The organism is Streptomyces caatingaensis, assembly GCF_001187435.1.
Taxonomy (GTDB): Bacteria; Actinomycetota; Actinomycetes; order Streptomycetales; family Streptomycetaceae; genus Streptomyces; species Streptomyces caatingaensis.
In genome coordinates this window covers 113,457-171,127 of record NZ_LFXA01000010.1, presented here as the reverse complement: position 1 = coordinate 171,127, position 57,671 = coordinate 113,457, and the positions used below count along the sequence as shown (strand labels likewise).

Annotated in this window: 45 protein-coding genes (2 of these 45 cut by a window edge); 29 read left to right on the top strand and 16 right to left on the bottom strand. The window is 73.8% G+C overall.

Annotated features, from left to right (window positions below; all coding sequences use genetic code 11):
* On the bottom strand, positions 1-2,367 hold the 5' portion of the coding sequence (locus AC230_RS17475) for a SpoIIE family protein phosphatase (protein WP_338399808.1). The gene continues 264 nt to the left of window position 1, outside the view; 2,367 of the gene's 2,631 nt are visible here — the first part of the coding sequence; the start codon lies at positions 2,365-2,367; its stop codon lies beyond the left edge, outside the window.
* A 451-nt stretch (positions 2,368-2,818) separates the two neighbouring features.
* Between AC230_RS17475 and AC230_RS17470 the strand changes: the two genes are divergently transcribed.
* The 10 genes from AC230_RS17470 (at position 2,819) to AC230_RS17425 (ending at position 17,250) form a co-directional block, all read left to right on the top strand.
* Positions 2,819-8,293, top strand: a complete 5,475-nt coding sequence (locus tag AC230_RS17470) for a HAMP domain-containing protein (protein WP_078871336.1) — start codon at positions 2,819-2,821, stop codon at positions 8,291-8,293.
* Between the two features lie 244 nt (positions 8,294-8,537).
* Positions 8,538-9,224, top strand: coding sequence for a response regulator (locus tag AC230_RS17465; RefSeq protein ID WP_049717196.1), 687 nt, complete (start codon positions 8,538-8,540; stop codon positions 9,222-9,224).
* Positions 9,225-9,338: 114 nt separating this feature from the next.
* Entirely contained in the window at positions 9,339-12,032 is a 2,694-nt protein-coding gene (locus AC230_RS17460; RefSeq protein WP_049717195.1) for a DNA translocase FtsK, read from the top strand.
* 215 nt (positions 12,033-12,247) lie between these two features.
* On the top strand, positions 12,248-13,057 hold the full coding sequence (locus AC230_RS17455; protein ID WP_049717194.1) for a helix-turn-helix domain-containing protein: 810 nt from the start codon (positions 12,248-12,250) through the stop codon (positions 13,055-13,057).
* Between the two features lie 115 nt (positions 13,058-13,172).
* Positions 13,173-14,660, top strand: a complete 1,488-nt coding sequence (gene rimO / locus AC230_RS17450) for a 30S ribosomal protein S12 methylthiotransferase RimO (RefSeq protein ID WP_049717193.1) — start codon at positions 13,173-13,175, stop codon at positions 14,658-14,660.
* On the top strand, positions 14,657-15,283 hold the full coding sequence (gene pgsA, locus AC230_RS17445; RefSeq protein WP_049717192.1) for a CDP-diacylglycerol--glycerol-3-phosphate 3-phosphatidyltransferase: 627 nt from the start codon (positions 14,657-14,659) through the stop codon (positions 15,281-15,283). The genes rimO and pgsA overlap by 4 nt, the downstream gene beginning before the upstream one ends.
* Positions 15,280-15,807, top strand: coding sequence for a CinA family protein (locus AC230_RS17440; protein ID WP_049717191.1), 528 nt, complete (start codon positions 15,280-15,282; stop codon positions 15,805-15,807). The genes pgsA and AC230_RS17440 overlap by 4 nt, the downstream gene beginning before the upstream one ends.
* Before the next feature lie 94 nt (positions 15,808-15,901).
* The gene (locus tag AC230_RS17435) at positions 15,902-16,285 is read left to right on the top strand and encodes a helix-turn-helix domain-containing protein (protein ID WP_004955592.1); all 384 of its coding nucleotides are present in this window, start codon (positions 15,902-15,904) and stop codon (positions 16,283-16,285) included.
* A 225-nt stretch (positions 16,286-16,510) separates the two neighbouring features.
* On the top strand, positions 16,511-16,981 hold the full coding sequence (locus AC230_RS17430) for a Dps family protein (protein ID WP_049717190.1): 471 nt from the start codon (positions 16,511-16,513) through the stop codon (positions 16,979-16,981).
* Between the two features lie 47 nt (positions 16,982-17,028).
* Positions 17,029-17,250: a hypothetical protein gene (locus tag AC230_RS17425; protein WP_049717189.1), complete on the top strand. Its 222-nt coding sequence runs from the start codon at positions 17,029-17,031 to the stop codon at positions 17,248-17,250.
* A 487-nt stretch (positions 17,251-17,737) separates the two neighbouring features.
* Here the strand turns inward: AC230_RS17425 and AC230_RS17420 are convergent, their stop codons facing one another.
* Together AC230_RS17420 and AC230_RS17415 are read right to left on the bottom strand one after the other, a co-directional pair.
* Complete coding sequence (locus tag AC230_RS17420) at positions 17,738-22,453, bottom strand: ATP-dependent helicase (protein WP_049717188.1); 4,716 nt, start codon at positions 22,451-22,453, stop codon at positions 17,738-17,740.
* A gap of 47 nt (positions 22,454-22,500) precedes the next feature.
* On the bottom strand, positions 22,501-23,472 hold the full coding sequence (locus AC230_RS17415) for a hypothetical protein (protein WP_049717187.1): 972 nt from the start codon (positions 23,470-23,472) through the stop codon (positions 22,501-22,503).
* A gap of 165 nt (positions 23,473-23,637) precedes the next feature.
* On the opposite strand from AC230_RS17415, the gene AC230_RS17410 reads away from it, so the two are divergent.
* The 4 genes from AC230_RS17410 to recX all read left to right on the top strand — a co-directional run bounded on the left by AC230_RS17410 (position 23,638) and on the right by recX (position 26,387).
* Positions 23,638-24,180: a hypothetical protein gene (locus AC230_RS17410; protein WP_157868592.1), complete on the top strand. Its 543-nt coding sequence runs from the start codon at positions 23,638-23,640 to the stop codon at positions 24,178-24,180.
* Between the two features lie 17 nt (positions 24,181-24,197).
* Positions 24,198-24,392: a DUF3046 domain-containing protein gene (locus tag AC230_RS17405; RefSeq protein WP_049717185.1), complete on the top strand. Its 195-nt coding sequence runs from the start codon at positions 24,198-24,200 to the stop codon at positions 24,390-24,392.
* Positions 24,393-24,623: 231 nt separating this feature from the next.
* Entirely contained in the window at positions 24,624-25,745 is a 1,122-nt protein-coding gene (gene recA / locus AC230_RS17400) for a recombinase RecA (RefSeq protein ID WP_049717184.1), read from the top strand.
* Between the two features lie 6 nt (positions 25,746-25,751).
* Positions 25,752-26,387, top strand: coding sequence for a recombination regulator RecX (gene recX / locus AC230_RS17395; RefSeq protein WP_049717183.1), 636 nt, complete (start codon positions 25,752-25,754; stop codon positions 26,385-26,387).
* A 156-nt stretch (positions 26,388-26,543) separates the two neighbouring features.
* Here the strand turns inward: recX and AC230_RS17390 are convergent, their stop codons facing one another.
* From AC230_RS17390 to AC230_RS17360, 8 genes are all read right to left on the bottom strand, one after another.
* The gene (locus tag AC230_RS17390) at positions 26,544-26,966 is read right to left on the bottom strand and encodes a rhodanese-like domain-containing protein (protein ID WP_049717182.1); all 423 of its coding nucleotides are present in this window, start codon (positions 26,964-26,966) and stop codon (positions 26,544-26,546) included.
* Positions 26,963-27,487: a cupin domain-containing protein gene (locus AC230_RS17385; protein WP_049717181.1), complete on the bottom strand. Its 525-nt coding sequence runs from the start codon at positions 27,485-27,487 to the stop codon at positions 26,963-26,965. Before AC230_RS17385 ends, AC230_RS17390 begins: the two co-directional genes overlap by 4 nt.
* A gap of 47 nt (positions 27,488-27,534) precedes the next feature.
* Positions 27,535-27,582, bottom strand: a complete 48-nt coding sequence (locus tag AC230_RS34685; protein WP_311314449.1) for a hypothetical protein — start codon at positions 27,580-27,582, stop codon at positions 27,535-27,537.
* Positions 27,583-27,653: 71 nt separating this feature from the next.
* Positions 27,654-29,393 carry an FAD-dependent monooxygenase gene (locus tag AC230_RS17380; protein ID WP_049717180.1) on the bottom strand — a complete coding sequence of 580 codons (1,740 nt, stop codon included), beginning with the start codon at positions 29,391-29,393 and terminating at the stop codon, positions 27,654-27,656.
* A 168-nt stretch (positions 29,394-29,561) separates the two neighbouring features.
* Positions 29,562-30,437, bottom strand: a complete 876-nt coding sequence (locus tag AC230_RS17375) for an amino acid ABC transporter permease (RefSeq protein WP_049717179.1) — start codon at positions 30,435-30,437, stop codon at positions 29,562-29,564.
* Positions 30,434-31,084: an amino acid ABC transporter permease gene (locus AC230_RS17370; RefSeq protein WP_049717178.1), complete on the bottom strand. Its 651-nt coding sequence runs from the start codon at positions 31,082-31,084 to the stop codon at positions 30,434-30,436. The genes AC230_RS17375 and AC230_RS17370 overlap by 4 nt, the downstream gene beginning before the upstream one ends.
* A 59-nt stretch (positions 31,085-31,143) precedes the next feature.
* Complete coding sequence (locus AC230_RS17365; RefSeq protein ID WP_049717177.1) at positions 31,144-32,064, bottom strand: glutamate ABC transporter substrate-binding protein; 921 nt, start codon at positions 32,062-32,064, stop codon at positions 31,144-31,146.
* A 36-nt stretch (positions 32,065-32,100) separates the two neighbouring features.
* Positions 32,101-32,877 (bottom strand): amino acid ABC transporter ATP-binding protein, encoded by a 777-nt coding sequence (locus tag AC230_RS17360; protein WP_049717176.1) that lies wholly within the window; start codon positions 32,875-32,877, stop codon positions 32,101-32,103.
* Positions 32,878-33,140: 263 nt separating this feature from the next.
* Here AC230_RS17360 and AC230_RS17355 point away from each other — a divergent pair, with 263 nt between their 5' ends.
* Both AC230_RS17355 and AC230_RS17350 read left to right on the top strand, forming a co-directional pair.
* Positions 33,141-33,845 (top strand): response regulator transcription factor, encoded by a 705-nt coding sequence (locus AC230_RS17355; RefSeq protein WP_049717175.1) that lies wholly within the window; start codon positions 33,141-33,143, stop codon positions 33,843-33,845.
* 11 nt (positions 33,846-33,856) lie between these two features.
* Complete coding sequence (locus tag AC230_RS17350; protein ID WP_049717174.1) at positions 33,857-35,269, top strand: sensor histidine kinase; 1,413 nt, start codon at positions 33,857-33,859, stop codon at positions 35,267-35,269.
* Here the strand turns inward: AC230_RS17350 and AC230_RS17345 are convergent.
* Complete coding sequence (locus AC230_RS17345; protein ID WP_049717214.1) at positions 35,248-36,246, bottom strand: TAXI family TRAP transporter solute-binding subunit; 999 nt, start codon at positions 36,244-36,246, stop codon at positions 35,248-35,250. The two genes, AC230_RS17350 and AC230_RS17345, sit on opposite strands and share 22 nt — an antisense overlap.
* 149 nt (positions 36,247-36,395) lie before the next feature.
* Between AC230_RS17345 and miaB the strand changes: the two genes are divergently transcribed.
* Both miaB and AC230_RS17335 read left to right on the top strand, forming a co-directional pair.
* Entirely contained in the window at positions 36,396-37,922 is a 1,527-nt protein-coding gene (miaB, locus tag AC230_RS17340; RefSeq protein WP_078871335.1) for a tRNA (N6-isopentenyl adenosine(37)-C2)-methylthiotransferase MiaB, read from the top strand.
* 50 nt (positions 37,923-37,972) lie between these two features.
* On the top strand, positions 37,973-38,683 hold the full coding sequence (locus AC230_RS17335) for a class III extradiol dioxygenase subunit B-like domain-containing protein (RefSeq protein ID WP_049717172.1): 711 nt from the start codon (positions 37,973-37,975) through the stop codon (positions 38,681-38,683).
* Between the two features lie 74 nt (positions 38,684-38,757).
* On the opposite strand, the gene AC230_RS17330 is transcribed toward AC230_RS17335, so the two are convergent.
* Together AC230_RS17330 and AC230_RS17325 are read right to left on the bottom strand one after the other, a co-directional pair.
* Complete coding sequence (locus AC230_RS17330; protein ID WP_049717171.1) at positions 38,758-39,003, bottom strand: antitoxin; 246 nt, start codon at positions 39,001-39,003, stop codon at positions 38,758-38,760.
* Positions 39,004-39,039: 36 nt separating this feature from the next.
* Positions 39,040-39,288: a hypothetical protein gene (locus AC230_RS17325; RefSeq protein WP_049717170.1), complete on the bottom strand. Its 249-nt coding sequence runs from the start codon at positions 39,286-39,288 to the stop codon at positions 39,040-39,042.
* A gap of 182 nt (positions 39,289-39,470) precedes the next feature.
* Here AC230_RS17325 and miaA point away from each other — a divergent pair, with 182 nt between their 5' ends.
* The 6 genes from miaA (at position 39,471) to hflX (ending at position 47,442) form a co-directional block, all read left to right on the top strand.
* A complete protein-coding gene (gene miaA, locus AC230_RS17320; protein ID WP_049717169.1) occupies positions 39,471-40,409 on the top strand; it encodes a tRNA (adenosine(37)-N6)-dimethylallyltransferase MiaA in 939 nt (312 codons plus the stop codon).
* A 106-nt stretch (positions 40,410-40,515) separates the two neighbouring features.
* The gene (locus AC230_RS17315) at positions 40,516-40,965 is read left to right on the top strand and encodes a hypothetical protein (RefSeq protein WP_049717168.1); all 450 of its coding nucleotides are present in this window, start codon (positions 40,516-40,518) and stop codon (positions 40,963-40,965) included.
* Between the two features lie 55 nt (positions 40,966-41,020).
* Positions 41,021-41,905 carry a diaminopimelate epimerase gene (gene dapF / locus AC230_RS17310; protein ID WP_049717167.1) on the top strand — a complete coding sequence of 295 codons (885 nt, stop codon included), beginning with the start codon at positions 41,021-41,023 and terminating at the stop codon, positions 41,903-41,905.
* 200 nt (positions 41,906-42,105) lie between these two features.
* The gene (locus tag AC230_RS17305) at positions 42,106-44,229 is read left to right on the top strand and encodes a RelA/SpoT family protein (protein ID WP_049717166.1); all 2,124 of its coding nucleotides are present in this window, start codon (positions 42,106-42,108) and stop codon (positions 44,227-44,229) included.
* A 102-nt stretch (positions 44,230-44,331) separates the two neighbouring features.
* On the top strand, positions 44,332-45,804 hold the full coding sequence (locus tag AC230_RS17300) for a M1 family metallopeptidase (RefSeq protein WP_049717165.1): 1,473 nt from the start codon (positions 44,332-44,334) through the stop codon (positions 45,802-45,804).
* Between the two features lie 138 nt (positions 45,805-45,942).
* Positions 45,943-47,442 (top strand): GTPase HflX, encoded by a 1,500-nt coding sequence (hflX, locus tag AC230_RS17295; protein WP_049717164.1) that lies wholly within the window; start codon positions 45,943-45,945, stop codon positions 47,440-47,442.
* 53 nt (positions 47,443-47,495) lie between these two features.
* Here the strand turns inward: hflX and AC230_RS17290 are convergent, their stop codons facing one another.
* Entirely contained in the window at positions 47,496-48,707 is a 1,212-nt protein-coding gene (locus tag AC230_RS17290) for a trypsin-like serine peptidase (RefSeq protein ID WP_049717163.1), read from the bottom strand.
* Positions 48,708-48,977: 270 nt separating this feature from the next.
* On the opposite strand from AC230_RS17290, the gene AC230_RS17285 reads away from it, so the two are divergent.
* The 3 genes from AC230_RS17285 to AC230_RS17275 all read left to right on the top strand — a co-directional run bounded on the left by AC230_RS17285 (position 48,978) and on the right by AC230_RS17275 (position 54,014).
* A complete protein-coding gene (locus tag AC230_RS17285) occupies positions 48,978-50,099 on the top strand; it encodes an aminotransferase class III-fold pyridoxal phosphate-dependent enzyme (RefSeq protein ID WP_053161227.1) in 1,122 nt (373 codons plus the stop codon).
* Positions 50,100-50,124: 25 nt separating this feature from the next.
* A complete protein-coding gene (locus AC230_RS17280) occupies positions 50,125-51,936 on the top strand; it encodes an IucA/IucC family protein (protein WP_053161224.1) in 1,812 nt (603 codons plus the stop codon).
* A gap of 71 nt (positions 51,937-52,007) precedes the next feature.
* Entirely contained in the window at positions 52,008-54,014 is a 2,007-nt protein-coding gene (locus AC230_RS17275; protein ID WP_049717162.1) for an ATP-dependent DNA helicase, read from the top strand.
* A 717-nt stretch (positions 54,015-54,731) separates the two neighbouring features.
* Here the strand turns inward: AC230_RS17275 and lexA are convergent.
* A complete protein-coding gene (gene lexA / locus AC230_RS17270; protein ID WP_049717161.1) occupies positions 54,732-55,517 on the bottom strand; it encodes a transcriptional repressor LexA in 786 nt (261 codons plus the stop codon).
* A 730-nt stretch (positions 55,518-56,247) separates the two neighbouring features.
* Here lexA and nrdR point away from each other — a divergent pair.
* Complete coding sequence (gene nrdR / locus AC230_RS17265) at positions 56,248-56,790, top strand: transcriptional regulator NrdR (protein ID WP_049717160.1); 543 nt, start codon at positions 56,248-56,250, stop codon at positions 56,788-56,790.
* A gap of 119 nt (positions 56,791-56,909) precedes the next feature.
* Positions 56,910-57,671: the beginning of a vitamin B12-dependent ribonucleotide reductase gene (locus AC230_RS17260; RefSeq protein ID WP_049717159.1), read on the top strand. It continues 2,112 nt past the right edge of the window; 762 of the gene's 2,874 nt are visible here — the first part of the coding sequence; its start codon is at positions 56,910-56,912; the stop codon falls past the right edge of the window.

Below are 57,671 nucleotides of genomic sequence, written 5' to 3'. Positions count from 1 at the left end.
CTCCATGACGCCGAGCAGCGGCTGGGGGTCGGCGGCGGGCTCCACCGTGCCGTCCTGGCGCAGGCGCAGCGGCAGGGGGTGGCCGGCGCAGACGACCTTCAGCTGGGCGCTGCCGTCCTCCTGGGGCCGGAGCTCGCCGTAGAGGAGGGTGAGGAAGCGGCTGCGGGCGCCCTCGTCGAGGATGGCCGCGTTGAGCCGCTCCAGGACCGCCGGGCCGCCGAAGCCCTCGCGGGCGAGCAGGCGCAGGGCGTGCCGGGCGAGGCCGGTGACGGCGGCGGCCTCCGGGCCCGTTCCGCAGACGTCGCCGATGGCGAAGCCGTAGGCGCCGTCGCGGATGGGGAAGACGTCGTAGAAGTCGCCGCCGACCTCGTTGCCCTCCCCGGCCGCCCGGTAGATGACGTCGACCTCGACGCCGGGCACGTCCGGCAGGCCGGGCGGGAGGAGGCTGCGCTGGAGGCTCTGGCTGATGGCGGTGCGCTCGCTGTAGAGGCGGGCGTTGTCGAGCGCGAGGGCGGCGCGGCGGGAGAGGTCCTCGGCGAGTTCGAGGATCTCCTGGCGGAAGTGGTCGTCGGTGGGCTTGCCGAGGGTGAGCATGCCGATGACGCGGTTGCGGGCGACGAGGGGCAGGACGACGGTCTCGCCGCCGACCGCGGCCGCCGTGGTGAGCGAGATGCCGGGGCCGGGGGAGTGCTCGGCGTCGCCGGCGAGGCCGACGGTGCGCAGGGAGGTGCGGAGGGCGGCGTCGTGCGCGGCCCGGGCCGGGGCGGGCCAGGGGCGGGCGCCGGGGGTGGGGACGGGGTCCGGCGGGGCGACCTTGATCAGGAGTGCCTTGAGGCCGTCGATGAGGTCCTCGTCCTCGTGCAGGACGTAGGAGAGTTCGGGCTCGGAGGACTGGTCGGCGATGGTGTAGACGGCGCACCAGGTGGCGAGGGTGGGGACGGTCATCTGGGCCATGAGGGCCAGCGTCTGGTCCCGGTCGAGGGTGCCGGCGAGCAGGTCGGACGCCTCGACGAGGAAGGAGAGGGAGCCGCGGCGCAGCCGTTCGAGCTCGCCGAGGCGGGCGGACTCGACGGCGAGGGCGATGCGGTCGGCGGCGAACTGGAGGCGCAGGGCCTCCTCGTTCCCGTAGCGGTGCGGGGCCTCGGCGGCGACGCCGAGGGATCCGGTGAGGCGGCCCTCCACCTTGAGCGGGACGGTGACGACGGAGCGCATGCCGGTGTCGGTGAGCAGGGGCACGGCGCCGGGGACCGCGTTGAGGTCGTCGTGGACGGAGGGCATGCGGGCGGAGCCGTAGCGTCCGGTGCCGGCCTCGACGGGGACGCGGGCGAAGCGCTGGCGGGCGGAGGGCAGGCCGGTGGAGGCGCGCACCTCCAGTTCGGTCTCGTCGTCGGTGGCGAGGAGGAGGTAGGCGGAGTCGCCGTCGAGCATGTCGCGGGCGCGTTCGACGGTGCGCTGGAGCAGGCCGTCGAGGTCGTCGGGGGCGGGGGAGCCGATGAAGACCTCGAAGGGGTCGGCGGAGCCGGGGCGGTCGCCGCCGGCGTCCCCGCCGGTGGCGCGCGGCGGGCTCTGCAGGACGGCGCGCTCGGCGTCGCGGACCAGCAGGCAGACCGTGGACGGGGCGCCGACGGTGTCGCGGACGCGCAGGTGGGAGGCGTAGACGGGGATGACGCGGCCGTCGGCGCCCCTTATCCCGTACGAGCCCTCCCAGCGGGAGAGGCGCAGGGCCTCGGCGATGCCGGTGGAGGTGCCGGGGGTGTGCGGCCAGGCGGCGAGGTCGGCGAGGGGTTTGCCGGTGACCTGTTCCGCGGCGTAGCCGAAGAGGTGTTCGGCGTCGTCGTTCCAGGCGCTGATGTGGCCGGTGCCGTCGATCTGGATGACGGCGACGCGGACCCGGGCGTCGGCGAGCGGCAGGGCGGCCGCGGGGAGGGCCGGGCCGGCCGAGCGGGTGCCGGCGGGGCGGTCGTCGAGGTCGAGCCGGAACCACACCTTCTTGTGGGTCGAGTCGTACTCGACGCCCCAGCGGGCGGCGAGGGCGGTGCAGAGCATCAGCCCCCGGCCGCCCTCGCGGTCGATGCCGCCGAACTGCCGGGCCGGCGACTGGAGCGGAAGTTCCCGTTCGGGATAGCGGTCGCTGACCTCGATGCGGACGCCGGAGTCGGTGCGGACGCAGAGGACCTCGGCGGAGGTACCGGCGTGCACGACGGCGTTGGTGACGAGTTCGCTGGTCAGGACGACGGCGTCGTCGATGATGTCGGGAAAGCCCCACCCCTGCAGCGTGTCCCGGACGAAGGCGCGGGCCGCGGCGACGGAGCGCCCGACCGGCTCGAAGGTGGCGGTTGCCCGCGCGGTGATCACAGCACTCCCCATTGGCCTCTCATCGCTCCCCCGAGTCCTGTGCCCGATTCTCATGACGGCGATTCGTCCGCCAGGCTAAACCGTCGGCCCGGGCGATGGGGAACGGAGCCGGGTACTGCATTTCTCCGGGGGACAACCCGTGCGTCCCCGGCCGGGAGTGAATGCGGGGGGCGTGGACGTCCGTGCTTTCCCGGGCGGAATGCCGGGGAGAAGGGGGCTGCGGGGGTCCGGGAAGCGGCGGATGCGGTGTGGTCCGCGGCGTCGCGTCCTCGGGCCGGGGGAGAGCCGCCGGGATGTGCGGCTCATGGTGAGGCACCGGGCAGGTTTTCTGTTCGGCTTTAACGAGCCGCCTGCCCGCTGGTTACGCTCTGACCGGCAGCCGCTCCGGTGCGCTCGGGTGAAACACTGGGAAAGCTGGAAGCGAAAACCCGACGAGGATCAGCGACCCTGCGGGAGGGACACGGTGGAGTCTGGCGGAGCGACGCGGGGCACGAGCGCGCGCGCGAAGGGCGGACGGTCCCGGCCCAATGGGACGACGGAAGTGGACACGGCGGCGCTGCACCGGCTGCTGACGGCGCTGGAGGCCATGCGGGACGGCAACTTCCGCAAGCGGCTGACGGTCTCGGGCGACGGGGTCATGTCGGAGATCGCGGCGGTCTTCAACGAGGTGGCCGACCGCAACCTCCAGCTCACCGGGGAGCTGGCGCGGGTGCGCCGGGTCGTCGGGCGGGAGGGCAAGCTCACCGAGCGGCTGGAGGTCGGCGGGTGCGAGGGCGCCTGGGCGGCGGCGATCGACGCGTCGAACGCCCTGGTCGACGACCTCGTCCGGCCGGTCTCGGAGGTCGGCCGGGTGCTGTCGGCGGTGGCCGAGGGCGATCTGGAGCAGCGGATGGACCTGCGCTCGCTGGGGGCGGACGGGACGGCGCACCCGCTGCGCGGCGAGTTCCTCAAGGTGGGGCGGACGGTCAACGGGCTGGTGGACCAGCTGTCGGCGTTCACCGACGAGGTGACGCGGGTGGCCAGCGAGGTCGGCACCGAGGGCAAGCTCGGCGGTCAGGCGCGGGTGCGCGGTATGTCGGGTTCGTGGAAGGACCTCACGGACTCCGTCAACACGATGGCCTCGCGGCTCACCGCCCAGGTGCGTGATATCGCGCTGGTGACGACGGCGGTGGCGAAGGGTGATCTGTCCCGGAAGGTCACGGTTCATGTGGCCGGGGAGATGCTGGAGCTGAAGAACACCGTCAACACGATGGTCGACCAGCTCTCCTCCTTCGCCTCGGAAGTGACGCGGGTGGCGCGGGAGGTGGGCACCGAGGGCGAGCTCGGCGGTCAGGCCCGGGTGCCGGGCGTCGCCGGCGTCTGGAAGGACCTCACGGACTCCGTCAACCTCATGGCGGGCAACCTCACCGCCCAGGTGCGCGGTATCGCCGAGGTCACCACGGCGGTCGCCAACGGCGACCTGTCGCGGAAGGTCACGGTGAGCGCCCGGGGCGAGATCGCCCAGCTCGCCGAGACGATCAACCAGATGACCGAGACGCTGCGCACCTTCGCGGACGAGGTCACGCGGGTGGCCAGCGAGATCGGTGCCGAGGGGCGGCTGGGCGAGCAGGCGCAGGTGCCGGGCGCGGCGGGCACGTGGAAGGATCTCACCGACTCGGTCAACAACGCCTTCCGCAACCTCACGGCGCAGGTGCGGGACATCGCCCAGGTGACGACGGCCGTGGCCAACGGCGATCTGGGGCAGAAGGTCACCGTCGACGTCTCCGGCGAGATGCTGGAGTTGAAGAACACCGTCAACTCGATGGTGGACCAGCTCCAGTCGTTCAGCGCCGAAGTGACGCGCGTGGCGCGGGAGATCGGTGTCGAGGGCGAGCTGGGCGGCCAGGCGCAGGTGCCGGGCGCCGCGGGGACGTGGAAGGACCTCACGGACTCCGTCAACACGGCGTTCCGCAACCTCACCGGACAGGTGCGCAACATCGCGCAGGTGACGACGGCGGTCGCCAACGGCGATCTGGGGCAGAAGGTCACCGTCGAAGTGTCCGGCGAGATGCTCCAGTTGAAGAACACCGTCAACACCATGGTCGACCAGCTCTCTGCCTTCGCCGACCAGGTCACGCGCATGGCGCGGGACGTCGGTACGGAGGGCCGGCTGGGCGGTCAGGCGCGGGTGCCGGGCGTCAGCGGCACCTGGAAGGAGCTGACCGACTCCGTCAACTTCATGGCGGGCAACCTCACTTCGCAGGTGCGGCAGATCGCTCAGGTGACGACGGCGGTGGCGCGCGGTGACCTGTCGCAGAAGATCGACGTGGATGCGCGCGGCGAGATCCTGGAGCTGAAGAACACCATCAACACGATGGTGGACCAGCTGTCCGCGTTCGCCGAGCAGGTGACGCGGGTGGCGCGGGAGGTCGGCACCGACGGCCGGCTGGGCGGTCAGGCGCAGGTGCCCGGCGTCGCGGGCGTCTGGCGCGACCTGACCGACTCCGTCAACGGCATGGCCGGCAATCTGACGGCCCAGGTGCGCAACATCGCCCAGGTCGCGACGGCGGTGGCGCGCGGTGACCTGTCGCAGAAGATCGACGTGGACGCGCGCGGCGAGATCCTGGAGCTGAAGAACACCCTCAACACCATGGTCGACCAGCTCTCGTCGTTCGCCGAGCAGGTCACGCGGGTGGCGCGCGAGGTGGGCACCGAGGGCATCCTCGGCGGCCAGGCGGAGGTGCAGGGCGTCTCCGGCACCTGGAAGGACCTGACCCAGTCCGTCAACTTCATGGCGAACAACCTGACGTCCCAGGTCCGCAACATCGCCGAGGTCACCACCGCGGTCGCGATGGGCGACCTCTCGAAGAAGATCACGGTGGACGCCAAGGGCGAGATCCTCGAACTCGTCACCACCGTCAACACGATGGTCGACCAGCTCTCGGACTTCGCGGAGCAGGTGACGCGGGTGGCGCGCGAGGTGGGCACCGAGGGGCAGCTGGGCGGCCAGGCGCGGGTGCGGGACGTCACCGGCATCTGGAAGGACCTCAGCGACAACGTCAACCTGATGGCGTCCAACCTGACCAACCAGGTGCGGAGCATCTCGCAGGTGGCCGGCGCGGTCGCCAACGGCGACCTGACCAAGAAGGTCACCGTCGAGGCGCGCGGCGAGGTCGCGCAGCTCGCCGACACCGTCAACACCATGGTGACGACGCTGTCGTCGTTCGCGGACGAGGTGACGCGGGTGGCCCGGGAGGTCGGCACCGACGGCATCCTCGGCGGCCAGGCGCGCGTGCCGGGGGCGAGCGGCACCTGGAAGGACCTCACCGAGTCGGTGAACTCGATGGCGTCCAACCTCACCGGCCAGGTCCGCAACATCGCGATGGTCACCACCGCCATCGCCCAGGGCGACCTCACCAAGAAGATCGACATCGATGCCCGCGGTGAGATCCTCCAGCTCAAGACGACCATCAACACGATGGTGGACCAGCTGTCCTCCTTCGCCGACCAAGTCACCCGCGTGGCCCGCGAGGTGGGGACGGAGGGCCAGCTGGGCGGCCAGGCGCGGGTGCGGGACGTGGACGGCGTCTGGCGCGATCTGACCGAGTCCGTCAACGAGATGGCCGGCAACCTCACCCGCCAGGTGCGCGCCATCGCCGAGGTCGCCACGGCCGTGACGCGCGGCGACCTCAACCTGCGGATCGACGTGGCCGCGGCCGGCGAGATCCTGGAACTCCAGGACAACATCAACACGATGATCGCCAACCTGCGCGAGACCACGCTCGCCAACAAGGAACAGGACTGGCTCAAGGGCAACCTCGCCCGCATCTCCGGCCTGATGCAGGGCCGCCGCGACCTGGAGGACGTCGCGCAGCTCATCATGAGCGAGCTGACGCCCGTCGTCGCGGCGCAGCACGGGGCGTTCTTCCTGGCCATGCCGACCGGCGGGCAGGACGGCGAGAGCGGCGAGGACGCGTACGAGCTGCGGATGCTCGGGTCGTACGGCTACTCGATGGGCGCGATGCCCACGTCCTTCCGGCCGGGCGAGTCGCTGATCGGCACGGCGGCCAAGGAGAAGCGCACGATCCTGGTGGAGAACGTGCCCACCGGCTATCTGAAGATCTCCTCCGGGCTGGGGGAGGCGCCGCCGGCCCATGTCATCGTGCTGCCGGTGCTGTTCGAGGGGCAGGTGCTCGGCGTCATCGAGCTGGCGTCCTTCCAGCAGTTCACGCAGATCCAGAAGGACTTCCTCAGCCAGATCGCCGAGATGATCGGCACCAGCGTCAACACCATCAGCGTCAACACCAAGACGGAGATGCTGCTCAAGCAGTCCCAGGAGCTGACGGAGCAGCTGCGGGAGCGGTCGGCGGAGCTGGAGAACCGGCAGAAGGCGCTGGAGATCTCCAACGCCGAGCTGGAGGAGAAGTCCGAGCGGCTGGCCCGGCAGAACCGCGACATCGAGGTCAAGAACACCGAGATCGAGGAGGCCCGGCAGGTCCTGGAGGAGCGCGCCGAGCAGCTCGCGGTCTCGATGCGCTACAAGTCCGAGTTCCTGGCGAACATGTCGCACGAGCTGCGCACCCCGCTCAACTCGCTGCTGATCCTGGCGAAGTTGCTCGCGGACAACGCGGACGGCAACCTCTCGCCCAAGCAGGTCGAGTTCGCCGAGACGATCCACGGCGCCGGCTCCGACCTGCTCCAGCTCATCAACGACATCCTGGACCTGTCGAAGGTCGAGGCGGGCAAGATGGACGTCAGCCCGACGCGCATCGCCCTGGTGCAGCTGGTGGACTACGTGGAGGCGACCTTCCGGCCGCTGACGGCGGAGAAGGGGCTGGACTTCTCCGTACGGGTCTCGCCGGAGCTGCCCGCCACGCTGCACACGGACGAGCAGCGGCTGTTGCAGGTGCTGCGCAACCTGCTGTCGAACGCGGTGAAGTTCACCGACTCCGGCGCCGTGGAGCTGGTCATCCGGCCGGCGGGTTCGGACGTACCGGACTCGATCCGCGAGCAGTTGCTGGAGGCGGGCGCCCTGCGCGACGCCGACGGCGAGCTGATCGCGTTCTCGGTCACGGACACCGGCATCGGCATCGCGGCCAGCAAGATGCGGGTCATCTTCGAGGCGTTCAAGCAGGCGGACGGGACGACGAGCCGCAAGTACGGCGGTACGGGGCTGGGGTTGTCGATCAGCCGGGAGATCGCGCGGCTGCTGGGCGGCGAGATCCACGCGGCGAGCGAGCCGGGGCGCGGCTCGACCTTCACCCTCTATCTGCCGCTGAACGCCGCCGAACTGCCGCTGGAGGGCTACCCGCAGCAGCTCACGGAGGGCGACGCGGGCGAGCGCAGGGCGCTTCCGCCGGCGGTGGCGCCCGTCGAGGACGGGGAGCACGGGCCCGAGGCGCCGGCGCGCGGCGCGGCCGGGCTGTTCCTGCGCCGCCGCAGGGCCGCGCAGCAGCAGGCCGCGCAGCCCGCGCAGGACGCCGGGGGACGGCCCGGCGCGGGCCGGGGGGCGGCCGGGACGCCGGCGCCGGCCGCGTCGCAGGAGTCCTGGGTGGAGGTCGGCGAGGGTGCCGCGGCCGGCTTCCACGGGGAGAAGGTCCTGATCGTCGACGACGACATCCGCAACGTCTTCGCGCTCACCAGTGTGCTGGAACAGCACGGGCTGACGGTGCTCTACGCGGAGAACGGGCGCGAGGGGATCGAGGTGCTGGAGCAGCACGACGACGTGGTGGTGGTCCTGATGGACATCATGATGCCGGAGATGGACGGCTACGCCACGACGGCCGCGATCCGCAAGATGCCGCAGTTCGCCGACCTGCCGATCATCGCGCTCACGGCGAAGGCGATGAAGGGCGACCGGGAGAAGAGCATCGAGGCCGGGGCTTCCGACTATGTCACCAAGCCCGTTGATACTGATCAACTGCTGGCGGTGATGAAGCAGTGGATGCGCGCAGAGTGACAGCGGACGGAACGATCACCGATCGTTTGTTGACCGACTGTGGTCGATGACGTGTGGGACCGCGGCATTCCGGGAACTTTCACGTCCCCTGCCGCGTTTCCTCTCCGTGCGCAGTGACATCGCGGTGACAGGGTGTGGTGACGGGCGGGGTGCGGCTACCATGACCGGCACAAGGACGGGCGGCGCAAGGGAGTCGTCCCCTGGGGCGGCGCCCGGTGCACTTCCGGGGCGAGGAGGACGGGCCATGGTGCAGAAGGCCAAGATCCTCCTGGTCGATGACCGGCCGGAAAATCTGCTCGCGCTGGAGGCCATCCTCTCGGCGCTCGATCAGACACTGGTGCGGGCATCGTCAGGGGAGGAGGCGCTCAAGGCGCTGCTGACGGACGACTTCGCGGTGATCCTGCTGGACGTCCAGATGCCTGGCATGGACGGCTTCGAGACCGCGGCGCACATCAAGCGGCGGGAGAGGACCCGGGACATCCCGATCATCTTCCTCACCGCCATCAACCACGGCCCGCACCACACCTTCCGGGGCTACGCGGCCGGCGCGGTGGACTACATCTCCAAGCCCTTCGACCCGTGGGTGCTGCGCGCCAAGGTCTCGGTCTTCGTCGAGCTCTACATGAAGAACTGCCAGCTGCGCGAGCAGGCCTCGCTGCTGCGGCTGCAGATGGAGAACGGCCAGGGCGGCCGCGCCGCGTCCGGCGAGCCGCCGGAGACCGCGGGGCTGCTCGCCGAGCTGTCGGCCCGGCTGGCCGCGGTCGAGGAGCAGGCCGAGGCGCTCTCCAAGCAGCTGGACGAGTCGGCCGACGCCGCGGCCGTCGCCACCGCCGCCCACCTGGAGCGCAAGCTCAACGGCCTGCGGCGGGCGCTGGACGCCCTGGAGCCGGGCGCGGGCAGCAGCGTGCCGCCCGTGGCGTCACAGAGCTGACACCTGTCCCGCCGGTGACGATGCGTCAGTCCACGCGCTGAAACCGCGTCACACACATGGGTGAACGCCCGGGCCCGGGTGTCCCTTCCGACGGACGACGGTAATCTCGGCTCCATGGCCTCACGTACGTCCGGCAAGGGTTCCCAGAGCACGGCGGGCACCTCCAAGCAGCGCGCCGGACGCGCCGGAAGTCCCGCCGGAAAGGCACCCGCCAGGAAGGCGCCTGCGAAGAAGGCCGCCGCCCGGCCGCCCGCCGGGAAGAAGGCACCGGCCCGGAAGGCCGCGGCCAAGGCGGCGCCCAAGCGGTCCGTCGCGGGCCGCGCCGGACGCGGGGTGGCGCACGGAGTCGGCGCGCTCTTCCGGGGCGTGGGACGCGGCGCCCGCAATCTGGACCCCGCCCACCGCAAGGACGGGCTGGCCCTGCTGCTGCTCGCCCTCGCCCTGATCGTCGCGGCCGGCACCTGGTCCAGCCTCGAAGGCCCGGTGGGCGACCTGGTGAAGCTGCTCGTCACCGGCGCCTTCGGCCGCCTCGACCTGGTCGTGCCGATACTCCTCGGCATCATCGCGATGCGGCTCTTCCGCCACCCCGAGCGCCCCGAGGCCAACGGACGCATCGTCATCGGCCTGTCGGCGCTGGTCCTCGGCGTCCTCGGCCAGGTGCACATCGCGTGCGGGGCGCCCGGCCGGGGCGAGGGCACCCAGGCGCTCCAGGACGCCGGCGGCCTGATCGGCTGGGCCGCCTCCAAGCCGCTGCTCTTCACGGTCGGGCAGGTCCTCGCCGTACCGCTGCTGGTGCTGCTCACCGTCTTCGGCCTGCTGGTCGTCACGGCCACCCCGGTCAACGCGATCCCGCGGCGGCTGCGGCAGCTGGGCATCCGGCTCGGGGTGATCGAGCCGCTGCCCGGCGAGTACGAACCCGAGGACGCGCACCGGAGCGCGGGCGAGTACGACGCCGACTGGCGCGAGACCCCGGCCAGGCCCAAGCGCCCCCGGCGCGCGCCCGCCGCGCAGGACGACGCCGGCAGCGCCGAGGAAGCGGCGCTCGCCAAGCGGCGCCGGACCAGGCGGCCGTCCTCGGACGCCGTGGACGTCGCGGCCGCCGCCGCGGCCGCGCTGGACGGGGCCGTGCTGCACGGGGTGCAGCCCTCGCCGCTCGTCGCCGGGCTCAGCAGCGGCATCACGCCGGAGGACGAGATCACCGTCCAGGTGCCGGCGCCCGCGCCGCCGGCCCGCGGCGCCCGGCCCGACGGCCCCGTCCCAGACCTCACCAAGCCGGCCCCCGAGCCGCCGTCCGGCCTGCCGCCGCGGGCCGAGCAGCTCCAGCTCTCGGGCGACATCACCTACTCCCTGCCCTCGCTCGACCTGCTGGAGCGGGGCGGGCCGGGCAAGGCCCGCAGCGCCGCCAACGACGCCATAGTGGCCTCGCTGACCACGGTGTTCGCGGAGTTCAAGGTGGACGCGGCCGTCACCGGCTTCACCCGCGGCCCGACGGTCACCCGCTACGAGGTCGAGCTGGGCCCGGCGGTCAAGGTCGAGCGCATCACCGCGCTCACCAAGAACATCGCCTACGCGGTGGCCAGCCCCGACGTCCGCATCATCAGCCCCATCCCCGGCAAGTCCGCCGTCGGCATCGAGATCCCCAACACCGACCGGGAAATGGTCAACCTGGGCGACGTGCTGCGGCTCGCGGACGCCGCCGGTAACGAGCACCCGATGCTGGTGGCGCTGGGCAAGGACGTCGAGGGCGGCTACGTCATGGCCAACCTGACGAAGATGCCGCACATCCTCGTCGCGGGCGCCACCGGCTCCGGCAAGTCCTCGTGCATCAACTGCCTCATCACCTCGCTGATGGTGCGGGCCACCCCCGAGGACGTGCGGATGGTGCTGGTCGACCCCAAGCGCGTCGAGCTGACCGCCTACGAGGGCATCCCGCACCTGATCACGCCGATCATCACCAACCCCAAGCGGGCGGCCGAGGCCCTCCAGTGGGTGGTGCGCGAGATGGACCTGCGCTACGACGACCTGGCGGCCTACGGCTTCCGGCACATCGACGACTTCAACGCGGCCGTGCGCGAGGGGAAGGTGAAGCCCCCCGAGGGCAGCGGCCGCGAGCTGGCGCCCTATCCGTACCTGCTGGTCATCGTGGACGAGCTGGCCGACCTGATGATGGTCGCCCCGCGCGACGTCGAGGACTCGATCGTGCGCATCACCCAGCTCGCCCGGGCCGCCGGCATCCACCTGGTGCTGGCCACCCAGCGGCCGTCGGTGGACGTCGTCACCGGCCTGATCAAGGCCAACGTGCCCTCCCGGCTCGCCTTCGCCACGTCCTCCCTGGCCGACAGCCGGGTCATCCTCGACCAGCCCGGCGCCGAGAAGCTGATCGGCAAGGGCGACGGCCTGTTCCTGCCGATGGGCGCGAACAAGCCGATCCGCATGCAGGGCGCCTTCGTCACCGAGGCCGAGGTCGCCTCCGTCGTGCGGCACTGCAAGGACCAGATGGCGCCGGTCTTCCGGGACGACGTCACCGTCGGCACGGCACAGAAGAAGGAGATCGACGAGGACATCGGTGACGACCTCGATCTGTTGTGCCAGGCCGCCGAGCTGGTCGTCTCCACCCAGTTCGGCTCGACGTCGATGCTCCAGCGCAAACTGCGTGTGGGATTCGCCAAGGCGGGCAGGCTCATGGACCTGATGGAGTCGCGCGGCGTCGTGGGCCCGAGCGAGGGGTCCAAGGCCCGCGACGTGCTCGTCAAGCCCGACGAACTGGACGGGGTGCTCGCGCTCATCCGCGGGGAGACCGGCGGCTGACGGGGGGTGGCGCCCTGGCCAACCGTTTCTCCGGGGCGGGCGCGCAGGGGTGAGGAGGGAGGGGAGCAGCGATGTGCCGCAGCCGGTACCGCAGAGCCGTCTGATGGTCTGCCTTCTGATGGCCTACAAAGTCGGCCTTCCCGCTTGCCGGACGCTTTCGCGTCCCCCCTAGACTGAACTTCCAGCAGGTGGCTGCACGCTCGAAAGGCGCCCACGTGTCCATCGGCAACTCACCCCCGGAGGACGGGCGGCCGTCCATCGGCCGCGCTCTCCAACAGGCCCGCATCGACGCCGGACTGACCGTCGACGAGATCAGTTCGACCACGCGCGTACGCATTCCGATCGTCCACGCGATCGAACAGGACGACTTCTCCCGCTGCGGCGGGGATGTCTACGCCCGAGGACATATCCGCACGCTGGCGCGCGCCGCCGGCCTCGACCCCACGCAGCTCATCGAGCAGTACGACGCGGAGCACGGCGGGCGCCCCCGGCCGAGCCGGGCCGCGCCCGTCTTCGACGCCGAGCGCATCCGCCCCGAGCCCCGGCGGCCCAACTGGACCGCCGCGATGGTCGCGGCGATCGTCGCGGTCGTCGGCTTCGTCGGCTTCACCCTCTTCAGCGGCGGGGACCGGAGCCAGGACAACGCGGCCGAAGCGGGCCCGGCGCCGGCCAAGCCGTCGAAGTCCCCCGCCAAGGCGCCCCCGGGCAGGACGGCGGACGCCAAGCCCGAGCCGTCCGACAGCGCGGTCGCCGGTGCCCCGGCCAACAAGGTCACGGTCAAGCTCACCGCGGAGCGGGCCCAGACCTGGATGTCGGCCAAGGACCACACCGGCAAGCTGCTGGACGAGGGCGTGCTCAAGCGCGGGGCCTCCAAGACCTTCACCGACAGCAACCGGATCGACCTGGTGCTCGGCAACGCCGGGGCGGTCCAGCTGTTCGTGAACGGCAAGGAGATCAAGAACGTCGGCGACGACGGTCAGGTCCAGCGCCTCAGTTACACCCGGGGCGACCCCGCGGCCGGCTGACCGGCGGCGGAAGGGCACCCTCCGGGCGCCGGGGGACCGCCGGGTGACCAGGCTCTCCGCACCCGGCGGCCACTCGGCAGCGGAAGCGGCGTCCGGACAAAGTAGGCTGAGCCCTATGCCCGAACGCCGTACCGTCGCTCTTGTCACACTTGGCTGCGCCCGTAACGAGGTGGACTCGGAGGAGCTGGCAGGCCGCTTGGCGGCGGACGGCTGGGACCTCGTCGAGGACGCCGCCGAAGCCGACGTCGCCGTGGTGAACACCTGCGGCTTCGTCGAAGCCGCCAAGAAGGACTCCGTGGACGCGCTCCTGGAGGCCAACGACCTCAAGCAGCACGCCCGTACGCAGGCCGTGGTCGCCGTCGGCTGCATGGCCGAGCGGTACGGCAAGGAGCTGGCCGACGCGCTGCCGGAGGCGGACGGCGTGCTCGGCTTCGACGACTACGCCGACATCTCCGACCGCCTGCAGACCATCCTCTCCGGCGGCATCCACGCCTCCCACACCCCGCGCGACCGGCGCAAGCTGCTGCCGATCAGCCCCGCCGAGCGCCAGGGCGCCACCACCGTGGCCCTGCCCGGCCACGCCCAGGACACTCCCCCCGAGGACCTGCCGGACGGCATCGCCCCCGCCTCGGGACCGCGCGCCCCGCTGCGCCGCAGGCTCGGCGCCAGCCCGGTGGCCTCCGTCAAGCTGGCCTCCGGCTGCGACCGGCGCTGCTCGTTCTGCGCGATCCCCTCCTTCCGCGGCTCGTTCATCTCGCGCCGCCCCTCCGACGTGCTCGGCGAGGCCCGCTGGCTGGCCGAGCAGGGCGTCAAGGAGGTCATGCTGGTCTCCGAGAACAACACCTCCTACGGCAAGGACCTCGGCGACATCCGGCTGCTGGAGACCCTGCTGCCGGAGCTGGCGGCGGTGGACGGCCTGGAGCGGATCCGGGTCAGCTACCTCCAGCCGGCCGAGCTGCGGCCCGGCCTGATCGACGTGCTGACCTCGACCGAGAAGGTCGCCCCCTACTTCGACCTCTCCTTCCAGCACTCGGCGCCCGCCGTGCTGCGCGCGATGCGCCGCTTCGGCGACACGGACCGCTTCCTGGAGCTGCTGGACACGATCCGCGCCAAGGCCCCCCAGGCGGGCGCCCGTTCCAACTTCATCGTCGGCTTCCCCGGGGAGACCGAGGAGGACCTCGCCGAGCTGGAGCGCTTCCTCACGGGCGCCCGGCTGGACGCCATCGGCGTCTTCGGCTACTCCGACGAGGACGGCACCGAGGCCGCGACCTACGCGGACAAGGTGGACCCCGACGTCGTCGCCGAGCGGCTGGCGCGCGTCTCGCGGCTGGCCGAGGAGCTGACCGCGCAGCGCGCCGAGGAGCGGATCGGAGAGACAATCGAGGTACTGGTCGATCGCGTGGACGACGAGGACGGCGTCATCGGCCGGGCGGCCCACCAGGCGCCCGAGACCGACGGCCAGGTCCGGCTGGTCACCGACGGCCTCGCGACCGTGCCCCGGCCCGGCCGCATGGTCGTCGCCCGGGTGGTCGCGAGCGAGGGGGTCGACCTCGTCGCCGAGCCCGTCGGGGACGGCGGGTGTACCGAGGAGGCGGGCAGATGAGCGGAGTCCCGGCATCGGCCGCGGGCCGTCCCGCCCCGGCGCCGGGCGTACGGCGGGTCCCGCTGTGGAACATCGCCAACGTCCTGACCGTGGTGCGGCTGTGCCTGGTGCCCGGCTTCGTCCTGCTGATGCTCCACAACGGCGGTCACGACCCGGTCTGGCGCTCCTTCGCCTGGGCGGCCTTCGCCATCGCCATGATCACCGATCTCTTCGACGGGCATCTGGCGCGGACGTACAACCTGGTCACCGACTTCGGCAAGATCGCCGATCCCATCGCCGACAAGGCGATCATGGGCGCGGCGCTGATCTGCCTCTCCTCGCTGACGATCCTGCCCTGGTGGGTCACGGGCGTGATCCTCGCCCGCGAGACCGGCATCACGCTGATGCGGTTCTGGGTGATCAAACACGGGGTCATCCCGGCCAGCCGGGGCGGCAAGCTGAAGACGCTCGCCCAGGGCGTGGCCACGGGGATGTACATCCTCGCCCTCGAGGGACCGTTGGCCACGGTCCGCTTCTGGGTGATGGCGGTGGCCGTGGTCTTGACGGTGCTGACCGGCCTGGACTACGTGCGGCAGGCCGTCGTGCTGCGCAGGAGGGCGTCGTCCGGGGAGTCCGGACGGTGAGCGCGGACGCGGCCGGGGTCCTGGAGGCGCTCGTGGCGCGGGGCCGGTCGGTGGCCGTCGCCGAGTCGCTGACCGGCGGTCTGGTCGCGGCGGCCCTGACGGCCGTGCCGGGCGCCTCCCGGGTGGTGCGCGGCTCGGTGACCGCGTACGCGACGGACGTCAAGCGTGACGTCCTGGGCGTGGACGGGGCCCTGCTGGCCGTCCGCGGGGCGGTGGACGCCGAGGTCGCGCGGCAGATGGCCCGCGGTGTGCGCGCCCTGCTGGGTGCGGACTGGGGGCTGGCCACCACCGGGGTCGCCGGTCCCGCGCCCCAGGACGGGCAGCCGGTCGGTACGGTCTTCGTCGCCGCGGCCGGTCCGCAGGAGGTCTGTGCCGCGCGGAGGCTGTCACTGGACGGTGACAGGGAATCCATTCGGACAGAAAGTGTCCGAGCGGTCCTCGCGCTCCTCCATGACGAATTGACGGCGAACGCGGGGGCAAAGGATACGGAACACAAGGGGGGGAATGGATGTTTGCAGCCCTGAGTGAACACGACATAGCTCCCCGCACGGCCGCACCCCGAGGCGGTACGGTGGGGCGTGAAGGATCCGGATTCGCGGTCCAAGGAGGGAGCCACCGATGATTCTGCTCCGTCGCCTGCTCGGTGACGTGCTGCGTCGGCAGCGCCAACGCCAGGGCCGCACTCTGCGCGAGGTCTCCTCATCGGCCCGGGTCTCGCTCGGCTACCTCTCCGAGGTCGAGCGGGGGCAGAAAGAGGCGTCCTCCGAGCTTCTCTCCGCAATCTGCGACGCTCTGGACGTACGGATGTCCGAGGTCATGCGCGAGGTGAGCGACGAGCTGTCGCTCGCCGAGCTGGCGCAGTCGGCGGCGGCGAGCGAGCCGGTACCCGCGCCGATGCGGCCGATGTTCAACCCGGTGTCCGTGACGTCCGTGACCGGTGTCCCGGGCGAGCGCGTGACCATCAAGGCGCCCGCGGAGGCCGTCGACGTGGTCGCCGCCTGAAGCCCGGCCGCCGAACGCCGTTCCCCCGTCCCCGCCGGTCCGTTGAGGACCCGCGGGGACCGGTGCTTTTCCGGACGGTTTCCGGATCTTTTCTCCCCTTCGGCCCGATTCCAGGTGCTGTGCGATGGTGGGAGGACGGGGTGATGAAGGGGGCGAACGGGGGCAGACGAAAACAGGGGGACGGACGAAAGCGAAATCCCGGACCGAAAGGCAAAGGAGGAGCCCATGTCTGTCGTGAAGAGCCCGCTGGCGGAACAGGACCGCAAGACCGTCGGGGACGCCCTCCAGGGCGCGCTCGTGGATCTCGTGGACCTCTCACTGGTCGCCAAGCAGGTCCACTGGACGATCGTGGGCCCGCGCTTCCGCTCGGTGCACCTCCAGCTCGACGAGGTCGTGGCCAGCGCGCGGAAGCACGCCGACACCGTCGCCGAGCGCGCCTCGGCCCTCGGCGTCGCGCCCGACGGGCGGGCCGAGACGGTCTCCAAGACCAGCGGCATCGCGCCGCTCGGGAGCGGCTGGACCAAGGACGTGGACGTGGTGCGGATCATGGTCGAGGCCCTGGAGGCCGTCATCACCCGGATGCGTGAGCGCATCCGGGACACCGATGAACCCGATCCGGTCAGCCAGGACCTCCTCATCGGGCTCACCGCGGACCTCGAGAAGCACCACTGGATGTTCCAGGCGGAGAACGCCTGAGCGGGCCCCGGGTGGCGGAGCCGGGGACGGCGCGGTCTCCTGGGGGCATGGACGACCACCCCGTGATCCGCTTCACGAACGAGCTCATGGCGGTCTCCGAGCTCGACCAGCGGACGGCCGGCGCCTTCGTGCGCAGCGTCTTCCAGGAAGGCGCGCACGAGGGCGAGCAGCGGGTGATCGTCGAACTCCACCGGCGCGACCGCAGGATCGCGGAGCTGGAGGCCGAACTGGCGCGGCTGCGCGGCGGGGACGCGGGAGCGTCCGGCTGACGGGCGGCATCCGGTGGGCACTTCGTCGCGCGGGCGCGGGCCCGCGCCCCCGCCGTCCGGCTCCCGGCGGTCGTCCGGACCCCGGCGGGCCGGTACGCGGCCGATACCCGCACGGCTGGCCGCCCTCGCCCTGTGCGGGGCCTGGGCCTGGGCCGCCTGCCGAGGGGGTGCCGGGCCCTGGGACGCCGCGGGGCCGGCGGGTGCCGGGCCGGGGAGCGCCGGGCCGCTGGGGATGGTCGCCGCGGGGTGGGGGCTGAGCCTGCTGCCGGTGCACTGTGTGCCGTGGACGCGGCGCCGCAGGGGACGGCGCCGGGCGCGGGGGCGCGGACACCGGCGGGCGACGGGGGCGCCCTTCCTGCACCGTGTGCCGTGGGGCCGGCGGCACGCGCCGGGGCGTGGGTGGCGGTGAGGGGATGGCGCGCGGGAGCCGTGCGGCACCGGAGTGCCGCAGACGGCCCGGCTCGGGCCATGGGCGCCGCGCGGCCGGTCACGGGGCACGCAGCCGCAGGCCGCGGGGGGTGGCGTGGAAGCCGGCCGACTCCAGGAGGGAGCCCAGGGGGGCGCCGAGGGCCGGGGCACCGTTGATCCGCTCGACGGTGACCGTGCCCAGGGCCCCCGCGCGGGCCGCCGCGGCCAGCGCCCCGACCGCCGCCTCCAGCGCGGGGTCGCCGGGGTGCGGCTCCGCTTCCCCGCCCTGCGGCCAGGCCAGCACGGTCTTGCCGCCGCGCTCGACGTAGAGCGTCAGCGCCCCGTCCACCAGCACCACCAGGGAGCCCGCCTTGCGGCCGGGCTTGTGGGCGGCACCGGCCGGGGGGTCGGGCCAGGGCAGGGCCGCCCCGTAGGCGTTGGCCGGGTCGGCCGCGGCCAGCACCACGGCCCGGCCCGTATCCGGCCCGGAGCCCGCCGCCCGCTCGCGGGCCGTGCCGATGGCCCGGAGGCGGTCGACGGCGCCGTCCATCGCGAACTGGGCGGCGCCCAGGCCCTCGACGACGTAGCCGCGGCGGGCCTGGCCGCTCTCCTCGAAGGCGGTGAGCACCCGGTACGCCGCGGAGAAGCCTCCCTCCACGCCCTCGGCGGCGACGGCGCCGCGGGTCACCACGCCGTGCCGGTCGAGGAGCGTCCTGGCCAGGGCGTGGGCCCGGTGGGTGGGATCGGGCTCGGGCGGGGGCAGCAGGGACCAGCGGCCGGCGACCGTGGGCGGCCCGCCGCGCGAGGCGGCCGGGCGCAGCGGGACGCCGCGCCCCGCCGGGGAGCCGTAACGGCCGCGCGGCACCGGCCGCTTGGCGCGGTGCGCCGTGGAACCGGCCGTGCGGCCCGAGCCCAGGAGCGAGCGGAGCGGGGCGAGGGTGTCGCCCGTGATCCGGCCGGACCAGGCCAGATCCCACACGGCCTCGGCGATCTGGGCGTCGGTGGTCAGGGCGCCCTCCGGCTCGGGGAGCCAGGCCCGGACCCGCTCGGCGATCTGACGGAAGAACAGGCCGTAGCCGCCGGAGAGGGCGTCGAGCACCGCCCGGTGCAGGGGCGTCGGCTCCAGCGGCTGCGGGGCGGGCAGCAGGAGCGGGGCGGTGTCGGCCGGCAGCAGGGAGACCCAGCCGTCCTTGCCGGGCAGGGCGCCGGCGCCGGCCCAGACGACCTCGCCGGACGCGGTGAGTTCGTCGAGCATCGCAGGGGAGTAGTCCGCGACGCGGGCCGGCAGGACCAGCTTCTCCAGGGCCGAGGCGGGGACCGGCGCGCCCTGCAACTGCTCGACGGCGCGCAGGAGTCCGTCGATGCCGCGCAGGCCGTGGCCCCCGATGTGCTGCCACTGGGGGAGGAACGCGGCGAGCGCGGCGGGCGGCACCGGCTCCAGCTCCTGGCGCAGCGCGGCGAGGGAGCGGCGGCGCAGCCGGCGCAGCACGGTGGCGTCGCACCACTCCTGGTCCGTACCGGAGGGGTGGAACTCCCCTTGCACGAGGCGGCCGGTGGCGGCGAGGCGGTGCAGGGCTCCGTCGGTCACCGCGGTGCCCAGGCCGAAGCGGGCCGCGGCCCGCGCGGAGGTGAACGGGCCGTGGGTGCGGGCGTAGCGGGCCAGCAGATCGGCCAGGGGGTCCTTGACGGGCTCGGTGAACGCCTCGGGGACGCCCACGGGCAGGGCCGTGCCCAGGGCGTCGCGCAGCCGCCCGGCGTCCTCGACGGCGCACCAGTGCTCGCGGCCGGCGATGCGCACGCGCAGCGCGCGCCGGGCGTCGGCCAGCTCGCGCGCCCAGCCCGGCTCGGCGCCCCGCTCGGCCAACTCCTCGTCGGTGAGCGGCCCGAGGAGGCGCAGCAGGTCGGCCACGCCCTCGGCGTCCTTGACGCGGCGGTCCTCGGTGCGCCACTGGAGCTCGCGCTCCAGCTCGGCCAGGACCTCCGCGTCGAGCAGCTCGCGCAGCTCGGCCTGGCCCAGCAGCTCGGCCAGCAGCCGTGAGTCCAGCGAGAGGGCGGCGGCGCGGCGCTCGGCGAGCGGGGAGTCGCCCTCGTAGAGGAACTGGGCGACGTAGCCGAAGAGCAGGGAGCGGGCGAACGGCGACGGCTCGGGGGTGGTGACCTCGACGAGCCGCACGCGGCGCGCCTCGACGTCGCCCATGAGCTCGGTGAGGCCGGGGACGTCGAAGACGTCCTGGAGGCATTCGCGGACGGCCTCCAGGACGATGGGGAACGAGCCGAACTCGCTGGCCACCTCCAGCAGTTGGGCGGCGCGCTGGCGCTGCTGCCACAGCGGGGTGCGCTTGCCGGGGTCGCGCCGCGGCAGCAGCAGGGCGCGGGCGGCGCACTCGCGGAAGCGGGCGGCGAACAGGGCCGATCCGCCGACCTGGTCGGTGACGACCTGGCCGATCTCGCCCTGGTCGAAGACGACGTCGGCGGCGCCGACGGGGGGCTGCCCGTCGTCGTGCTCCGCGCCCGGGCGGGCCGGCCCGGCGTCGAGCAGGTCCAGGCCCAGGAGGTCGGTGTCGGGCAGACGCAGGACGATGCCGTCGTCGGCGTGCATCACCTGGGCGTCCATGCCGTACCGCTCGGTGAGGCGGGCACCGAGGGCCAGCGCCCAGGGGGCGTGCACCTGGGCGCCGAAGGGGGAGTGGACGACCACCCGCCAGTCGCCCAGCTCGTCGCGGAAGCGCTCGACGACGATCGTCCGGTCGTCGGGGACGTGGCCGCAGGCGCGGCGCTGCTCGTCGAGGTAGGCCAGGACGTTGTCGGCGGCCCAGGTGTCGAGGCCGGCGGCGGTGAGGCGGGCGCGGGCGGCCTCCGGGGCGGCGGCGCCGACCTCGCGGAGGAACGCGCCCAGCTCCCGGCCGAGTTCGAGCGGGCGGCCCAGCTGGTCGCCCTTCCAGAACGGCAGCCGGCCGGGGACGCCGGGGGCGGGGGTGACCAGGACGCGGTCGCGGGTGATGTCCTCGATCCGCCAGGACGTGGTGCCCAGGGTGAAGACGTCGCCCACGCGGGACTCGTAGACCATCTCCTCGTCCAGCTCCCCGACGCGGCCGCCGCCCTTCTTGGGATCGGCGCCGGCGAGGAAGACGCCGAAGAGGCCGCGGTCGGGGATCGTGCCGCCGGAGGTGACGGCGAGGCGCTGGGCGCCGGGGCGGCCGGTGACCGTGCCGGCGACCCGGTCCCAGACCAGGCGGGGGCGGAGCTCGGCGAAGGCGTCGGACGGATAGCGCCCGGCGAGCATGTCGAGCACACCGTGGTAGGCGGACTCCGGGAGGGCGGCGAAGGGCGCCGCGCGGCGCACCAGGGCCAGCAGCTCCTCGACGTCCCAGGCGTCCATGGCGGTCATGGCGACGATCTGCTGGGCCAGCACGTCCAGCGGATTGGCGGGCACCCGCAGCGCCTCGATGGCGCCCTGCCGCATCCGCTCCGTCACGACCGCGGCCTGCACCAGGTCGCCCCGGTACTTGGGGAAGACGACGCCGGTGGAGACCGCGCCCACCTGGTGCCCGGCGCGGCCGACCCGCTGGAGGCCGGAGGCGACCGACGGGGGCGACTCGACCTGGACGACCAGGTCGACGGCGCCCATGTCGATGCCCAGCTCCAGGCTGGAGGTGGCCACGACGGCGGGCAGCCGGCCGGCCTTGAGATCCTCCTCCACCTGGGCGCGCTGCTCCTTGGAGACGGAGCCGTGGTGGGCCCGGGCCAGCACCGGCGGCGCGCCCCGGGCGGCGCCGGACTGGGCCATCAGCCCGGCGGGGGAGTGGTGCTCGGCGAGCGGCTCTCCGGTGGTCCGCTCGTGCGCGATCTCGTTCAGCCGGTTGCACAACCGCTCCGCCAGGCGGCGGGAGTTGGCGAAGACGATCGTGGAACGGTGGGCGAGGACGAGATCGGCGATGCGCTCCTCGACGTGCGGCCAGACCGAGGGCCGCTCCCGCTCGTCCCCCTCCTGCACCGGGGCGGCGCCCAACTCGCCCAGATCCTCGACCGGGACGACCACGGAGAGGTCGAACTCCTTCTCCGACGGCGGCTGGACGATCTCCACCCGCCGCCGCGGCGACAGATACCGCGCCACCTCCTCGACCGGGCGCACGGTGGCGGACAGGCCGATGCGGCGGGCGGGACGCGGGAGCAGGGCGTCGAGGCGCTCCAGGGAGAGGGCCAGGTGGGCGCCGCGCTTCGTCCCGGCGACGGCGTGCACCTCGTCGAGGATGACGGTCTCCACGCCCGTGAGCGCCTCCCGGGCCGCGGAGGTGAGCATGAGGAACAGCGACTCGGGGGTGGTGATCAGGATGTCCGGCGGGCGCGTGGCCAGGGCGCGGCGCTCGGCGGCCGGGGTGTCGCCGGAGCGGATGCCGACGCGGACCTCCGGCTCGGGCAGGCCGAGGCGCACGGCCTCCTGGCGGATGCCGGTGAGCGGGCTGCGCAGGTTGCGCTCGACGTCCACCGCGAGGGCCTTGAGCGGGGAGACGTACAGCACGCGGCAGCGCTTGGCGCGCTCGGCCGGCGGCGGGGTGCTCGCCAGCCGGTCCAGCGAGGCGAGGAACGCGGCGAGCGTCTTGCCGGAGCCGGTGGGCGCCACGACCAGGACGTCCGAGCCCTCGCCGATGGCCCGCCAGGCACCGGCCTGCGCGGCGGTGGGCGCGGTGAAGGCGCCCGTGAACCAGGAGCGGGTCGCGGCGGAGAAGCCGGCGAGGGCCGGGTGTCCGTCCCCCGCCGGGGTCCGCGCGGGGCCGGCCGTCGAGTCGTCCGTCATGCCCCCCATCGTGCACCGGGGCACTGACAACGCCCCGGAAACGCAGGTCAGACCGGGTGCGGAGGATCCGTGGAGGGGCTGCAGCGGCCGTGGGCGCGCAGCGTCAGGAGCGCCTCGACGGTGGCCACCGGCCGGCCCTCCAGGGCGGTGCCCGGCGCCCAGGCGGCGCGGCGCAGCGGCCAGCCGCCGTCCTCCTGCTGCGCCGCGGCCAGGTGGTCGAGCGAGCGGTCGAGCTCGGCGTCGGTGAACCAGGCGCGGGCCAGCGAGTCGGGGGTGCGGACGAAGTCGTGCGGGAAGCACGGGAACGGGCCCGGGCCGTCGTGCGGGGCGGGCCCGGTGGCCGGCGCGGCCGCGCGTTCCGGGTCCAGCACGGCCAGCCGCTGCTCGCGCACCACCCGGCCGAGCCGGTCGGCGGCGGCCTCGGCGCGGGCGCGGTCGGGGGCCCCGTCGAGGAAGGCGACGGCCGCCTCGACCTCGTAGGGGTGCGGCCGCCCGGCCCGCACCAGCGCGTCGATCGCGGCCCAGCAGAAGTCGGTGGCCCGGAACAGCCAGGCGTGCCACACCGCGTTGCGGTGCAGCAGGCCCACGACCGGGCCGGTGGTCAGCAGGGAGCCCGCCGCCGCGGCGCCGGGGCCGCCGGGCGGGGCGGGGAACCAGGGCGCCGCAGGCCAGCGGCCGGACGCGGGGTGCAGGGCGGGCAGCGCGCCCTCCGGGGTGGAGACCGCGGTCAGGTAGCGGCACACGAGTTCGGTGCGGCGGTCCGCGCAGCGGCCGATCTCGTCGAGGACGCGCAGGGCGTGCGCGGTGTGGTGCGGCTGGCTCACCGGGCCGCGCAGGTCGGGGTCCAGAGCGTGCCCGTAGCCGCCGTCCTCGCCCCGGTACGCCGCCAGCGCCGTCTCCACGGCGTCGGGGCTGCCGCCGAGGAAGTGGTAGGCGAATCTGCGCTGTTCGAGGACGCGGGCGGTGAGCCAGACGAAGGCTTCGGCACGGGCTACGGGGGATGCTCCGGGTGGGGCCATGCACAAGACCGTAGGGCGGAAAACGCCGCCGGTCAGCGGCTCGTGCCCGGCTGCACCCGGAGGGGCGGGGGGCGGGAGGTACGGGGTTGACGGGGGCGCGCCGGGAGCCGCCGCCGGGGCGTTCCGTAGGATCGGCGGGTCCGGCGGGCGACGGGGGGAACGAGGATGGACGCAGGCATACCGGTTGTGGCGGCGGCCGGGGGCGGGCACGCGGCCCAGACCATCGGGGCGGCGAACGCGCTCCTGGTCCTGGCGATCACGGGGCTCGTCCTGGTACTCCAGTTCCGCGCCCGCAGGGTGCGGGCCGCCGCGTTCGTCTGGGTGGCGCTGCTCCTCGGCCGCGGCCTCGTCCCGCCGGGACCGGCGCGCGTGACGGCGGCGGGGCTGGCGTTCCTGGCCCTGGGGCTGGCCGTCTCGGCGGTGTTCGGCGTGCTGCGCGGGCGGGCGATGCCCCTGTGGCGCGAGGCGGACGGGACGGTGTGGCGCCGGGGCGACTCCCGCGTCCTGCGGCTGTGGCTGCTGACCATCGGTGCGCGCGTCGCGGTCTCGGCCGTGGAGTACGCGCTGACCGACGAGCCGTTCAACGGCAACGCGGTCCTGCTCGGCTTCGGGGTCACGCTGGCCGTCCAGCACGCCGTGCTGCTGTTCCGGCGGGGAGCGCTGCGCCGGGGAGGGCCCGCACCGGCCGTGTCCGCGAGCGGCGCCTGACGGATTACGCTGCGTATATGCGGTTGACGGATTTCTGGCGGCGGATGGCCGACCACTTCGGGGCGGCGTACGCCGACTCCTTCGCGCGCGACCACGTCATGTCGGAGCTGGGCGGCAGGACGGTGCACCAGGCGCTGGACGCGGGCTGGGAGGCGAAGGACGTGTGGCGCGCGGTCTGCCGGGCGATGGAGATCCCCGCGGACAAGCGCTGAGCGGACGGCGCCGCGCCGGGTCCGTGCCGCTGCCGTGAAGTCCGCGTGGCGCGTTTGACACAAAAATCGAACATCCATTCTCATGGGTGGTCCGGGCCCTCCGGGAAACTGCGCAATGGCGCTACGGTCGGGCGTTTCCGCAGGTCGGAGCGGTGTTCGGGCCCGTTGTCAGTGGCAGGCGCTAGCGTCGTGGACGTGAAGCGATCGACTCAAGCAAACCGGGTGGAACCCATGGCAGGCACGGACCGCGAGAAGGCGCTCGACGCCGCGCTCGCGCAGATTGAACGGCAATTCGGCAAGGGCGCCGTGATGCGCCTCGGTGAGCGGCCCAACGAGCCCATCGAGGTCATCTCCACCGGGTCGACCGCTCTCGACGTCGCGCTCGGTGTCGGCGGTCTGCCGCGCGGCCGCGTGGTGGAGATCTACGGGCCCGAGTCCTCCGGCAAGACGACGCTCACCCTGCACGCGGTGGCCAACGCGCAGCGGGCCGGCGGCACGGTGGCGTTCGTCGACGCCGAGCACGCGCTCGACCCCGAGTACGCCCGCAAGCTGGGCGTCGACATCGACAACCTGATCCTCTCCCAGCCGGACAACGGCGAGCAGGCGCTGGAGATCGTGGACATGCTCGTCCGCTCCGGCGCGCTCGACCTGATCGTCATCGACTCCGTCGCGGCCCTGGTGCCCCGCGCGGAGATCGAGGGCGAGATGGGCGACTCGCACGTGGGCCTCCAGGCGCGGCTGATGAGCCAGGCGCTCCGGAAGATCACCAGCGCGCTCAACCAGTCCAAGACCACGGCGATCTTCATCAACCAGCTCCGCGAGAAGATCGGCGTGATGTTCGGCTCCCCCGAGACCACGACCGGTGGCCGGGCGCTCAAGTTCTACGCCTCGGTGCGCATCGACATCCGCCGCATCGAGACGCTCAAGGACGGCACCGAGGCGGTCGGCAACCGCACCCGCTGCAAGGTCGTGAAGAACAAGGTCGCGCCGCCCTTCAAGCAGGCCGAGTTCGACATCCTCTACGGCCAGGGCATCAGCCGCGAGGGCGGCCTGATCGACATGGGCGTGGAGCACGGCTTCGTCCGCAAGGCCGGCGCCTGGTACACCTACGAGGGCGACCAGCTCGGCCAGGGCAAGGAGAACGCCCGCAACTTCCTCAAGGACAACCCCGACCTCGCCAACGAGATCGAGAAGAAGATCAAGGAGAAGCTGGGCGTGGGCCAGCGGGGCGCCGCCCCGGGCGACGGGGACGGTGCGGACGCGGCGGCCGCCGAGCCCGCCAAGTCGGTGCCCGCGCCGGCGACGGCCACCAAGGCCACGGGGAAGGCCGCCAAGGCCGCGGCCAAGGGGTAGCCGTCCATGGTGCGGCGGAGCGACTGGTCGTCCCCCCTGGCCGGGGAGGCCGGGGGGGAACGGACGGGCGGCGGCGCCGGACCCCCGTCGAGGGCCGGGGGCGGGGCGCCGCTGCCTCCCGAGGAGCAGGCGCGGGCCATCTGTCTGCGCCTGCTCACCGGATCACCGCGCACCCGCAGGCAGTTGGCGGAGGCGCTGGCGCAGCGGGGGATCCCCGACGACGCGGCGGAGGCGGTGCTCTCCCGCTTCGAGGAGGTGGGCCTCATCGACGACGCGGCCTTCGCGGACGCCTGGGTGGATTCCCGGCACCGCGGCCGGGGGCTCGCCCGCCGGGCCCTCGCCCGTGAACTGCGTACCAAGGGCGTGGAGTCGGCCGTGATCGAGGAGGCGGTCGGGCGGCTCGACGCGGAGCGGGAGGAGCGCACGGCGCGGGAGCTGGTGGAGCGCAGGCTGCGCGTGACGCGGGGGATGGAGCGGGAGAAGCGGCTGCGGCGCCTGGTGGGGATGCTGGCGCGGAAGGGGTATGCGGAGGGGGTCGCGTTGCGGGTGGTGCGACGGGCGCTGGAAGAGGAGGGGGACGATCCGGAGGTGCTCGACGCGTACCTTTCCGGAGCGGGGGACGGGGACGGCGCCGGTGGTTGAGGCGGGGCCCCGCCTCAACCACCCTGATCAGGGCTTCGCCAGCCCCGGCCCCTCCAGCCCCGGCTCCTCGGCCCCCACTCCTCCGGGCTCGCCCCGCCCCCGCCCCGGGGGCGTAGCACCCGCCGTGCGCCGGCCGGGTGTTCGCAAGATCCGTGCTCAGGACGCGGGGGCGGTGTCCTCGGCAGTGGGGGCGGGCGGGCGTTCCGGGGGGTCGACGGGGAGGCCGGACGCGCGCCAGGCCCGGAAGCCGCCGATGACGTCGGTGGCGTGCCGCAGGCCCAGTTGGCGGAGCGAGGAGGCGGCGAGGGAGGAGGCGTAGCCCTCGTCACAGATGACCATTACCCTGAGGGCGTGGTCGGTCGCCTCCGCGGCACGGTGGGGGCTCGCCGGATCCAGCCGCCACTCCAGCTCGTTGCGCTCCACGACCAGGGCGCCGGGGATGGTGCCGTCGCGGTCGCGCAGGGCCGCGTAGCGGATGTCGACCAACAGGCCGCCGGCGGCCTGGAGTCCGGCCGCTTCGGCGGGGGAGAGGCGGGTCAGGCCGGCGCGGGCGGCGGCGAGCAGGTCGTCGACCGTCATGCCCACTCCTCGGGCCACTCGACCTCCTCCAGGCGCAGGACGCGCCCGCTCCGGCCGTAGCGCCGCATCAGCGGCAGCGGCGGGTAGTAGGCGTGCACCGACACGGCGTGCTCCTCCTCCGAGGGGTTGAACACCTGGTGGACGTGGTGCGGGCCGAAGGCCCGGCCGTGCCGGGCGGTGAGCTGCCGCTCGCGGTCGACGCCCTCCGCGAGTTCGAGCAAGGTCCAGCCCTCGGTGGGGAGTTGTGTCGCGAGCGACTGCTCGGTGAGCCGGCCGGTCGCCGTGGCGAAGGCGCCGTGCGAGCCGCCGTGGTCGTGCCAGCCCGTGCCGGTGCCCGGCGGCCAGCCGATCAGCCAGGCCTGGCTCCCGCCGGGACCTTCCAGGCGGATCCAGGTACGGCCCTCGGGATCGAGGGGGAGCGAGGAGACGAGGGACGCGTCGGCGGCCACGTCCCGTGCGAAACGGAGGAGTTCGGCCGCCGAGGGCGCGCCGAGGGAAGGGGAGGGAGCAGTGAAGGACAACGGAACCGCCCTGGTCGATCGCGAACAGCACAGCAGGACACCGCGGATCAGCAGGACGGGCGACAGACACAGCCCGCGTAGCGGAGCAGGTCCACATGGACCCTCCGCCAGAAACGCGCACCCCTGTCGCTCACGGGCCGGAGTCAACCACGGCCCGCCGGACGGGTCAACGCTTGGCCGAAGCCTCACGGGGAGCCGGATGGGCCTTCTCCGAGGGCTCCTTGACGAGATCCGTGCCCGTCTCCCGGGCCGGCTCCGGGGCGCCGCCGCGGATCGCGTCCGCGCAGGCGTACAGCTCCGCCGGCCGCACGCCGGACACCGCCGCCACCAGGTGGCCGTCCGGCCGCACCACGAGCACGGTGTGCGCCGCGGCCCCGGGATAGCCCTCGGCGACGAGGAGTTCGGCCCGCACGGGGAGGGCGCCGACGGCCGCCGCCAGGCCGGGCATCAGTCCGGCGCGCAGCCAGTGCCGCCGCTCCCAGACCCCGGTGCCGGGGGCGACCAGCACCACCAGCAGCGGCCCGTCCAGCCGGTCGCGCAGCCGCACGGCCGAGCCGTCCGGCGCCGTGACCGGCACGTCCGCCACGGGTGCCCCGACCGGGGTGCCCACCGGCACGGAGCCGGCCGGTGGCGCCGCCGGGGCCAGGGGCGTACGGGTGTGCACCGCGGGCTCGCCCAGCGTCCCGAGCCCCACGTGCCCTTCCGTCAGCAGCGCGTCGTGGCTCCGCACGGCGCCCGGCACCACCACGCGCCGGACCGTGCGCCAGCCGCCCGCGCCCCGTACGGCGGGCAGCGCCCGGTCGGCGGCCCGCAGCCGGGCCCCGACGGCCTCCCGCCGCTCGGCCTCGTAGCTGTCGAGCAGCGCCTCGGACGCCCCGTGGTGCCAGGCCTGGGCCAGCTTCCAGGCGAGGTTGCCCGCGTCCCGCAGCCCCTCGTCGAGCCCCTGGGTGCCGAGCGCGCCCAGCAGATGGGCGGCGTCTCCGGCCAGGAAGGCCCGCCCGCAGCGCCAGCGGCGCGCGAGCCGGTGGTGGACGGCGTACACACCGGTGTCCAGGAGCTCGTACCGGGGCACCTCCCCGCACCAGGCGCCGAGGGTGTCGTGGATGTGGCCGATCAGATCCTCGGGCGTGACCAGCCCGCCGTCCGGCGGCAGCAGCCAGTCCAGCCGCCAGACCCCGTCCGGCAGCGGACGGGCCGTCACCTCGGCCCCGCGCAGCGGCGAGCGCTGGAGAACGGCCTCGCCCGGCCAGGGGAGTTCGGTGCGCAGCGCCGCCACCGCGTACCGCTCGACCGCGGTGCGGCCGGGGAAGCGGGCGCCGAGGAGCTTGCGGACCACGGACCGGGGGCCGTCGCAGCCGACCAGGTAACCGGCCCGCCAGGTCGAGCCGTTCTCGCCCCGGGTGCGCAGGGTGATCCCGTCGGCGTCCTGCTGGAGCACGGTGACGCGGCTGCCGGGGACGATCCGCACCTCCTCGCGGCCGGCGAGGGCGGCGCGCAGCTCCCGCACCAGCGCGTGCTGGGGGAGATGCAGCGGGGACGGGCCGCCCGGCGGGGCCGGAGCGGCCACGGGGGCGTCCGGGGCCGACGGGTCGCCGTCGGGAGGCGTTTCGTCCGGTTCCTTCTCCGCGTCCGGCTCGCTGAAAGGAAGCCGTGCCACCAGCCCGCGCCGCCGCATCGTGCGCCACCCGGACCACCGGGCGCCCTCCGCCGTCGTGCAGCCGAGCCGCTCCAGCATGCCGGCCGTGTCGGGCCGGAGGACGGCGGTGCGGGCGAGCCGCCGGTCGGCGAGGTCCGCGTCGTCGGCCGGCCTCTCGTCGAGGACGACGACGGGCACCTCGTACCGGGCGAGGGACAGGGCGAGCGCGAGGCCGACGGGGCCGGCCCCGACGACGGTCACCGGGTCCACGGTGCGGGGCGGTTGAGGAGACGGAGCGCGATCACAGAACGTATGCAACCCATTGCCGCTGCTTGCGTCAAGTGATCAGTGGTCCCCCGGCGGCGCGCCGGTGGCGTGCGCCCCCGTGGCCCGGAGCGGACCACGGACGCCGCACGCCACGCGTGCCCCCGCGGCGCGTCAGGGGTTCACCACACCGGACCCGCCGGTCCCGAGGTCGACGGCCACGGGGGGAGCGGGAGGGGCGCCCTTGCGCGAGCGTTTCGTGCGCCGTTCGATCCAGGTCGCCACGCCGGAGAGGGCCAGGCAGAGCAGGATGTAGATCGAGCCGAAGACGATGACCATGGGGATGAAGGCGTAGACGCCGTTCACGGGCTGGGTCTGGGCGGCGAACGCCTTGCCCACGAAGAGGAGTTCCTCGTAGAGGATGATGAAGCCCAGCGCGGTGTCCTTCAGCGTCACCACGAGCTGGCTGATGATCGAGGGCAGCATCGACCGCACGGCCTGCGGGACGAGGACGTGCACCATCACCTGCGTCTTGCGCAGCCCGAGCGCGTGGGCCGCCTCGCTCTGGCCCTTGGCCACCGCGTTGATGCCGGAGCGGAAGATCTCCGCCTGCACGGAGCCGTTGTAGAGCGTCAGCCCGATGACCAGCGCCCACATGGGGTCGTTGGTGAAGACCGCCGCGTACAGCAGGAAGATCATGATGAGCAGCGGCATGGCGCGGAAGAACTCCACGACCACGGTCGCCGTCCAGCGCACCGGCCGGTGGTCGGAGAGCCGCGCGGTGGCCAGCAGGGCGCCCAGCGCCAGGGACAGCAGGGCCGCGATCCCGAAGGTCTTGAGCGTCGTCAGCAGGCCGTCGAGGATCCGGTGCTGGGTGTCGGTGTACTCGTACGCCTCCCACAGCCCGGCCTGGAACTGGCCGGTGGTGTCGAGCCGTTGGATCACGAAGGCCACCAGGCCGACGATGGCGAGGACGGAGACCGCGCCGTAGATCCGGTTGCGGACGCGGGCCCTGGGGCCGGGCGCGTCGTAGAGGACGCTCGCGCTCATCGGGTCACCGCCAGCCTGCTCTCCAGCAGCCGGAAGAGGCCGCTGATGGCGAAGGTGATGATGAGGTAGCAGAGGGCGATCCAGAGGAAGATCACATAGATGTTGTAGCCCTCGTCGGCGTTCAACTGCTTCTGGAGGGCCGCGAGTTCCGCGACGTTGAAGCCCGAGGCGATGGCGGTGTTCTTGGCGAGGGCGATCATCAGGCTGCCGATCGGGGGTATCGCGGTGCGGGCCGCCTGGGGCAGGACGATCTGCCCCAGGGTCTGGGTGAAGGTCATCCCGATCGACCGGGCGGCCTCGGCCTGGCCCACCGGCACGGTGTTGATGCCCGAGCGCACCGCCTCGCAGACGAAGGCCGAGGTGTAGCAGCCGAGGGCGAGGACGGCGAGCCAGAACGAGTCCCAGCCCTTGAGCCCGAGTGCCGGCAGGCCCAGGGTGACGGCCAGGAAGAGCAGCACGAGCGGGGTGTTGCGCAGCAGCGTCACCCACGCCGTGCCGAACGCGCGCAGCGCGGGCACCGGCGACACGCGGAACCCGGCGATCAGGATGCCCAGGACGAGGGCGAGCAGGGCGCTGGACGCCGTCAGTTCGACGGTGCCCAGGAAGCCTTCGCGGAACTCCGCGAAGTGGTCCGACAGAACGTTCACGTCACTTCTCCGGGGTCACAGGGCTCTCCGGGGCATCGCGCTCTCCGGGCCGGGCCGCGTCAGTAGCGCTCGACGGCGGGCGGGGCCGGGGCCTCGCTGCCGGACCGGCCGAGGGTCGCGTCGTACGCCTTCTTCCAGTCGCCGTTCTTCTCGTGCGCCTCCAGGGCCTTGTTGACCGCCTCGCGCAGCGCCTTGTCGTCCTTCTTCAGCCCGATGCCGTACGGCTCCTTGGAGAACGGCTTGCCGACGACCTTGAGCTTGCCGCCGTTCTGCGCCGCGTAGCCCTTGAGGATCGCGTCGTCCGTGGTGACGATGTCGACCGTGCCGTTGACGAGTTCCTGGACGCAGAGCTGGTAGCCCTGCTGGGCCTTGACCTCGGCGGCGCCGTACTTGGCCTCCTTGATCCGCTTGAGCGGGGTGGAGCCGGTGGCGGAGCAGACCTTCTTGCCCTTGACGTCCTCCGGGCCCTTGACGGAGCTGTCGGAGGTGACCAGCAGGTCCTGCCCGGCGATGTAGTACGGGCCGGCGAAGCCGACCTGCTTCTTGCGCTCGTCGTTGATCGTGTACGTGCCGACGTACAGGTCGACGCCGCCGCTGGCGATCTGCGTCTCGCGCGACTCCGAGGGCACGGTCCTGAATTCGATGTGGCTCTCGTCGAAGCCGAGGTCGGCCGCGACCATCTTGGCGATCTCCACGTCGAAGCCGGAGCGCGTCTTCGTGCCGGGATTCTCGAAGCCGAGGTTGGGCTGGTCGGCCTTGGTGCCGATGGTGATCTTCTTGCCCTTGATCTTCTCGAAGACGGGTGAACCCTTCACGTCCGCCGCGGTGTTGACCCGGTACTTCGGTGCCGCGGGTGCGGAGGATCCGCCGGTGGCCCCGTCCTTCTTGTCGTCCGGGCTGCCCTCCTTCCCGCAGGCGGTCGCCGTCACGGACAGTGCCACGACCACGGCGGCCGCCGCGGCGGTCTTGCGGAGCTTCATCTGCGCGTCCTTTGCATGGCGGTATGGGGGCGGGTCTCAGTGGTGCAGGATCTTGGAGAGGAAGTCCTTGGCCCGGTCGCTGCGCGGGTTGCTGAAGAACCGGTCGGGGACGGCCTCCTCGACGATGCGTCCGTCCGCCATGAAGACCACGCGGTCGGCGGCGGAGCGGGCGAAGCCCATCTCGTGGGTGACGACGACCATCGTCATGCCGTCGCGGGCGAGTTGCTGCATGACCTCCAGCACCTCGTTGATCATCTCGGGGTCGAGGGCCGAGGTCGGCTCGTCGAAGAGCATCACCTTCGGATCCATGGCCAGCGCGCGGGCGATGGCCACGCGCTGCTGCTGGCCACCGGACAACTGGGCGGGATACTTGTCCGCCTGCGCGCCCACCCCGACCCGGTCGAGCAGCGTGCGGGCGGTGGCCTCGGCCGTCGCGCGGTCCTTCTTGCGGACCTTGGTCTGGCCCAACGTCACATTGGCGAGCACGGTCTTGTGGGCGAAGAGGTTGAACGACTGGAAGACCATCCCCACGTCCGCGCGCAGCCGGGCCAGTTCGCGGCCCTCCTGGGGAAGCGGTCTGCCGTCGATGGTGATCGTGCCGGAGTCGGTGGTCTCCAGACGGTTGATCGTCCGGCACAGCGTGGACTTCCCGGAGCCCGACGGGCCGATGACGACGACGACTTCGCCGCGTGCGATGGACAGGTCGATGTCCTGGAGCACGTGGAGCGCGCCGAAGTGTTTGTTGACCTTGTTCAGGACGACCAGGGGGTCCGCCGCGGGGCCCGTGCCGTCGTTCACCGGTGCTTGGCTCATCGGCGTTCCACGCTCCGTCCTCCTCGGTTGAGAGGACAGTAGTGAGCCGTCACGACCAGCGTCATTACATCTGAGCGGAAATTGAGCATAACGAAACGGCCGCACACGGACACGGTCGGTGAACGGGCGCACGGGGGCGCGCGGAGGCGTACCGGCTCCATAACGGAAGCCCTCCGGCCCACCGGGCCCCCTTGACGTACGCCGCGTCCATCGGCGTGGATGCGGGGGTGCCGCACCCAGCCGGCGGACCGGGACGGAGGACGATGAGACTGCTGCTCGTCGAGGACGACGACCACGTCGCCGCGGCCCTGTCGGCCGTCCTGGCCCGGCACGGCTTCTCCGTCACCCACGCCCGCAGCGGCGAGGAGGCCCTGCAGGCGCTCCTGCCCGGCGACGGCGCCCCGTTCGGGGTGGTGCTGCTCGACCTCGGGCTGCCCGACCAGGACGGCTTCGAGGTCTGCGGCCGGATCCGGCGGGCGGGCAGCACCCCCGTCATCATGGTCACCGCCCGCGCCGACACCCGCTCCAAGATCCACGGCCTGAACCTGGGGGCCGACGACTACGTCGTCAAGCCGTACGACACCGGCGAACTCCTCGCGCGCATCCACGCCGTCGCCCGGCGCACGCCACCCGCCGAGGGGCGCGCGGGGCCGTCCGAGGGCTCCCCCGGGAGCGAACTGCGCCTGGGGCGGCTCACCATCGAACTGCCCACCCGCCGCGTCGCCGTGGACGGCGTCGTGGTCCCCCTCACCCGCAAGGAGTTCGACCTGCTGGCCCTGCTCGCGCGGCGCCCCGGCGTCGTCTTCCGCCGGGAACAGATCATCAGCGAGGTGTGGCGCACGAGTTGGGAGGGGACGGGACGAACCCTCGAGGTGCATGTCGCCTCGCTCCGCGCCAAGCTGCGCATGCCCGCCCTCATCGAGACCGTGCGGGGCGTCGGGTACAAAATCGTCGTCCCCGCGGCCTGACGGCGCCGCCCGTGCGCGCCCGCCTCCTCCCGCTCCTCATCGTCCTGATGGCCGGAGTGCTGCTCGCCCTCGGGCTGCCGCTCGGCGCCGGCACGGCCGCCGTGCTCCAGCAGCGCGTCGTCGTGGACCGGATCGACGACACCGCCCGCTTCGCCGCGCTGGCCCAGTTCGTCGGCCTCCAGCAGTCCGGTGCGGACGAGCGGACGGCGACGCTGAGCGCCGAACTGACCCGCTACGAGGAGCTGTACGGCATCCGGGCCGGGGTCTTCCGGCGCGACCGGACCGCCGTGGCCGCCGCCCCCGCCGGCTGGCGGGCGCCGGACCGCGGGGAGGGCCGGCGGGCGTTCGACGAGGCCCTCGCCGGCCGCCGCAGCCACGACCCCGCCCAGGTCTGGCCCTGGCGCCACGGCCGGCTCACCGTCGCCTCGCCCGTCATCCGGGACGGCGACGTCGTCGCGGTCGTCGTCACCGACTCGCCCACCGGGGCCCTGCGTTCACGCATCCTGCACCGCTGGCTGCTGCTGGCCGCGGGCGAGACCGCCGCCATGCTGCTGGCCGTCGCCGCGGCGTTCCGGCTCACCGGCTGGGTGCTGCGGCCCGTACGGACCCTGGACGCCGCCGCCCACGGCATGGCCAAGGGCCGGCTGAAGGCGCGCGTCGCGGCCGACAGCGGACCGCCCGAACTCCGGCGCCTGGCCCGGTCGTTCAACGAGATGGCGGACAACGTCGAGAGCGTCCTGGAGCAGCAGCGCGCCTTCGTCGCCGACGCCTCCCACCAGCTCCGCAACCCGCTCGCGGCCCTGCTGCTGAGGATCGACCTGCTCGCCCTCGACCTGCCCGAGGGGCACGCGGAGGTCGCCTCGGTGCGCGCCGAGGGCAAGCGCCTGGCCCGCGTCCTGGACGACCTGCTGGACCTGGCGCTCGCCGAGCACAGTGCCGCCGACCTCCAGCTGACCGACATCGCCCGGCTGGTCGCCGACCGGGTCGGCGCCTGGACCCCGGTGGCGGAGCGCGAGGAGGTCGCCCTGGAGTACACGGGCCCGCCCGCCGCGACCGGCTGGGCGGATCCGGTCGCCCTGTCCAGCGCGCTGGACGCCGTCGTGGACAACGCGCTGAAGTTCACGCCCGCCGGGACGAGGGTCGAGGTCTCCCTGGCCGTCGTCGGGGACCGGGTGACGGTCACCGTGGCCGACGAGGGCCCCGGGCTGACCGAGGAGGAACTCGCCCGCGTCGGCGACCGGTTCTGGCGCAGCGGACGTCACCAGAACGTCTCGGGCTCCGGCCTCGGCCTGTCCATCTCCCGCGCCCTGCTCGCCGCGGGCGGCGCCACCCTGTCGTACGCGCCCAACGCGCCGCGGGGGCTGCGGGTGACGATCCGGGTGCCGCGCGAACGGCCCCCGGATCAGGGCTTGCCCGAGACGTAGTAGCGGCGCGCGCCGGTGTGCAGGGGGAGCGGGTCGGTGAACACCGCCGTCCGCAGGTCCACGAGCTGGGCCGCGTGCACCTCCTTGCCGATGCGGTCCCGGCTGTCGATCACGGTGCGGGTGACGCCCTCCGTGAGGGCGGCGTCGGTGCGGTCGGTGGTGATGAGGAGGTTCGCGACCGCGATGGTCCGCACCGGCTCGGTGGCGTGGGCGTAGGGGTAGGCGTCGGTCGGCATCACCGCCGCGCGGTAGTGGCGGGCCTCGTCGCCCAGCCTCCGCAGCGGGGCGAGCGTGTCGCCGAGCGGGACGAAGCGGAGCGGAAGCTGCCGGCTGAGCGTCTGGAGGCCGGCCGTGGGCAGCCCGCCGGACCAGAAGAAGGCGTCCACGCCGCCCTCGCGCAGCAGCCGCGGCAGGGTGTCGATGCCCGCCTTGACCGGGACGACGTCCCGCTCGGGGTCGAGCCCGCCGGCCCCCAGCAGCCGCCGGGCGATCAGCTGCACCCCCGAGGCGTCGGCCCCCACGCCGACCTTGAGTCCCCGCAGGTCGCGCACGGAGCCGACGCGCGCGTCGGCGCGCACCACCAGGTGGATGTAGTCGTCGTAGAGCCGGGCGCAGGCGCGCAGCCGCCCGGCGCCCGGGCGCCGCTCGTCGACGTACGTGGCGACCGCGTCCGCCGTCGCGATGGCGAAGTCGGCCTCGCCGGAGGCCACCTGGCGCAGGTTGTCGAGCGAGCCCTGGCTGTGGCGGACCCGGACGTCCAGCGCGGGCAGGTCGCGGGCCAGGTCGTCCTTGAGCAGCGCGCCGTACTTGGCGTAGACGCCGGACGGCGTCCCGGTGGCGATCGACATCCGGCCCGAGGGGGACGGCGTCCCCTCCGGCGCCGCCAGCCACCACGCCAGCAGCGCGCACAGCACGGCGGCCACGGCGCCCGCCCGGACGGCGCGGCGCCCGTCGAGGTGCGGGATCCGGGGGGCCACGGTCGGATCCTGCCAGCCGCGGCGCCGGGCGGCCAGGGGAACGGACGTGTCCGGCAATGATCGGAAACGGCCGGTCCGGCTGCCCTGCGGGACCGGGCGTTCCCCCACGGGCGGCCCTGACCGCTCCGGCACCCCCTTACCCTTGAGGAATGACCATCAGCAGCGACCGGAGCCAGGCAGTGGACGTCAAGGGAACGTACGAGGTGCGCACCTACGGGTGCCAGATGAACGTCCACGATTCCGAGCGGCTCTCCGGCCTGCTGGAGGACGCCGGCTACGTGCGGGCGCCCGAGGGCACCGCCGAGGGCGAGGCCGACGTCGTCGTCTTCAACACCTGCGCCGTGCGCGAGAACGCCGACAACAAGCTCTACGGCAACCTCGGCCGGCTGGCGCCGGTGAAGGCCCGCCGCCCCGGGATGCGGATCGCCGTCGGCGGCTGCCTGGCGCAGAAGGACCGGGACACCATCGTCAAGAAGGCCCCCTGGGTCGACGTCGTCTTCGGCACGCACAACATCGGCAAGCTGCCCGTCCTGCTGGAGCGCGCCCGTGTCCAGGAGGAGGCCCAGGTCGAGATCGCCGAGTCGCTGGAGGCGTTCCCCTCCACGCTGCCCACCCGCCGCGAGAGCGCCTACGCGGCCTGGGTCTCGATCTCCGTCGGCTGCAACAACACCTGCACCTTCTGCATCGTGCCCGCGCTGCGCGGCAAGGAGAAGGACCGCCGCCCCGGCGACATCCTGGCCGAGGTCGAGGCGCTCGTCGCCGAGGGCGTCACCGAGATCACCCTGCTCGGGCAGAACGTCAACGCCTACGGCTCCGACATGGGCGACCGCGAGGCGTTCTCCAAGCTGCTGCGGGCCTGCGGGACGATCGAGGGCCTGGAGCGCGTCCGCTTCACCTCGCCGCACCCGCGCGACTTCACCGACGACGTGATCGCCGCCATGGCCGAGACGCCGAACGTGATGCCGCAGCTGCACATGCCGCTCCAGTCCGGCTCGGACACGGTCCTGCGGGCCATGCGCCGCTCGTACCGCCAGGAGCGCTTCCTCGGCATCATCGAGAAGGTCCGCGCGGCCATGCCGGACGCGGCCATCTCCACCGACATCATCGTGGGCTTCCCCGGCGAGACCGAGGAGGACTTCGAGCAGACGCTGCACGTGGTCCGCGAGGCCCGCTTCGCGCAGGCCTTCACCTTCCAGTACTCCAAGCGCCCCGGCACCCCCGCGGCAGAGATGGAGGGGCAGATCCCCAAGGAGGTCGTGCAGGCGCGCTACGAGCGGCTGGTCGCCCTCCAGGAGGAGATCTCCTGGGAGGAGAACAAGAAGCAGGTCGGCCGCACCCTGGAGGTCATGGTCGCCGAGGGCGAGGGCCGCAAGGACGACGCGACGCGGCGCCTGTCCGGCCGCGCCCCCGACAACCGCCTCGTCCACTTCGCGAAGCCGGACGAGCCGGTGCGCCCCGGTGACATGGTCACCGTGGAGATCACCTACGCCGCCCCGCACCACCTGCTGGCCGAGGGCCCGGCCAAGGCCGTGCGCCGCACCCGCGCCGGCGACGCCTGGGAGAAGCGCAACGCCGCGGCGGCGGAGAAGCCCAAGGGCGTGATGCTCGGCATCCCGACGATCGGCGCGCCGGCGCCGCTGCCGGAGGCGTCCGCCCCGGGCTGCGGGCTGGCCTGACGCGGGCCGCGGGCGGCGGCGGGCAGGGCGCGGGGCGTTATCGTTCCGGCATGCTCGTCGCCGCCGCCGTATGCCCCTGTCCGCCGCTTCTCGTCCCCGAACTGGCCGCCGGGGCCGCCCCGGAGCTCGACGCCCTGCGGGCCGCCTGCCTGGACGCGGTGGCCGTGGCCGCCGCCGCCCGGCCCGACCGGCTCGTCGTCGTCGGGTCCGCCGCCCCGCCCCGCGACGGCCGTTACCCGCAGGGCGCGGTCGGCTCGTTCCGCGGCTTCGGGGTGGACCTCGACGTCCGCCTCGGCCGGGACGGCGCCGTGGGCGCCCGCCCGCTGCCGCTGTCGCTGGCCGTCGCCGCCTGGCTGCTGGAGCGCACCGGCTGGTCGGCCGCGCCCGTCGAGGGCCTGGCCGTCGACGCGGCGCTGGCCACCGACGCCTGCCTGGCCGCGGGCCGCGACCTGGCCGCGGGCGAGGACCGCGTCGCCCTGCTGGTGACGGGGGACGGCAGCGCCTGCCGCACCCTCAAGGCGCCGGGCTACCTGGACGACCGGGCCGAGCCCTTCGACGCCGCCACGGCCGCCGCCCTGGGCGCGGCCGACACCGCCGCCCTGGCCGGCGTCGACGCGGACCTCGCCCGGGAGCTCCAGGCCGGGGGACGGGCGCCCTGGCAGGTGCTCGCGGGCGCCGCGGAGGGCGCCGGGCTGCGCGGCGCGCTGCTGTACGACGAGGCGCCGTACGGGGTCGGCTACCACGTGGCCGCCTGGTCCTGACCCCCGCGGGTCTCCTCCGGACACGCCGACGGCCGCGGAGCGCGTGCTCCGCGGCCGTTCGCCGGTACGGACCGTCAGGAGGTGCCCTTGCCGCCCGGGGCGGATCCGCCGTCCTGCTCGGCGAGCCTCTCCAGGGCCTCCTTGGCCTTGCCCGTACCGGTCCGGATCTGGCTGCTGTACTTGCCGTCGGTCTTGGAGTCGACCACCTGAGCGGCCTTGTCCAGACCCTGCTCGATCTTGTCCCCGTGCTGCTGCACGAGGTCGCCGACCTTGTCCTTCACCGGACCGAGCTTGGCCTTGAGATCGTCGAACAGGCCCATGGGCACCTACCCTCGCTTCCTTCCGCGCGCGGCGCGCTACTTGCGGGCGCCCTCGCCGGCCTCGCTGTCGGCCGCCTCCTCGGCGGACTGCTGCTTGGGGATCTCCACGCCCTCTCCCCCCTCGACGGCCCCCTCGCCGGCCGCGGACTCCTCGGCCGGGGCCGCCTCCTCCGAGGCCGCCTCCACCGCGGTGGCGGCGTCGGATTCCGCCGCGCGGGTGTCCGCCGTGGCCTCCTCCGTTGACGCCTGCGACGGCTTACGGCGAAGCCATGAAAACACGCCCATATCTACTCCATTACCTTACTGGTGTGAGCGAAATCCCGGGTCGCCCGGTGCGTCCCCTTGCGCCGCTCCCGGGCTCCGGCCCGTTAACCGGCGGTCGGAACCTCGCAACAGGCAACGAGACCGGGGGCGTCGCGTCACGTCGCTCGTTCGAGCGGCGCGCTGAGGTTTGCGAGACTGGTGCGGTGAGAAAAGCAGCCCCCGCACCGCAGGTCATCGCCGTCGTCGGCCCCACCGCGGCCGGCAAGTCCGACCTCGGCGTCGCCCTCGCGCGGCACCTGGACGGCGAGGTCGTCAACGCGGACTCGATGCAGCTCTACCGGGGCATGGACATCGGGACCGCCAAGCTGACCATGGAGGAGCGGCAGGGGGTGCCGCACCGCCTGCTCGACATCTGGGACGTCACCGAGGCCGCCAGCGTCGCGGAGTACCAGCGCCTGGCCCGCGCCGAGATCGACCGGCTGCTGGCCGAGGGACGCACCCCCGTGCTGGTCGGCGGCTCCGGCCTGTACATCAAGGGCGCCATCGACGCCCTGGAGTTCCCCGGCACGGACCCCGCCGTGCGCGCCCGGCTGGAGGAGGAGCTGGCCGGGCTCGGCCCCGGCGCGCTGCACGCCCGGCTGGCCGCCGCCGACCCCGAGGCCGCCCGCGCGATCCTGCCCGGCAACGGGCGGCGCATCGTCCGCGCCCTGGAGGTCATCGAGATCACCGGCCGGCCCTTCACCGCCAACCTGCCCGGCGAGACGGCCGTCTACGACACCCTCCAGATCGGCGTCGACGTCGAGCGCCCCGAACTCGACGCGCGCATCACCACCCGCGTCGACCGGATGTGGGAGGCGGGGCTCGTGGACGAGGTCCGCGCGCTGGAGCGCGCGGGGCTGCGCGAGGGGCGCACCGCCTCGCGCGCGCTGGGCTACCAGCAGGTGCTCGCCTTCCTCGCCGGCGAGTGCGACGAGCGGGCCGCGCGTGACGAGACCGTCCGCGCCACCAAACGTTTCGCACGCCGTCAGGACTCCTGGTTCCGCCGGGATTCCCGGGTCCACTGGCTCAGCGGGGCCGCCGCGGACCGGGCGGAACTCCCGGGGCGCGCGCTGGCGTTGGTCGAACGGGCGGTCACAGCCTGATCACGTGATGGCATCGGGACGCGCCACGTGTCATCGCGGCCTTCCCGGGCGTGCCATCATCAAACTTCGATCGAGCCGTGAAGTCCGGTTGGGAGGGCGCGTGGCGATGGAGGCCGGCCCTCGCGACAGACCGCAGCCGCCGCCCCGCGGTGAGAGCGCCGCCCTCTCCCCGGACGGCCCCGAGGACGACGGGACGCCCGCGCCCGACGCCGCGGCCCCCGCGTCCTTCCGCGAACTGCGCCCCCCGCGCCGGCTCCGCGCCTGGCAGCTCGCGCCGATCGTCGTGCTCGCCGCCCTCGGCTCCCTGATGTTCGCCTTCCCGCTGGCCTTCGAGTTCGGCGACGGCGGCCCGGTCGTCGCCATGCTCGGCCTGCTCATCAGCGGCTGCGCCGCCGGCTGGGGCGTCATGGCGGCCCGCCGCGTCGGCTACACCTGGCCCGGCCTGCCGCAGCGCGGCTCGGGACGGCGGCCCGACTGGCGCTGCGTCGCCGCGTACGCCGCCGTCGTCCTGGTCGTCGCGGCCCTGGCGGTGTGGCGCGTGGCCCGGCTGCGCTGAGGGTCACCCCGGCTCCGGCTGGAAGGCGCTGGTCAGCGCCCCGTACCATCGACACGTGAGCACCGCGCAGACCGCCTTCCTCAAGGGCCACGGCACCGAGAACGACTTCGTGATCCTCCCCGACCACGACGGGCTGACGGAGCTGTCCCCGGCCGCCGTCGTGCGGCTGTGCGACCGCCGCGCCGGCATCGGCGGGGACGGCGTGATCCGGGTGGTGCGCTCCGCCGCGCACCCCGAGGCGCGGGCGATGGCCGGCGAGGCCGAGTGGTTCATGGACTACCGCAACAGCGACGGCAGCGTCGCCGAGATGTGCGGCAACGGCGTCCGCGTCTTCGCCCGTTACCTCCAGCGGGCCGGCCTGGCCGGCGAGGGCGACCTGGCCGTCGCGACCCGGGCGGGCGTGCGCCGGGTCCACATCGCCAAGGCGGGCCCGGACGGGAGGCCCGGCGACATCACCGTCGCGATGGGCCGGGCCGCGCTCCCCGAGGGCGAGGTCACCGTCTCCGTCGGCGAGCGGAGCTGGCCCGCCCGCAACGTCAACATGGGCAACCCGCACGCCGTCCTCTTCGTCGACGACCTCGCGGACGCCGGCGACCTCTACACCGCCCCCGCGGTGGCCCCCGCCTCGGCCTACCCGGACGGCGCCAACGTCGAGTTCGTCGTCGACCGCGGCCCGCGCCACGTCGCGATGCGGGTGCACGAGCGCGGCTCCGGCGAGACCCGGTCCTGCGGCACCGGCACCTGCGCCGTGGCCGTCGCGACGGCCCGCCGCGACGGCCTGGACCCCGCCGTCGCCGGACACCCCGTCACGTACACCGTGGACGTCCCCGGCGGCCGGCTGGTGATCACCGAGCTGCCGGACGGCACGGTCGAGATGACCGGCCCGGCGGTCATCGTCGCCGAGGGGCACCTCGACGCCTCCTGGCTCGCGGCCTCCTGACGGTCCCTCGCGGCCTTCTGACGGTCCGCAGCCACCGCCCGCGGTCGTTTCACCGGATTTCCGGACACGCGCCTCGCTCGAATGGGTGATCCGTTTCACTCTGGGCGAGAGGGGGTGAGCGGTGCGTGATGGGGTCGGTAGCATCAAGCACCGGTCCGGAGGCGTGAGCCCACCGCCGGTCGAGGCTGCCGGAGGTGCCCATGAGCGCAGAGGCCACGAACGAACGTGCTCCCCGCCGCAGGCGCGGCCGCCGCATCGACCTGCGACGGCTGGGACGCGCGGCCCTCGGCGGCTCCGGCGCCCGCGACCGCCTCCCCGACGCCATCGAGCACGTGGCCAAGGTGCACCGGTCCCACCACCCCGGCGCCGACCTCGGCATCCTGCGCCGCGCCTACGAGTTCGCCGAGACCTCCCACCGCGGCCAGACCCGCAAGAGCGGCGGCCCGTTCATCACCCACCCGCTGGCCGTCACCCTCATCCTGGCCGAACTGGGCGCCGAGACCACGACGTTGACCGCCTCGCTGCTCCACGACACCGTCGAGGACACCGAGGTGACGCTCGATCAGGTCGGGCGGGAGTTCGGCGAGGAGGTGCGCTTCCTCGTCGACGGCGTCACCAAGCTGGAGAAGGTCGACTACGGCGCCGCCGCCGAGCCCGAGACCTTCCGCAAGATGCTCGTGGCCACCGGCAACGACGTCCGCGTGATGTCGATCAAACTCGCCGACCGGCTGCACAACATGCGCACCCTCGGCGTCATGCGCCCCGAGAAGCAGGCCCGCATCGCCAAGGTCACCCGCGACGTGCTGATCCCCCTCGCCGAACGGCTGGGCGTCCAGGTGCTCAAGGCCGAGCTGGAGGACCTCGTCTTCGCCGTCCTCCACCCCGAGGAGTACGCCCGCACCCGGGACGTCGTCCGCGCCCACGCCGGCCGCCCCGACCCGCTGGAGGCCACCGCCGGCCGGGTGCGCGCGGTGCTGCGCGAGGCCGGCGTCACCGCCGAAGTCCTCGTCCGGCCACGGCACTTCGTCTCCGTGCACCGGGTGCGCCTCAAGCGCGGCGAGGTGACCGGGTCGGACCTGGGCCGGCTGCTCGTCCTCGTCGCGGAGGACGCCGACTGCTACGCGGTCCTCGGTGAACTGCACACCTGCTTCACGCCGTTCATCTCGGAGTTCAAGGACTTCATCGCCGCCCCCAAGTTCAACCTCTACCAGTCGCTGCACACCGCCGTCGCCGGCGAGGACGGCGAGGTGGCCGAAGTCATCGTCCGCACCCACCAGATGCACCGGGTCGCCGAGGCGGGCGTGATCGCCCTCGGCAACCCCTACGCCGCGCCGGAGCCGGCCGCCGCGGCCGACGACGAGCGCTCGGACCCCACCCGCCCCGGCTGGCTCTCCCGGCTGCTGGAGTGGCAGCGCGCCGCCCCCGACCCCGACACCTTCTGGACGTCCCTCCACGACGAGCTCGCGCAGGACCGGGAGATCACCGTCTTCCGCGCCGACGGCGGCACCGTGGGTCTCCCGGCCGGCTCCAGCTGCGTCGACGCGGCGTACGCGCAGTACGGGCAGGGCGGCCACAGCTGCATCGGCGCCCGGGTCAACGGGCGCCTGGTGACGCTCAGCACGGTCCTGCGCGACGGGGACACCTTGCACCTGCTGATGTCCCCCGACACCGCCTCCGGCCCGTCCCCCGACTGGCTGGAGCACGCCCGCACCCCCGCGGCCCGCATCGCCATCGCCCGCTGGTTCGCCACCCATCCCGCGTCCGAGCCCGCCGCCTCCCAGGACGGGCCCGCGCCGCCCGCCGCCCGGTGCGCCCCGCGCGCCCCGGCCCCCGCCGCCCGCGCCCCCGTCGCCGTCGTCTGCGACGAGGAGGGCCTCGCCGCCGCGCACGTCCGGCTCGCCGGCTGCTGCACCCCCGTCCGCCCGGACGAGGTCACCGGGTTCGCCGTGCGCGGCCACGCGGTGACCGTGCACCGCGCCGAGTGCCCGGTGGTGGCCCGTATGGTCACCGCCGGCCGGCGGCGGATCCGCGTCCACTGGCGCGACCCCGACGGGCCGGGGGCGGGCGACTGCCGGGTGACGCTGCGGGCCGAGTCGTTCAGCAGGCCGCGCCTGCTCGCCGATCTGACGGAGGTCATCGCCTCGCAGGGCGCCGCCGTGGTCTCCGCGGCCGTCGAGCCGCCGCACGAGCAGCGCGTCCGCCACACCTACACCCTCCGGCTCCCGGACGCCGCCCTGCTGCCCGAGCTGATGCGGGCGATGCGCCGCGTCCCGGGCGTCTACGACGTCGGCCGCGCGGGCCGGCCCGCCGCCGCGTCCCTCTGACCCCCGCGGCGTCCCGTCGCACACGGGGCCGGAAACGCTCGTACGGGTGGGGCCCTGCGCGCCGCGCACCACCGGCCGCGGCGCGCTGGTAGCGGTGGACGCATGCTGCACTCACCCGGGGAGCGCTCCCCGCGGCGGCGCAGGCGCCTCCGCCGCCGCGCCGCCCTCGCCACCACCGCGTCCCTGCTCCTGCTGGCGGGTGCCGCCCCGCCGCCCGCCCCGCTGGGCATCGGGGACCGGCTCTTCCCGTACCTCGGCAACCCCGGGTACCACGTCACCGACTACGACATCTTCTTCGACTACCACGGGAACACCGCCCCGTTGGACGCCGTGACCCGGATCGACGCCCGGTCCACGGCGCGGCTGGCGCGGTTCAACCTCGACTTCGCCCGGGGGGAGGTGCGGTCGGTCGAGGTCAACGGGGCGCGGGCCGCCTTCACCCCGGTCGAGGAGGACCTCGTCGTCACCCCCGCCCGTCCCGTCCCCCGCGGCACCCCCTTCACGGTCACCGTCCACCACACCAGCGACCCCCGGGGTTCCAAGGAGGGCGGCTGGGTGACGACCAAGGACGGGCTGGTCATGGCGAACCAGGCGGACGCGGCGCACCGCGTCTTCCCCGGCAGCGACCACCCCTCCGAGAAGGCCCTGTTCACCTTCCGCGTACGGGCGCCGAAGGAGCTGACGGTCGTCGCCAACGGGCTGCGCGTCGCCCGGGTCACCCGGGGCTCCGGCACGACGTGGGTCTACCGCACCCGGCATCCGATGGCCACCGAGGTCGCCCAGGTCGCCATCGGCCGCTCCGTCGTCCCGGAGAGCACCGGCCCGCACGGCCTGGCCCTGCGCGACGTCCTGCCGGCCGACGGGCGCGAGCCGCTGGGGAGCTGGACGGCGAAGACCCCCGAGCATCTGTCGTGGCTGGAGGGGAAGCTGGGGAAGTACCCCTTCGAGAACTACGGGGTGCTGATCGCCGAGGCGTCCACCGGCTTCGAGCTGGAGACCCAGACCCTCTCCCTCTTCGAGCGCGACCTGTTCACCCGCACCGACCTGCCCTCCTGGTACGTGGAGTCGGTGATGGTCCACGAGCTGGCCCACCAGTGGTTCGGCGACAGCGTCACCCCCCGCACCTGGTCCGACGTCTGGCTCAACGAGGCCCACGCCACCTGGTACGAGTCCCTGTACGCCGAGTCCAGGGGCGGGCGGAAGCTGGAGGACCGGGTCCGCCGGGCGTACGAGTTCTCCGACCTGATGCGGACCGACGGCGGACCGCCCGCGCTCCTCAAGGCCCCGGCCCCCGGCAAGAAGGTCGGCATCTTCCGGCCGGTCGTCTACGACGGCAGCCTGCTGGTCCTCTACGCCCTGCGGCAGAAGATCGGCACCCCCGCCTTCGAGGAGCTGGAGCGCGCGTGGGTCTCCGCCCACCGCGACTCCACCGCGTCCACCGCCGACTTCGTCCGCCTCGCCTCCCGGGTCGCCCACCGGAACCTCGCCCCGTTCCTGCACGCCTGGCTGTACGAGCCGACGACCCCGCCGATGCCGGGCCACCCCGACTGGAAGCCCACCCGGAAACCCGCGTGACGCCCCCGGCGCGGCGTGGGAACATCGTCCTGTCGCCCGGCGCGGCGGGCCGCGGGGAATCCCCGGGGGCCGCGGAGCGTTGTCGACACAGGGACCTTCGGGCCCCGCCCTCCGCACACCCGACGAGCAAAGGATCACATGACCTCCACTTCTTCCCTTCCCCAGGACCGGCCGCAGGACCGGCAGAGCCTCGCCGAGGGTCTTCGGGCCGACGCCCTGATGGAAGAGGACGTCGCCTGGAGCCACGAGATCGACGGGGAGCGCGACGGCGACCAGTACGACCGCTCCGAGCGCGCGGCCCTGCGCCGCGTCGCCGGTCTCTCCACCGAGCTGGAGGACGTCACCGAGGTCGAGTACCGGCAGCTGCGCCTGGAGCGCGTGGTGCTGGTCGGCGTCTGGACGTCCGGCACGGTCCAGGACGCCGAGAACTCCCTCGCGGAGCTGGCCGCGCTCGCCGAGACCGCCGGCGCCCTCGTCCTGGACGGCGTGATCCAGCGCCGCGACAAGCCCGACCCGGCCACGTACATCGGCTCCGGCAAGGCCCAGGAGCTGCGGGACATCGTGCTGGAGACCGGCGCCGACACCGTCGTCTGCGACGGTGAGCTGAGCCCCGGCCAGCTGATCCACCTCGAGGACGTCGTCAAGGTCAAGGTGGTCGACCGCACCGCGCTGATCCTCGACATCTTCGCCCAGCACGCCAAGTCCCGCGAGGGCAAGGCGCAGGTCTCCCTGGCGCAGATGCAGTACATGCTGCCGAGGCTGCGCGGCTGGGGCCAGTCGCTGTCGCGGCAGATGGGCGGTGGCGGCTCCGGTTCGTCCGGCGGCGGCATGGCCACCCGTGGCCCCGGTGAGACCAAGATCGAGACGGACCGGCGGCGGATCCGCGAGAAGATGGCGAAGATGCGCCGGGAGATCGCGGAGATGAAGACCGGCCGCGACCTCAAGCGCCAGGAGCGCAAGCGCAACAAGGTGCCCTCGGTCGCCATCGCCGGCTACACCAACGCGGGCAAGTCCTCGCTGCTCAACCGCCTCACCGGCGCCGGAGTCCTGGTGGAGAACGCGCTGTTCGCCACCCTCGACCCCACCGTGCGCCGGGCCGAGACGCCCGGCGGGCGGCTCTACACCCTCGCCGACACCGTCGGCTTCGTCCGGCACCTGCCGCACCACCTCGTCGAGGCGTTCCGCTCCACCATGGAGGAGGTCGGCGACTCCGACCTGATCCTGCACGTGGTGGACGGCTCGCACCCGGCGCCGGAGGAGCAGCTGGCCGCCGTCCGCGAGGTCATCCGCGACGTGGGCGCCACCGACGTCCCCGAGATCGTCGTGGTCAACAAGGCGGACGCGGCCGATCCGTTGGTCCTCCAGCGGCTGCTGCGCGTCGAGAAGCACTCGATCGCCGTGTCCGCGCGGACCGGCGAGGGCATCGACGAGCTGCTCGCGCTCATCGACGACCGCCTGCCGCGGCCCGCGGTCGAGGTCGAGGCCCTCGTGCCGTACACGCACGGGTCGCTGACCGCCCGCATCCACTCGGACGGCGAGGTGCTCTCCGAGGAGCACACCGCCGAGGGCACCCTGGTCAAGGCCCGGGTCCACGAGGAACTCGCCGCGGAGCTGCGGAAGTTCGTCCAGGCCGTCTGACGTCCGTACGCGGAAGGGCCCGCTCCCCTCGGGGGCGGGCCCTTCTCATGCGCTCAGCGGGCCGAGGCGAACCTGCGGCTGATGGCGTCGTAGACGCCCTTCGCCTCCGGGCCCAGGTGCGGCCCGGCCAGCCAGCGGCTGTCGGACGGGCCGATGGAGGTGTTCGAGACGAGCACCGCCTTGCCGTCGGGACCGGGGGCGAACCAGCCGCCGCCCGAGGAGCCTCCGGTCATGGTGCAGCCGATGCGGTACATCGTGGGCTGGGCGGCGTCCAGGGAGAGTCGGCCCGGCTTGTCGATGCAGTCGTACATCATCTGGCCGTTGTAGGGCGGCGCGGCCGGGTAGCCCCAAGCCCCCATCGTGCGGATGGACTTCACCTGCGGGGCGTTGAAGTCCACCGCCAGCGCGGTGCCGACGGTCTCCTCCAGCGACTTGCCCGTGCCCCGCTCCTGCTTCACGTGCAGCACGGAGAAGTCGTACGGCGCGCCCGCGCCGCCGGTCTCCGCGCCCTGGGTGATCCACTGGCTGGACGTCTGGGCCCAGTCCGCCCACCACACGCCGTAGGGCGCCACGTCCTGCACCGGCGCGGTGTTGACCTGGGAGGCGGGCAGGCCCTTGTCGTTGTAGGAGGGGACGAAGGCGATGTTGCGGTACCAGCCGCCGTTCTTGCCCGCGTGGACGCAGTGGCCCGCGGTCCAGACGAGGTTGGACTTGCCGGGGTGCGCCGGGTCCTTGACGACCGTCGCCGAGCAGACCATGTGCCCCTGCGGGCTGTCGAAGAAGACCTTGCCCACCGGTGCCGCGTGCTGCCGGTAGGGCTTCCCGACCTCCTTGGCCCGCACCGGGCGTGGTTCGGGGTCGGTGACGCCCTGGTCGCCCTGGCCGATGCCGCCGGGCGCGGTGCCGGGGGCGTCCTTGAGGGTCTTGTCGCTGGAATGGGCGTCCTTCATCGAACCGGGCTTCCAGTGGCCCTCGATGATGGGGTTGACGAAGTCCCTGGCCTCACGCAGCCATTGCTCCTTGTCCCACTTCTTCCAGGCGCCGCCCTTCCACTTGTCCAGGTCCTTGAGGGTGAGGCCCTTGGGAAGCTTGAGGGTGCTGTCGTCCTGCGCGGCCGCCGAGGCGGAGGCCTTGTCGCCGCCGGCCGCCTCGTCGTCGGACGGACCGCAGGCCGCGGCCGTCAGCGCCAACACGGTCGCCGCGGCGGCCGCGACCAGGGCGCGCGGCGCTCGCCGGCGGAGCAGGGACGGGCGTTGGGATGGCATGGAGTGGATTCCCCCGTTCTGTGACACATGGACCCGCACGCGTCCGGTCGTCGGCGCGCACGGCTGATGAACTTGTCATGCACCGCCCCGGCGACGGGGCAGGGTCACCCTACGACGACGCGGCGGGACGCGGGGCAGGCTGCCCGCCCCCTGTGTGGCATACCGCACCTTCTCGCCCTTCGCCCGTGTTCCCCCGGCCCCCGCGTCGTTGGTACGTACGGGGGAGCCTCGGCGTTCATCCCGGCGTTCATCAGGAGGGGGACTCAGGACGTGGCCTCGACCCAGCCGCCGGCGGCGCTCCCGGCGACGCGCGGGGGTCCGCGGCGGGCGCGCACGGCACGCACGCACGCCCGCGCCCTGCCCATCGTGCCGGTGCGCGCCCGTGGACTGACGATCGAAGGGGCCGACGGCCGGCGCTACCTGGACTGCTTCCCCGGCGCCGGATCCCTGGTGCTGGGCCACAACCACCCCGTCGTGCTGGAGGCCGTCCGCTCCGTCCCGGACTCCTGCGCCCTCCCGGATTCCGGGGTGCCCGGCCCCCTGCACGACGCCTTCCTCGCCGAACTCCGCGCGACGCTGCCGGAACCCCTCGCCCGCCGGGCCCGCGTCCGCTTCTGCGCGCCCTCCCGCGCGGCCGCGCTCGCCGCCGCGCTCGGGCCCGTGCCCGGCGCCGAGGCCGTCGCGGCCGTCCATGACGAGGACGGCGTGCTCGTCACCGGCGCGGAACGGCTGCGGAGCGCGCGCGACGAGGCCGCCGCCCGGTCCGTCCCCCTGGTCGCCGACGAGACCCGCACCGGCCCGGCCCGCACCGGCAGGTTCTGGGGCATCGAGCACGGCGGCGTCGTCCCCGACGTGATGGCCCTGTCCGGCGCGGTCGGCGGCGGCCTGCCACTGGCCCTCGTCGTCCACGGCGACGGCCTGCCCGCCGGACCGCCGGAGCCCTTCCGCGGCAACCGGCTCGCCCTGGCCGCGGGCGGCGCCACCCTGCGCCACCTCAGGGAGAACCACCTGGCCGACCGCGCCCGGAGCCTGGGCGCCCGCCTCCTGTCCCGGCTGCGCCGCGACGTGCTCGCCCACGAGGCCGTGCGCGAGGTGCGCGGCCTCGGGCTCGTCCTCGGCGTCGAGTTCGCCGACGCCGGCACGGCGGCCGCCGTGCGCCACGCCTGCCTGCGGCGCGGCCTGATCGTCGGGCCCTGCGACGCCCGGCCCGCCGTGCTGCGCCTCCTGCCGCCCCTGACCATCACCGACGAGCAGGCGGAGGCCGTGCTCGACCGGCTCTGCGACGCGATCGCCGCGGTCCCGCTCCCCGGCCCGCCCACCGCCAGGACGCGGAAGACCGCCGGCACGAAGACCGTCAGCACGCGGAAGGAGGCAGGCGCGGCCCCGGCCTGACGCCGGCGGCACGGCGCCGCACCGTATGAAGGCACCCCTGACCACCGCCGCCACGGCCGCCGCCCGGGCCGTCGTGCCCCGCGGCCGCGTCCCCGCGGGGCGCCCCGCGCAGGACCCCCTCGACCACCCCGACCCCCGGACCGCCGCCGACAGCGCCGCCCGCGACAACCTGCTGCGCTGCTGGGTCCGCGAGCGGCGCGTGCCCCGGCCGCGGGGCAACTGCCTGCAACTGCCGCTCCGTTCCACCGGCATCGTCCTCCACGTCCCCGTCCGCTACTGGTCCGCGACCGGCGCCCACCGCTTCGGCACCCCCACGGTCACGGGCGCCCCCGCCGACGCCCCCGCCCCGGACGCCGTCGCCCTCGCCGCCCTCCTCGCCGCGGAGGCCGCGCACGCCGCGTCCCGCCCGGACCGCCCCGCGCCCACCGCCGCCGACCTCGTCGCCCGTGTCGCCGACTCGGTCCGCCGCACCGCCTCCTTCGTCGAGCACCGCCGGGCCCGCCCCGCCGACCCGGACGGCGCCGCCCTGTTCCTCCACGGCGAGCAGTCGTCGCTCCTCGGACACCCCCTGCACCCGGCCCCCAAGAGCCGCGAGGGGCTCACCGCCGCGGAGGCCGCGCACTACTCGCCGGAGACCCGGGGCGGCTTCCCGCTGCACTGGCTCGCCGTCCACCGGTCCGTCCTGGTCGCCGACTCGGCCTGGACGGAACGCGGCCGTCCCGTCGAGGCGGCCGCCCTCACCACCCGCCTCCTGCCGCCCGGCACCCACCTGCCCGACGAGACCGTGCCGCTCCCGCTGCACCCGTGGCAGGCCCGCACCCTGCGCCACGACCCCGTCGTCGCCCGCCTGCTGGACGACGGGCTGCTCCACGACCTGGGGCCCCGGGGCGGGCCCTGGCACCCCACCTCCTCCGTCCGCACCGTGCACCGTCCCGGCGCGCCCGCGATGCTCCGCCTCTCCCTCGGCCTGGACATCGCCGGGACCGGCCGGGAGCCGCTGCGCGCCGCCGCCCTCCGCGGCGTCGCCCTGCACCGGCTGCTGCGCAGCGGCCTGGCCGAGCGGTGGCGCGCCGCCTGCCCGGGCTTCGACGTGGTCCGCGACCCGGCGCTGCTGGCCGTGGACGCCCCGGACGGCACGCCGCTGCCCGGCCTGGACACCGGCGTCCGGCACAATCCGTTCGGCCCGGGCGACGACGCCGTCTGCCTGGCGGGGCTCACCGCGCTGCGCCCCTGGCCGGGCCGCGAGACGCCGGCCGGCCACCCCGCCATGGCCTCCCGGCTCGCCGACCTCGTCGCCCGGCTCGCCCTGCGCACCGGGCGGCCGCGGGCCGTGATCGCCACCGAGTGGTTCCTGCGGTACCTGTCGGCGGTCGTCCGCCCGGTGCTGTGGCTCGACGGCGCGGCGGGCGTCGTCCTCGACGCCCACCAGCAGAACACCCTCGTCCTCCTGGACCCGGACGGCTGGCCGGCCGGCGGCCGCCACCGGGGCGGCCACCGCCTCCGGGAGGCGCGGAGGGCGGAGCTCGAAGCACGGCTCCCGGGCATCGGCGCGGGAAACGGCGCGTTCCTGTCCGACGCGCGCGCCGACGAGCGGCTCGCCCACCACCTGGCGGTCGACAACGTCCTCGGACTGATCGGGGCGTTGGGCTCCCAGCGGCTGCTGGACGAGGAGATCGCGCTGGCCGCCTTCCGCCGGTTCCTCGCCCGGAGCGACACCGCGTCCTCCCCGCTGCCCCGGTATCTGCTGGAGACCGCCGTCCTGCGCTCCCCGGCGCTGCTGGCGGACGGGGCGGGCCCGGCGGAGATCGCCAACCCCCTTGCCGGGCCGGGCGGATGAGACGGACCGGGGCGGCGGGCGGCGCGGAGGAGCCCCGCGATGTCGGTGCCGCCCCGTAGGGTGGAAGGGCTATGACTGCCTCCTCCTCCCAGCCCTCACTGACCGACCTGCTGCACGCCGCGGTCACCGCCGTCGGCGGCACCGAGCGTCCCGGTCAGGTCGCCATGGCCGAAGCCGTGGCCGAGGCCATCGACAGCACGTCCCACCTGCTCGTGCAGGCCGGCACCGGCACCGGCAAGTCGCTCGGCTACCTGGTGCCGGCCCTCGCGCACGGGGAGCGGGTGGTGGTCGCCACGGCGACGCTGGCGCTCCAGCGCCAGCTCGTCGAGCGCGACCTGCCGCGCACGGTGGAAGCCCTGCATCCGCTGCTCCGCCGCCGCCCCGAGTTCGCCATGCTCAAGGGCCGGTCCAACTACCTGTGTCTGCACCGGCTCCACGAGGGCGTGCCGCAGGACGAGGAGGAGGGGCTCTTCGACCCGCTGGAGGCCGCGGCCCCCACCAGCCGCCTCGGCAAGGACCTGCTGCGGCTGCGCGACTGGGCGGACGAGACGGAGACCGGCGACCGCGACGACCTGACCCCCGGCGTCTCCGACCGGGCCTGGTCCCAGGTCTCGGTCACCTCGCGGGAGTGCCTGTCGGCCTCCAAGTGCGCCTACGGGGCGGAGTGCTTCGCCGAGGCGGCCCGCGAGCGCGCCAAGCTCGCGGACGTGGTGGTCACCAACCACGCGCTGCTGGCCATCGACGCGATCGAGGGCGCCCCGGTCCTGCCGGGCCACGAGGTGCTGATCGTCGACGAGGCCCACGAGCTGGTCTCCCGGGTCACCGGCGTCGCCACCGGCGAGCTCACGCCGGGCCAGGTCGACCGGGCCGTGAAGCGGGCCGCCAAGCTCGTCGACGAGAAGGCGGCCGACGCGCTCCAGACCGCGGCCGAGGGCTTCGAGCGGCTGATGGAGCTGGCCCTTCCGGGCCGCCTGGAGGAGCTCCCGGAGGACTTGCGGTACGCGCTCGCGGCCCTGCGCGACGCGGCCCGTACGGTGATCACGGCCATCGGGAACACCCGGGACAAGTCCGTCCAGGACGAGGACGCCGTCCGCAAGCAGGCCCTGGCCATGGTCGAGAACGTGCACGGGGTGGCCGAGCGGATCCTGGAGGGCTCGGAGTTCGACGTCGTCTGGTACGAGCGGCACGACCTCCGCGGCGGAGCCGCTTTCCGGCCCAGTGGTGCTTCCCTGCGGGTGGCGCCGCTCTCGGTGTCCGGGCTCCTGCGCGAGAAGCTCTTCAACGAGCGTTCGGTGGTGCTCACTTCGGCCACCCTCAAGCTCGGCGGTGACTTCAACGGCGTCGGCGCCTCGCTCGGCCTGGCACCCGAGGGCGTCACGGGGGAGGACCTGCCGGAGTGGAAGGGCGTGGACGTCGGCTCCCCCTTCGACTACCGCAAACAGGGCATCCTCTACGTCGCCAAGCACCTCGCCCAGCCGGGCCGGGAGGGCGGCCGGGCCGACATGATCGACGAGCTGGCCGAGCTGATCGAGGCGGCCGGGGGCCGCACACTGGGCCTCTTCTCCTCGATGCGCGCGGCCCAGGCGGCGGCCGAGGAGCTGCGCGGCCGGCTCGACCTGCCGATCCTCCTCCAAGGCGAGGAGACGCTCGGCGAGTTGATCAAGACCTTCGCCGGTGACGCCCGTACGTGTCTGTTCGGCACGCTCTCCCTGTGGCAGGGCGTCGACGTGCCCGGGCCCAGCTGCCAGCTGGTCGTGATGGACCGGGTGCCCTTCCCGCGCCCCGACGACCCCCTGATGAGCGCCCGCCAGCGGGCCGTGGAGCAGGCGGGCGGCAACGGCTTCATGGCCGTCGCGGCGACCCACGCGGCCCTGCTCATGGCCCAGGGCGCCGGCCGGCTCGTCCGGGCGTCCGGCGACCGCGGGGTCGTCGCGGTGCTCGACCCGCGCCTGGAGAAGGCGCGTTACGGATCGTTCCTGCGCGCTTCCCTCCCGGATTTCTGGTATACGACCGACCGGAATCAAGTGCGCCGTTCCCTGGCGGCGATTGACGCTGCCGCCAAGGAGGCGAAGAGCTGAACGCTCGGCGTTGAGCGTTCGGGGTTCGGGGTTCGGGGTTCGGGGGTCAGGGTTCAGCGTTCGACGTTCAGCCTCCGCCTTCAACGCCTTCACGCCTCCGCTCAACCCCGCCCACGAATCGGCCATTTCCTTTCGCAATGCGCCTGCTTCGCAATGCGCCGCTCCCGCATCGCGGGAGCGCACATCTCCCGCCGGCACCGGGGGCGCATCGACGGGGAGTGCCTTGCGCGCGGCTTGACGGGCGGCGTCCGCAGCGGCCCGGGCCTGGCCGGCTGCGGCTGAGTGCGGCCGGGAACGGCGGTACGCGCCGTCCGCGCCGTCCCCGCCATCACGGATTCGCCGACTGGACGGCTGCTCCCTCGGGCCTGCCGGCTGGGCTCGTGGCCTACCTTGCGAGATTCGCGCCTACCTCGTGGGGCTCGCGCCCACCCCGCTGGGCTCGCGCCCACCCCGCTGGGCCGGGGGCAGCGCACCCCGGGCCGGGCCTCGCGGCACCCCGATGGCCGGGCCTCCCGCCCCCCGGGCAGAGGCTCCGAACCCCGGCGGGGAAGGCGCCGCACCACCGAGGGGTCAGGGCCTCGGCCCCACCTGGGCGGCCCCCAGGGACAGACCCCGGCCCAATGCCCCCGCCCAAGCCCCCGCCCCCGCACATACAAGGGCCCCGGAACCGGCGCAGTGGTTCCGGGGCCCGCCTCCAGGGGGTGTCGCGGTGGCGTCTCAGACGCGCCGCAGCACCGCCACGACCTTGCCGAGGATCGTCGCCTCGTCGCCGGGAATCGGCTGGTAGGCCGAGTTGTGCGGGAGAAGCCAGACGTGGCCGTCCTCGCGCCGGAAGCGCTTGACCGTGGCCTCGCCGTCCAGCATGGCGGCCACGATGTCGCCGTTCTCGGCGACGGGCTGGCGGCGGACCGTGACCCAGTCCCCGTCGCAGATGGCCGCCTCGATCATGGAGTCGCCGACCACCTTGAGGACGAAGAGCTCACCGTCGCCCACGAGCTGGCGGGGGAGGGGGAAGACGTCCTCGACGGACTCCTCGGCGAGGATCGGGCCACCGGCGGCGATCCGGCCGACCAGGGGCACGTACGACGCGGCGGGTTTGCCGGTGGTGTCCGTCGGCTGGGAGCTGGGCTGGTCGGAGCCGCGCACCTCGTAGGCGCGGGGGCGGTGCGGATCCCGGCGGAGGAAGCCCTTGCGCTCCAGCGCCATCAGCTGGTGCGCCACGGAGGAGGTGCTGGAGAGCCCCACCGCCTGGCCGATCTCGCGCATGGACGGCGGGTAGCCGCGGCGCTGGACCGAATCCCGGATGACCTCGATCACGCGGCGCTGCCGGTCGGTGAGACCGGAGCTGTCCGCCCGGATCCCCGGTGGACGCCCGGGGAGCGAGCGGGCGGGCTTCTGCCCCTCGGCGTTCATGGCTGAATCGTTCATCGGGTGTGTCTGGTCGAGTCGGTTCTGGGAGCGGTCCTGGGCGGTGATGGTGGCGCTGTTTGCGGTGGTGGTCACGTCGGCCCCTCTCGAAATGTTCTCCCTAGCTGGACAACGGTAGTTGCTTTCGAAAGGTTGCGCCAAACACACGTTCGAGTGAAATATCGCTGATTCACTGACGTGATCAGGGCGGAGGGTGTACGAGCGCGGTGTGCGAGCGAAGATCAATTCGACTCGTTTCCGGCCTCCCGGAGGGGCCGTTCCCGTGAATTCGGCCGCCGCGTCCGACGTTTTCCCGCATTTCCGAGGCCGTGCCCCGGGGGCCGCCCCGGAAGCCGCCCGGGGAACCCCGCCGGGATCCCGCCAGGATCCCGCCAGGACCCGGTGCCGGGATCGCCGGACCGGACGGGCGGGAAGCCGGCGCGGCGGGCGGACGGCGGTGGCGCGCCCCCGCCGCCCGGCGACGGGCCACCAGTGTGTCATCCACGGCCCCGCGAGGCCGCCACCGCGCCCCTCGCGTAGGCTCTTCCGCGGTCCCGCGCGGCCGTCGCCACGCGACACGCGTCGGGGCGGCCTGGTCGCCGGACACCAGATCTAGTGGTTTGATGGCGTGCGCCGCCCACAAGTTGTGGTCGGTGACCGATCCCGGTCATCCCCACCCATGGCCATCGCCTATGCTTGGGGACTGCTTCGCCGGGCCTGTCGCCAGGCCGGCCGGAGCCGCGGATCGTGCACAGTTTTTCCCGAGGTTCCCGTGTGCCGGGAGCCCCGTGGGTCATCCGAGGGTGAAGAAGGAGGGTGGAGAGCCATGCACTGCCCCTTCTGCAGGCACCCCGACAGCAGGGTCGTCGACAGCCGGACCACGGACGACGGCTGCTCGATCCGCAGGCGCCGCCAGTGCCCCGACTGCTCCCGGCGGTTCACGACGGTGGAGACCGCGTCACTGATGGTGATCAAGCGGAGCGGGGTCACCGAACCCTTCAGCCGCACCAAGGTCATCTCCGGTGTGCGGAAGGCGTGTCAGGGCCGGCCCGTCACGGAGGACGCCCTGGCCCTGCTCGGCCAGCGGGTCGAGGAGGCCGTGCGCGCCACCGGCAGCGCCGAGCTGACCACCCACGACGTCGGGCTGGCCATACTCGGCCCGCTCAAGGACCTCGACCTCGTGGCGTACCTGCGCTTCGCGTCCGTGTACCAGGCGTTCGACTCGCTCGAGGACTTCGAGGCCGCCGTCGCGGAGCTGCGCGGCAGCATCCCCGGCGCCGCCGGCGGGACGGGCCCGGAGGGCCGTGACGGCCCCGCGAAGCGCGCCGGGGAGCACGAGATCCCCGCGCCCGCCGCCGCGGCCGAGTAGCGGCACCACACATTCAGACCTGCCCGGTGCGCCCCAGACGCACCCGGGTTGCAGACACACATCGCGCCATGGAAGAAATGTGCGCTCAAGGGCGTTTTCGCCCGGTAGAGGGAGGCGGCATGACAGAGACGACGAGCGGCCCGGCACGAGGTTCCCGCTCCAAGGGGAACAAGGGCGGCAAGGGTCTGCGCATCGAACGCATCCACACCACCCCCGGCGTGCACCCGTACGACGAGGTGGCCTGGGAGCGTCGTGACGTCGTCATGACCAACTGGCGCGACGGCTCCATCAACTTCGAGCAGCGCGGCGTCGAGTTCCCCGACTTCTGGTCGGTGAACGCGGTCAACATCGTCACCAGCAAGTACTTCCGGGGCGCCGTCGGCTCCCCCGAGCGCGAGTCCAGCCTCAAGCAGCTGATCGACCGCGTCGTCGGCACCTACCGCAAGGCCGGTGAGGGGCACGGGTACTTCGCCTCCCCGGCGGACGCCGAGATCTTCGACCACGAGCTGACCTACGCGCTGCTGCACCAGGTCTTCAGCTTCAACTCGCCGGTCTGGTTCAACGTCGGCACCGCCCAGCCGCAGCAGGTCTCCGCCTGCTTCATCCTCTCCGTCGACGACTCCATGGAGTCGATCCTCGACTGGTACAAGGAAGAGGGGATGATCTTCAAGGGCGGCTCCGGCGCCGGCCTGAACCTCTCCCGCATCCGCTCCTCCAAGGAGCTGCTCTCCTCCGGCGGCAACGCCTCCGGCCCGGTCTCCTTCATGCGCGGCGCCGACGCGTCCGCCGGCACCATCAAGTCGGGCGGCGCCACCCGCCGCGCGGCCAAGATGGTCGTCCTGGACGTGGACCACCCGGACGTCGAGGCCTTCATCGACACC

Bases quoted from the DNA above. Each gene is read 5' to 3' on its own strand.
- AC230_RS17315 (WP_049717168.1), top strand. From the start codon at position 40,516: ATGGAGGCCGGCCCTCGCGACAGACCGCAGCCGCCGCCCCGCGGTGAG.
- AC230_RS17355 (WP_049717175.1), top strand. From the start codon at position 33,141: ATGAGACTGCTGCTCGTCGAGGACGACGACCACGTCGCCGCGGCCCTG.
- AC230_RS17420 (WP_049717188.1), bottom strand. From the start codon at position 22,453: ATGACGGACGACTCGACGGCCGGCCCCGCGCGGACCCCGGCGGGGGAC.
- AC230_RS17275 (WP_049717162.1), top strand. From the start codon at position 52,008: ATGACTGCCTCCTCCTCCCAGCCCTCACTGACCGACCTGCTGCACGCC.
- AC230_RS17335 (WP_049717172.1), top strand. From the start codon at position 37,973: ATGCTCGTCGCCGCCGCCGTATGCCCCTGTCCGCCGCTTCTCGTCCCC.
- AC230_RS17330 (WP_049717171.1), bottom strand. From the start codon at position 39,003: ATGGGCCTGTTCGACGATCTCAAGGCCAAGCTCGGTCCGGTGAAGGAC.
- AC230_RS17415 (WP_049717187.1), bottom strand. From the start codon at position 23,472: ATGGCCCCACCCGGAGCATCCCCCGTAGCCCGTGCCGAAGCCTTCGTC.
- AC230_RS17405 (WP_049717185.1), top strand. From the start codon at position 24,198: ATGCGGTTGACGGATTTCTGGCGGCGGATGGCCGACCACTTCGGGGCG.
- AC230_RS17430 (WP_049717190.1), top strand. From the start codon at position 16,511: ATGTCTGTCGTGAAGAGCCCGCTGGCGGAACAGGACCGCAAGACCGTC.
- pgsA (WP_049717192.1), top strand. From the start codon at position 14,657: ATGAGCGGAGTCCCGGCATCGGCCGCGGGCCGTCCCGCCCCGGCGCCG.
- recX (WP_049717183.1), top strand. From the start codon at position 25,752: ATGGTGCGGCGGAGCGACTGGTCGTCCCCCCTGGCCGGGGAGGCCGGG.
- AC230_RS17465 (WP_049717196.1), top strand. From the start codon at position 8,538: ATGGTGCAGAAGGCCAAGATCCTCCTGGTCGATGACCGGCCGGAAAAT.
- AC230_RS17425 (WP_049717189.1), top strand. From the start codon at position 17,029: ATGGACGACCACCCCGTGATCCGCTTCACGAACGAGCTCATGGCGGTC.
- nrdR (WP_049717160.1), top strand. From the start codon at position 56,248: ATGCACTGCCCCTTCTGCAGGCACCCCGACAGCAGGGTCGTCGACAGC.
- miaB (WP_078871335.1), top strand. From the start codon at position 36,396: ATGACCATCAGCAGCGACCGGAGCCAGGCAGTGGACGTCAAGGGAACG.
- AC230_RS17365 (WP_049717177.1), bottom strand. From the start codon at position 32,064: ATGAAGCTCCGCAAGACCGCCGCGGCGGCCGCCGTGGTCGTGGCACTG.
- AC230_RS17280 (WP_053161224.1), top strand. From the start codon at position 50,125: ATGAAGGCACCCCTGACCACCGCCGCCACGGCCGCCGCCCGGGCCGTC.
- AC230_RS17305 (WP_049717166.1), top strand. From the start codon at position 42,106: ATGAGCGCAGAGGCCACGAACGAACGTGCTCCCCGCCGCAGGCGCGGC.
- AC230_RS17300 (WP_049717165.1), top strand. From the start codon at position 44,332: ATGCTGCACTCACCCGGGGAGCGCTCCCCGCGGCGGCGCAGGCGCCTC.
- AC230_RS17360 (WP_049717176.1), bottom strand. From the start codon at position 32,877: ATGAGCCAAGCACCGGTGAACGACGGCACGGGCCCCGCGGCGGACCCC.
- AC230_RS17375 (WP_049717179.1), bottom strand. From the start codon at position 30,437: ATGAGCGCGAGCGTCCTCTACGACGCGCCCGGCCCCAGGGCCCGCGTC.
- AC230_RS17390 (WP_049717182.1), bottom strand. From the start codon at position 26,966: ATGACGGTCGACGACCTGCTCGCCGCCGCCCGCGCCGGCCTGACCCGC.
- rimO (WP_049717193.1), top strand. From the start codon at position 13,173: ATGCCCGAACGCCGTACCGTCGCTCTTGTCACACTTGGCTGCGCCCGT.
- AC230_RS17410 (WP_157868592.1), top strand. From the start codon at position 23,638: ATGGACGCAGGCATACCGGTTGTGGCGGCGGCCGGGGGCGGGCACGCG.
- AC230_RS17460 (WP_049717195.1), top strand. From the start codon at position 9,339: ATGGCCTCACGTACGTCCGGCAAGGGTTCCCAGAGCACGGCGGGCACC.
- AC230_RS17435 (WP_004955592.1), top strand. From the start codon at position 15,902: ATGATTCTGCTCCGTCGCCTGCTCGGTGACGTGCTGCGTCGGCAGCGC.
- recA (WP_049717184.1), top strand. From the start codon at position 24,624: ATGGCAGGCACGGACCGCGAGAAGGCGCTCGACGCCGCGCTCGCGCAG.
- hflX (WP_049717164.1), top strand. From the start codon at position 45,943: ATGACCTCCACTTCTTCCCTTCCCCAGGACCGGCCGCAGGACCGGCAG.
- AC230_RS17290 (WP_049717163.1), bottom strand. From the start codon at position 48,707: ATGCCATCCCAACGCCCGTCCCTGCTCCGCCGGCGAGCGCCGCGCGCC.
- AC230_RS17325 (WP_049717170.1), bottom strand. From the start codon at position 39,288: ATGGGCGTGTTTTCATGGCTTCGCCGTAAGCCGTCGCAGGCGTCAACG.